Source organism: Lacticaseibacillus mingshuiensis (assembly GCF_016861785.1).
Lineage (GTDB): Bacteria > Bacillota > Bacilli > Lactobacillales > Lactobacillaceae > Lacticaseibacillus > Lacticaseibacillus mingshuiensis.
Window position 1 is genome coordinate 1 of sequence record NZ_BOLS01000020.1, and the last position, 43,610, is coordinate 43,610.

A 43,610-nucleotide genomic window follows, 5' to 3' on the forward strand; every position below is an offset into this window, starting at 1 on the left:
TCATCCGGATACTCGGATGCTGCACTCGAGGCCACACTTTCGGCACTCGACGCAGTCGAGTTGGACTCACTCGCTTCAGAGGCGGAAGAACTTGCTTCGGAAGCATAACTGTCAGCTGCGGAGCTTGCGGCGCTGGAGGCTGCTGAGGAAGCCAGACTATCTGCGGCGCTTGAAGCATCAGAGGCCGCTGAGCTTGCGACATCCGCTGCGGAGCTCGCCTCACTGGCGGCTGAGCTTGCGACAGAAGCCGCGGAACTTGCAGTCTCTTCATCACCTTCACTTGCTGCACTCGAGGCTACCGAAGCAGCACTGGAGGCAATTGATTCGGCTGTTGAGGCATCAGACGCTGCGGAGCTTGCTGTAGAAGCCGCACTCGAGACAGTTGGATCATCCGGATACTCGGATGCTGCACTCGAGGCCACACTTTCGGCACTCGACGCAGTCGAGTTGGACTCACTCGCTTCAGAGGCGGAAGAACTTGCTTCGGAAGCATAACTGTCAGCTGCGGAACTGGCGGCGCTGGAGGCTGCCGAGGAAGCCAGACTATCTGCGGCGCTTGAAGCATCAGAGGCCGCTGAGCTTGCGACATCCGCTGCGGAGATTGCGACAGAGGCAGCCGAACTTGCGGTCTCCCAATCTCCTTCGGTGGCTGCGCTTGAAGCTTCCGAGGCGGCGCTCATAGCAACAGATGCGGCACTTGAAGCTACTGAAGTAGCGGAATTTGCAACAGAGGCGGCGCTTGAGACTGCCTCATTGTCTGGATATGCAGCGACCGCGCTAGAGGCAACGGTATCTGCACTCGATGCAGTCAAATTAGCGTCGCTTGCTGAAGAAGCCGCAGAACTCGCAACTGCCGCGAAGCTGTCCGCTGCAGATTGATCTGCATCTTTTTTAGCTGCGGAAGAGGCTGATGAGGCTGCTGAGTTTGCTTCATCAGCCGCAGAACTCGCGACGCTCGCCGCTGAAACTGCGATTGATGCCGCTACACTAGCAGCGTCGCTATCGCCTACGGTTGCTGCGCTTAAGGCTGCTGATGCAGCACTTGATGCCAGTGATTCGGCACTGGAAGCGACGGACGCCGCAGAACTCGCAACTGAAACCGCAGTGGATACGACTGGGCTATCCGGATCAGCAACGGCGGCGCTCGATGCGACCGTGTTTGCGCTAGAGGCGGTTAAATTGGCATCACTGGCGACGGAGGCCGCGGAGCTCGCTACCGAAGCATAGCTGTCTGCTGCCGCCTGATCTGCATCCTTTTTCGCCGCTGATGTCGCTACTGAGGCGGCTGAGGTAGCTGTCGAAGCAGCTGATGTGGCGGTGCTTGCTGCGGAAATCGCGACAACTGCTGCGGAACTGGCCGCACTTGCATCCCCTTCTGTTGCGGCTGTCGATGCGACGGATGCTGCACTTGATGCAACAGAAGCCGCACTCGAGGCGATTGCGTTGGCAGAGTCGGCGACCGACGAGGCGGAGCTAACAATTGGATTATTTGAGTCTGTCGATGCCGCGTTTGAAGCGGTGTTAGCGGCACTCGACGCCTTAGAGGCCGCACTGGCAGCTGTATCGGCAGCCTGAGAAGCAGCCGAAGCGGAGCTGGCTGCGGCAGAGCTCGTCAAATAATCCGCCGCTGCATCCGAAGCCTGTACCGCTGCGCTTTGCGCAACTGAGGCCGCGGATTGCGCGACAGATTGTACAGAAACGGCCACGACAGCCGCGCTGGAGGCTGTCGAAGCATAAGAGGCAGCCGAAGTATAATTTCCAGCCGCGACTGCAGAAGAAGCCTGAGATGCAGCCGTTGATGCAACGGCCGCTGCACTAGAAGAAGTCGAGTCAGCGTTCGCTGCTGTCGCCGCAGCAGAATTGACAACGCCGACTGCCGAGCTTGCAGCGCTGCCCATATTGGCATAACTGCTGGCTGCACTTGCTGTGGAAGTCGCAATGCTGCTGAACTGATCAGCGGCACTTGCGGCAGCCGAGGCAACTGAAGCAGCTGAACTGGCGGTAATTGCAGAAGTGACCACTACAGTTAAATAGGCAGGGCCGATTGTCGTAGTCTGCGTACCAACCGTTACTGTAAGGAAGTAATAGCCCTGATTTGTGCCAGGTGCGTTAGAGATTGTCAGAGTTGAGGATGTCGCTCCCGCAACCTTGGTAGCATTGGCAGCTGGGGCGGTCGCAGAAGAAGTCGTATACCACTGGTACGAAGGCGTTGTAGTTCCCAATCCAGAAAGAAGATTATCCAGCCCTTCTGGCGTGAACGTTGCAGTTGAACCTTGGACAACCGTCTGATCATCTAGCCCATTGCCGACCGTAATAACCTGTGAGGCAGTAACTTTGCTGCCGTCCGCATTCGTGATCGTTGCGGTGATTGTCGCAGTACCACTCGTTAAGCCGGTTACCATACCCGTGCTGTCCACGCTGGCCACTGATGACTTATCCGACGCCCAAGTAATTGCGCCGGTGGCATTGGCGGGATTTGGCGTCGCGGTCAATGTGATCGTATTACCCGTGTAGACATATGTCGGGCCTGAGAGCGATAGTCCGGTGGCGGCGACTGCCGTGTCATAGAAACTGGCAGTGGCGATGCCTGAACGGCCAGATGGAATGCCGGCCAAAGCCGCAAGACCAGTATAATAATTGGCCTGCACCATAACAGCTCCAGCCGTGTTGCTAGTGAAAGAGATCGTCGTGTAATTTCCTTTGCTAGTCCCCAACAGGCCGGCAACAGCCGATGAAGTAATAGTTAGGTTGGAAATATACCCCTTCGCCGCAGCCGAGTTTGCGTCTATCCACCCGCCAGTCTGAGCGGAATAAACAACCCACCCAGGAGTAACGTTTGTGACGCTCCCGCCGGCCGTCATCAGCTCTGCCGTCATCGTAACTTTGGTACCAACAACCGTGGTCGCATTCATTGGATTGATTACATTACCGGTATTGAAATAGATTCCCAGTAAGCTAGATGAAGGGTCTGACGGACGGTCATCCTGTTCAGTGGTGTTTATAGAAAAGCCAAAGGCATTGGAGGCCGCCGTTGAGCCTGCCTTAGCTGCCGAACTCGCAGAAGACGCATTGCTCATCACAACTGCGGCTGCAGAGCTCGCCGCAGACGCATATGACGAAGCAGCAATGTAATCTTGCGCAGCGGCCGCTGAAGTCGCTGAAGAGCCCGCAGCAGATTCTACTGCGGCAGCTGACTTAGCCTGCGTCACAAAGTAACTTGTCTGTGTCGCATAGTTATTTGCTTGCGTCACATAACTAGCACCAGCACTTGTATTGTTCCACCCAAAGAGACCTGCATTACCTGCCGCACTGTTCGCCATCGAGGCAGCAGAACTTGCCATCGAATTTGAAGCACTGGTGGTGGCAACTGCACTCGATGCCTGACTTGCAAATGCACTGCTTTGGGCGTTAGCAATCTGTGCAAAGGCTGTGCTTGCAGCAATCGATGCGGCAACCGCGGCACTTGAAGCTAGAGAGATGTTGGTGGCCGCCGTCTGGGCATCTACCGCTGCGGATTGATAATCGGTGGTCGATGCTGCCAAACTAGCTGCCGTGCTCGCGGCTATTGCCGCTGCGCTGGCGGTGCTGGCGGCAGCGCTAACGGCAGAACTTGCCGCAACCGCACCACTCGTAAAGGCACTACTCATCTGAACAAACGCATTGCTGACCGCTGCAGCATTCGCAGCAGCTGATGAAGCATACGAGGCAGCTTGTGATGCATTTACAGCGGCAACAGACGCATAGCTTGAGCTCAGATAGGCATTATTTGTCGCGTCTGTTGCTTTCGCTGCTTCAAGAATTGCGGTCTGAGCGTATGACACGACTGCAGCACCAGCACTAGAGGCAACAACTGCAGCTGAGCTTGCGGTCGAATTCTGAGCAATGGCTGTTGATGCATAGCTAGAGGCTGCTGAGTAGTTTCCGGCGGCCTGCGCACTCGAGGCATTAATGCTGGCCGCTGACGCTGCAGCAGCTGCGGAACTAGCGGTGGACGCAGCGCTTGTAGCAACGACTTGCGCCGAATTTGCCAGACTCGCGTTGTAAGAAGCAGTCGTGCCGGTCAGATCAGCATTGGCATTCATAGCACTGATCGCACTGGATGCCGCAGATGAAGCGGTTGAAGCAATAGCCGCTGCACTTGAGGCGCCACTGAATGCGGCGCTGGCTTGTGTCGTGTATGAGCCCTGCGGATTTGTTACAACAATAGTGATTGTATTCGATGCTGAAGTATAACTACCGAAGCCCAGAACACCGCTATTTGTATACGTCATCTGTAAATAATACGTCCCCGAGACAGTCGGTGCGAGGGTGTAACTCGAAGCGTTAGTATTCAGGTTAACCCATGTTTTGCCATCAGTTGAAAGATACCAAGCGAACTGCGGCTTTATGTCACTGGGATATGTCGCACTCAATGAGACACTGCTTCCAAGCGAAATAGCATTTGCGCTAGCGGTTAGGACTACCGCCCCTGAACTCGTCCCAGTTTGGGTATTCGACAGAGAAGGACTGTACGCAATCGCCATGCTCACAGAGCTACTCGTCAAAGCGGCATAAGAAGCAGCAACCTGTGCGGCAGAACTCGCCACAATTGCCAATGACTTGGCTTGCTGGAGCGGTGTTGTATAGACAGCCGAGGAGGTACTAGTCGCATCAGCCGTACTCTTTAACGCCGTGTTTGCGGCACTGGACGCCAGTGAAGCAGCAGTGGAAACCTGCGTTGCGTATGATAAGGCAGTCGAAGCAAATGGTTTTGCCTGAGAAGTTGGGTTCGCCGCAACAGAACCGGTTGCAGCCGAATTTGCAGAATTCCACGCGCTCGTTGCCAAAGAGGCACTGCTCTTGGCTGAAGACTGCGCGTTGGAGATTGCAACAGAACTGCCGGCACTGGCAGCAGAAGAAGCCGTCGATGCCGCCGAAGAAGCCAAAAGCGCACTGCTCCCCGCCCCACCGGCGATGGTCGTGGCAGTTGCGGCGGCGCTATTTGCGGTCGTGAAATCACCAGCAGTGGCAGCACTGTTGGCGGATAAATATGCAGATGAAGCGACAGCGGCACTGCTCTCAGCAGCACTCGCGGCGGAATTGGCTGCCACAGCGGCAGTCGACGCAGTCACGTACAGGCCCGTGACAGCACTACCGCTGTCATACTGAGTCGCTGTGTACGCATTTGCTGCTGCTGTGGCGGCGGCCGTCGCGCTATTACGCGCGGCGATTGCCTGGGCCGCTGCAGAGGATGCAGCGCTCCCTGCCAATTTTACATTCGCCGTGGCAACATAAGATGCCGTTGTATTCGCCGCATTTGATGCCACAACTGCGGCGCTTGAGGCGGCCGTTGCGGCGGCCTGGGCGCTAGCGGACGCTGCCGCGGCAGACGCCGTATTATTTTGCGTCGTGTAAAGGTCGGCCAAGCTCGAGTACTGCTTTGCCAGGGTCACTTGGGTCGCGGCTTGGCTGGCCGCGTTTGATGCCACCGCCGCCACACTGGTCGCAGCCGACGAATTGGCCACAGTCGCGTAACTGGCGGCCAGAGTCGCAGAGCTTGCTGCGGTGCTGGCGCTAGACGTTGCTGCGGTCACCGCGGCCGGCTGGGTCGTTGGATCACTCGCTGCCTGGGCAGAAGCCACGACGGCGACAGAATCATCGGCGAAAACATTTTGCGCTTGCGCGGACGTGGCGCCGAGGCCGAGCCCAAGCGCGATCACGAACGCAGATGCAAAGATCCAGTTCTTACCTGATTTATACATCCGGAAGCGCGTGTTCTTGGCACCTTGCTTCCGTTTTGCATTGATCAATTTCATCATAAAAATATCACCTCATTAGTTTTACTCAATGAAAAGTCCCCGGCGGTCCGGGAAGCATCACCCCCTTTCCTGTCCGAAAACAATTCCTATTGAACCGCAACAGCCGCCCGGAGCGCCTCTTGCCACCCACGCGCCGCGGCTTCACGAGTAAAGTGGGCCGCTTGGTTCAGGGCAGCGTCGTGCATCTTTTGCCACTCAGCGGAATCCGTCAGTAATCCGACTAGTTTGTCTGTCATCTGCTTCCGATTGCCGTCCGGGACCAGCCACCCATTTTCACCCTGCTTGACGACTTCGGGGCCGCCGTATGTCACGCCATACTCGACGATTGGTAGGCCGTACCCCAACGCATCGACCAGGTGCATCCCCAGCCCCTCGTGTTCGGAGGTGCTGAGGATGACCTGTGCCTGCGCGTAAGACCTTGCCAGTTCTTCCCCCGTCGCATATGGGCTGAAGATCACGCTGTCGCCAAGGCCTTCTTTTTCGACGATGGCCTTCAACGTTTGCATGTATTCCTCAGAACTTGCGTAACCGCGCAGCTCCAGCGTCGCAGTTGGCACCCGTTTCTTGACCGTGGCGAAAATTCGTAGCGCTTGGTCTGGCCGCTTTTCCGGTGCCAGCCGCCCGATCATGACGATGCGGCCAGGAATGTGGGCAGTCGTCCCAGCCACCTCAGCGTCTGCCTCCACAAACGTATCCGGTGCGATCACCGCATGCACTGCCGGATGCTTTTTCGCGAGGTCCGCTTGCTGAGCCGCAGTCGCCACGAACACCCCGGTGAAGTTCTCCGGGTGATCGCGCAACACTTCCGCATAGGCCGGAAGCAGCTCACCATGCGCCTCGTGGACATCATGCAGGTAGGCCCATTTCTCACTTGCCCCCTGCGCCTGCCCGACTGCGGCATCCAGCGTGCGGCGGTCGGAGATCAGCCGAGACCCTGGCGCCGCCGCAAGCACTTCATTGAGGAAAAACAGGAAGAGCTGGTCTTCATAATTGAAGCGATAATTCTTTCCTTTATAATTGAGCAACTTCCACATGGTTGGCCGAAGTTGCCCATCGATATTCATGTGGACTGTTTCAAGCACCGGCTGGCCTTCGAGGTTCAGGTACACAGTGCGCGCCAGATCGCCAGTCGGGTGAAAATAGTCGACCGAAGACTTGAATCCGCGCCAGTCATAGTTATCGCGCGCGACGAGTGAGCCGAAGCGATCCTGGTAGGTGATCGTATTGACCAGCCCCACCGTTGCCGGCATCACGGCGATGTTCGCGATCTCGCGGCCAGCATGGCTCAATGTAGACGAATTTGGTCCTTCTGCATCGATTTTATAGTGATCCAGCGGCAGCTCTTTCAGCTCGCGAAGCGGCGCCTCGACCCGCGGCACATCCTGCGTGTTTTGGAAAAAATCATACATATTTAGGCTCTGCTGAGCAGTCAGCCCCACCGCCTCGCGATCGCGGGCCAAAAAGCGGTTGTAGTTGCGAGTCACATAGACGCCCTGCGCCTCGCCGGAAAGCGCCGCAAACAATTTCACGCGACGGGCCTGAGCGTGCTCGGTGCCGGAATTAAAAGTAAAAATGTTTTCACTGACAAAATAGTTCATCGTACGCCCTCCTCATCTGGTTGGGTCAGGTAGCGGTTGGCGGCCAGTTTCACCGGCCACTGCGCGTCGGCATCCTGCAATAATTTCTGCCAAGCGGTCCACACATTTTGCTCGGAATAACGTGCCGCGGAATCATAAGCGCCCGTCGAATATTGCTGGGCAAGCGCGGGATCACGCAGGACCTTGAGCATCGCGGCCGCCATTGCCTCGTAATCGTTGAACGGCACGACATTCCCGTTAACGCCATCCTCAACAATTTCGTTCGGCCCGTAATTGACATCGTAGGAAAAGGCAATCAACCCGTGCGCGATGGCTTCCATGACGGCCAAGTTGAATCCTTCCATCCGGGAGGTAACGCCAAACATCATGGCGCTATTTTCGACCTGGTCGATGTCATTCGTATAACCCTTCAGCGTGACAACATCTTCGAGGTGCGCCGCCTTGACCACCTCTTCGATGGCCCGGCGAGCCGCATAGTTATCGGACGGATCTGGATAACCGTATAGATCCAGCGTGACTTGTGGAAATCCCTTGTGGACGATCGCGACTGCGCGGACCAGATCATCCAGATGTTTTTCATGGGCAATGCGGGCAAACGCGACGATCTTCCCGAACTGGCGCTGTGCGACTGGAGTGCGCTCGGCGTTCAGGAGACGATTCGGCACCACGCCGACCGGAATGGTGAATGGCTTGGCTCGCGGTTTGAATCGGCGCACAATGTCCCGGGTCTGCTTATGCGTGGCGGAAACGACGGCATCATAGCGGTCCAGTGCGTTCAACGCGAATTCGTAATTGTTATTCAGCACGTGGTCAAACGGATCCTGCGCATTGCCTGTCTGTGCGTTATGCATGTGCATCACGGTGTAGGCCGGCTGATCAAGATACAGCAAGCCCCATTCGGCCAGGTGCGAACGGTCGAGGACAAACACATTCGGTTTTTCCAGTGACCAAAAATCGCGGTTCAGGTCATCAAGAAAGTGCTTAGTCAGCTCTTCGATCGTGTCAAATTCCCAGATTGTGCGATCACGGTCCGTCAGGCGCCAACCGGATTTCTGGCGGTTGCCCCGGACGTCATCTCGATTAAAGCTCTCAAGCACAGGCTTACCCGCCGGCGTCAACCAGATCTCGGTACCGATCTTATTGTCCGGTGTGTACCACTGCTGGAGGCTGACAAACCCACGGCTGTCATAATGTTCAACGAGATAAAGATTGTTGTAGCCATCGAACAATTCAGTCGAGCGCACCGTCTGCATGTCCGGCAACAAATTCACACGTGCGACCAGCTGACCAGTCGCCGCGACGATCAGCGTGCGGCTGTTTTCGGGCTCGGGTTGTGTGTGGGTGTTCAGCACACCCAGATCTAGGTCATCGAGCCGTATCGGATGATCCTCTACCTGCTCTGCATCCTGAAAATAATCAAACATGCTAATGAGCTGGCGATCCGGGATGCCGGCCGCGCGGGTGTTGAGATGCAGGTTAGGGTCCCAGTCGCGAATCACGATGCGTGACGCTTCCCCATTTGCATTGAACAGCTCAAATCGCTTCAATTGCGCATGCTCGATGCCTGATTTCTGTGCCTGCATTGACGCATTGACGAAAAAGTTCATCGTGAACCACCCTTTCACCGGCTTATCCCGGAAACCCTGTGTTGCCGACTCGACAGAAGGTTCACGCCCGCTGTCGACTTTGTCTCAAGATTGTACACATTATATATTATGTACAAAATAAAAGAAATATTGTGGGGTGGAACGAAATAGATTGTGTGGTTAACAAAAGGCATTAATGAGAGTGGCTAGGTAAACTAGCAGCCGCGTGCTTACTTTTTGTTAACGCCATATCACACCTTCTCTCAGCGCCGGTCCAGCGGCCTTTCCATAACACCACGCGTCCCAATATCAAGTCGTTGCGTCGCGTTAATTTCATACACTTCTGTCCAGTCGCGCCAGATTCCACAAGCGGATTTTACAAAAGATGAAATCAGAAATCGCCATCGTCCAGCCCCTGACCGCACGGCGATCGACCAATGATGTCAGTTATTGCCAGGAGGTGGGTCGCCATACTCAGGCCGGGCGATACTGAACGTGGAACTGCTCAGACAAAGACAATGGCCGGCGCGAAATAAATACCATATGTGAGAGAGTTACTAGTCGCTTTTTGCGTTTTCACGAGCTGTTGATCCCAGCTATCCTTGGCAAATGAGGTTGAACCAGATCAAGATCTAAGCGAATAGCATGTAATCCCCCGCTCCCACTTTTGCATTCTTGACGCCCTTAAAAATGTGCAAATCAGCCATTGTATCAGTGCTATCGCTCACAAATCACGAGGATTCCTTGAAGAAGCCTTATTTCAATGATAACTAGGTCTCTCCCACTGATCACATGAGGTATCGTTTGCGGGTGGAAGCGCCAAGGAAATCCTTCATTTCGTAAATTTATTTTCCAATATTTTGACCGTCGGCAGTTCGCTGCGATTATACTCAAATGATTTTTTCCTGACCATGAGTCCTTTGCCACCACAGTACAACCAAAAAAGCCACGCGCCGACATCCCGCCCGCTTCGATCCTCAAGATCGAAGCGGGCGCACATCAGCACGTGGCTTTTTCATTCAGGTATTCGGTTTGTCAGATCAGCTTGCCGCTATCCATCAGCGCCTTCACATCCGGTTGAACATGCTCATATTTTGCGAGCGTGTTGGCCCAGTCAATGAAGTAGAGCTTGTACCAGGTCAGGAAGGTGTACACAGTCCAGATCTGGCGGCGCGCATCGACCTTTTCATCAAAATTGTCCTGCAAAAGCTGGACCAACTGCTTCTGATCGAACAAGTCGGCGACCCAGTCTTCCTCAAACAGCGCGCGGACTTGGTCGCAGTAGTCGGCCTCGCGCAGCCACGTCTTCACCGGCACCGGGAAGCCGAGCTTCGGACGGTTGGCCCAGTCGGCTGGCAGATGCTTGCCCGCGGCTTTGCGGAAGGCATACTTGGTGTCCTTCGTGTTCAGCAGCATCTTGCTTGGAATACTGTTAGCCAGCTCGGCGACATCGCGGTCGAGGAACGGCACGCGCAGCTCCAGCGAGTGCGCCATCGAGATCTTGTCGGCCTTCTGCAAAATATCGTTGAGCATGAAGTGATGCAGATCAATGTATTGCATCTGCTTGACCGGCTCCGCATCCTGGACCTTGGCAAAATCGGCCTGGTACATCTGATGCACGGTGTGGTCATTTTGGTACTTAGCCTGCAGAATGCCATTGGCCTGATCTGAGGTGAAAATCGTTGGCTGGTCCGGATCATAGATCACAGACTCGCCGACATAATACTCAGATGGGGCAGCCGTCCAGGTGTACAGATGGACCTTCCCAGGAAACGCCGGCAGTTTTTTGATTCCGCGCCCCAGCGAATGGCGAATTCCCCGCGGCAGTTTGCGCAAGCCGCTCGCGAAGACCTTCACCACCATTTTTTTCGTATGCATGCCGTAGTTGACGTAGCCGGCGAACAGCTCGTCGGCGCCTTCCCCGGACAGCACCACCGTGACCTTGCGCCGGGCGAGTTGGCACAGATACCACAACGGAATGACCGACGGATTGCCATCCGGTTCGTCCATGTGATATTGCATCTCGGCGAAGTCGCGGAAGGCGTCATCGCCGGTGACCGTGATCTCGTTGAAGTTCAGCCCGTTGTCATCGGCCAGCTCCTTGGCCACACTCGCCTCGTTGAACGGCCCATTGTCGAAATTGACACTGAAGACTTCTTTTGGCTTGAGCACCGAGGTCACGTAAGAGGAATCCACCCCTTCAGACAGAAAACTGCCCACTGGCACATCGGCAATGTTGTGCAGATGGACCGAATCGACGACCGTTTTATCGATCGCCTCAACCGTCGCGTCTTCATCGCGCCTTTGATCAATGTCGTACTTGGCATCCCAATATTCGTGGACCTGCATCTCGTTGTCGTGGAACTCAAACCAGTGACCAGCCGGAAACTTGTACACACCCTTGAAGAAGGTCTCGTTCATATCGTTGTACTGGTTCATCAGATACGGCTTGACCGCTTCCGTATTGAGTTCCTTCTTGAAATTCGGATGCTTCAAAAACGCCTTGATCTCGGAGCCAACGATGAAGGTCTGGCCCTCATGATAATAGTAAAGTGGCTTGATGCCGAAAAAGTCGCGGGCGCCAAACAACGTCTTCTTGTTTTCGTCCCACAACAGGTAGGCGAACATCCCGCGCACGCGGCTGAGCGTGCCGGCCATGCCCCATTCCTCATACCCATGCAGCAAAACTTCTGTGTCGGCCTTCGTGCGGAACACGTGCCCCTTTGCGAGCAACTCTTCACGCAGACTTTGATAGTTGTAGATCTCACCATTGAACGTGATCACCACAGAATTGTCTTCATTATAAAGCGGTTGTGCCCCGCCTTTTAGATCGATGATACTCAGGCGGCAAAAGCCCATCGCGAGCTCTGAATTGATATATTCCCCGCCGCCCTGCACATTTGGGCCGCGATGACGGATCATTTCCATCATCGCATTGATCGTCCCTTTTTTGTCCAGCACGGTCGGGTCGTTAAATGTGATAATGCCACACATGTTTTTTGCCTCCTTAAGCATCCAGTCCAAGCTATGGTAAAGCCTAATGAAACAGGCATTGCGTGTCAAGAAGGCACACGCTTACACCCACGAATTTTCCGAAAAATAAAAAAAGCACCGCCAGCGCGATGCCACGATCTGGATCCTAACGGACTTGAACCGTCGACCTCCTGCATGCCATGCAGGCGCTCTCCCAACTGAGCTAAGGACCCGAAAGGTTGATTGTTGATGAAAATGGATCCGATGAGATTCGAACTCACGACCTCTGCCATGCGAAGGCAGCGCTCTCCCAACTGAGCTACGGACCCAAAACACAAGTAACATTGTATCGAGAAACCGCGGCGCTGTAAAGGACTATTTGCATAATCGGCAAAAAGGCGGGCGGAACGAGGCGCTGCCCGTTCCCCTGCCGTGATACCGTCACGAGAGGTCATCCCAAATTGCCCCCGCCCTCCGCCCGCACCGCAGTTTCAAGGCCACCAAAAAAGCCGCCATTTGTCTCTGGCGGCTTCTGACGTCGGGTGATATCCGGTGGGTGGTCGGATATCTGGTCGTACTGGAGGAGTAAAATGAAAGAGTTGGATATGGGGGTGAAATGAGTTGGGGGGGCTCATTTCGATTCTAATGATACCCATAAGATATGAAGATTTTGTGAACATATAGCATTTTATTTATGAATTACATAAGCTATTTTGTCGGAAGATGAACCGCGGCCGCGCGCAAGGTGAAGATCAAGACCGCTGTGAGCAGTGCCACAAAGAGCATGAAGAACAGAACGTGATAGCTCAGGGCCTCGATCAAAAGTGCGCCGATCAGCGGCCCCACTGCGCGTCCGGCCGACGCAAACATCTGCACGAAGCCCTGGTAACGACCTTTTTGGTTACGTGGGGAATACAGATCCACATAAGTCGACACTGCGGGTAGCGCCAAGATCTCGCCGATCGTCAGGATACTGATCGCCAAAATAAATTGCCAATAATGAGTGGCGACGATCAGCACCAGGAACGAACTGGCAAACAGCGTGAAGCCCGCGGTCAGGCGCAAGCGAATGTGGCGTAGCAGCCAATCGTCAAAGGCCGTCAAGATCGGCTGGCCCAAAACGATCAGGCTCGCATTAACGGTCCACAGGAAACTGTAGTCGCGTACGGTCAACCCGATCTGCGGTGTCAGCATGAACGCCGAGATGTTGCTTTGCCACTGCTCATAGGCGATCCAGGTGATGAACAGGACCGTCAGTAATAACGCCACATTCAGCCGATACGGTGCAACTTCCGGGGCCCCAGCCGCGGCTGCTGCCTTGACCCGGGCCGGTTTTTCTACATTGAAGTGCAGAAGGGCGACCACGAAGAACAGGCTGAACAGCAGGCAGGCCAAGGCGAAGATGTATGAGATGCCATGGGGCAAGACGAAGCCGACGATCAGGGTCCCGATCACCAGGCCTAAGTTCGAGGTGAAGTAGAGCACGTTGAAGACAAAGCTCGGACGCCGGCTGGTCGCAAGGGTCGCGTAAGAGTTGACCGACGTGATGACGATGCCATTGCCAAAGCCCATCGCCACCAGAAACAGCGGATACGCGGGCCAACCATGCCACACGATCAGGCAACCGGATGTGAGCGCCGCAAGCCCGATGCCCATCAAGATCGTCGGGTACGGCTTCCACCGGTCGAATAAGCGGCCACCGACATAATTGCCGATCATCATCGCCAATGAATTGCAAAACAGCACCGCCGCCGAAACGGTCAGGCTTTCGTGCAGGTATTCATGCATGTAGATCGTCGTTAATGGCCAGATGAAACTGATGCCGGTATTGGTGATCAGCGACCCCAGAAACAGCCAGTTGAGATGAAGTGTTTGCCTGCGCACCACGCGGACCTCCTCGAAAAAAATGTGACGTGTTCATTGTACCGAAGGGCCTCGTAGTTGTCCGGTGAGATGGGCAATTTCTCATCGACTTCGGCGCGTTTTTCATCGCCTGCTCACGAAAGCGGTTGCCAATACGCATAATTATAGAAGGAATCTTCTAAAATCCTGGCACGAGGCGTTTCTAAACCCTCGGCCTTGCGGTACACTAAAACTAATAGTGAAGAATGTGAGAGGAAATGCCATGACGATTCAATCAAGTTTGACCTACCAAAAACAGTTCTTTAATGACTTTAGTGATGCGTGGGATAAACGGTCCACTTATCGCTTATACAAGGGCATCGATACAACCGCCGAAAATTTGCGGCTCGAGCTGGCCGAGACCCCGGGCTACATTTTGGCGTATGACAAAACCGGCGAAAACGAACTGCATGATTTTCTGCAGGCGGACCTGATCAAGTTTTTGCGCGGCCACATTCCATTTTTCGAAGTGGCCGATAATGGGCAAGTCTTTTTCGGGGACTGGTTCCACCGGCGCGAGTTTGGCCGGCTGAATGTGTTCACCCGGTCCATCGACCAGGTCACAGAAAGTCAGCGCACGATCTTGCCGCAGCTCGAAGCATTTTCCGAGGATCCGGATCATTATCTGGATCTGCAGCTGGAAGCGATGCGCAAGCACGTGTATGCCGAGGTGAACACCTTGTCCAACCAGCTGGAAAGTCTTGAGGCGGAGGCCCCGGCCCAACCGACCCGGCAAAATCCGACCAGCTCATTCCGCGGCTTGATCAAGAATTTCATCGATCCGGATGACGATGACAAGCCGGCCCCGACCCCGCGGCGGGCCAGCGCGCCTGATCAAAGCAAGCTGCGCAGTCGCTTTGATGCGGCCAAGGCGGAAGCTGACAGTGAATTTGATGCCAAAAAGCGTCAGATTCAGGTCGCCGCTGCGATCACCCGTTATGAATACCAAGCCGTGATGAATACCTATAGCTCCGTGGCCCAGTTCGAAAACATCCTGACCAGCCTGCGCGACGACTTCATGCGCGCACTTGAACTGAAGGAGGAACAGGCCAATGCTTAATTATCAAGACAACTTATTACAAGAGATCATTCCAGTTCATCTGACAGCCAAGGAGGCGCGCACGAAGATCGCCGCCCGCTATCGCAAGCAGCTGGACGCGATGCGAAACGACCCACTCTGGGGCGCGAACGAACCAGCGCTGCTCAACGCGACTTTGAGCTACACAAGCCTGCTGGCGGACAAGTTGGCACAGGCCCTCACCGACCTGGATGGCCTCGACACCGATTTTGCCAAGCGCCTGTGGCTCGATCCGATCGCCCCGCAGCCGGAACATGGCGCGGTGAACTTCTACCTGGCCGGCGATGGGAAAAATACGTTGCTGATGACGCTGCAGGATGCGCTGACCGACGACGCGCGGTTGGTGGCCGTCAACTTGCCGACCCTGATTCAGATCACCGCGACGGATCCGGAGCGCCAGCCATTTGAACCCGACGAACTGACCGCCTTGAGTCTGATCACCAAGGCGCTCTACACCGCGGATTACAGTTTCAAGACGGTCGACGAGACCGTGCTCCAGCCGGTCGATGGCCTGGCCTTTGCCACCCGCGAAGACGACACCAAGACGGTCGCCAAGCAGCAAGCCGTCACCCAAGCCGGCGACATCGAGCTCACGCTGGATCTCGGCGCCGCCGCCCTCGCCTCCTACCATGTGGTGGATGACCAGGGCCATGATTGGATGGACCTCGGCACGGACAGCCAGGACGGCACGATTTTGACCTGGGCCTCGACGACGATTCCAGACGAGCTGGTCGGCCATACCCTGACCCTTGAAGCCGCGACCCGCTCGGATGAAAATGTGCCGGCGCTGGATGAGCTGTTCGTCATCGCCAGCAACAACGCCATCCTCATGCGGCAAGGCAAGGCGGCCGGGAGCTACGAATTGGCGCTGCCAAATCACCAGACCCTGGCCGTTCACGTTGATGCGGCTCATGGCAAAATTCGCCTGAGCTACCCGCAACGTGACGTGCAGATCTTGGAGCTCACGCATCAATATCCGTTCTTCGGCGAATGGCTGCGCGTCGTTTTACCGCAGCGCCGTGCCTTTAATTAAAGCCTCACGAACTTTTCGTGCAAAAATCTTGGGATGCCCTTATAATAGGCGCATCCCATTTTAGGAGGCATCCGTTTTATGGCTAATGAATTTCCACAAGTTCTCACCATCGCCGGCGTCGATAGCGACGGCAGCGCAGGCGCGCAAGCCGACCTGCACAGCTTTTTCATGCGCGGCACGTATGGCACCTTGATCCTGACCGCCGCCGTGGCTGGCAACTCCTATGGCATTTTCGACAGCGTGGTGATGCCGGTCGATTTCATCAATAAGCAATTCGATGTGCTCGCCGATGACCTCCACATTCGCGCCGCCAAGACCGGCATGCTGGCCGATGCCGCCACCATGAAGGCCGTGGCCGCGAACCTCACGAAGTACGATTTCGGTGCCTTGGTGCTCGATCCCGTGATCTCCACCAAGCACGGCAACACCCTGATGGAAGAAGAAGCCCTTTCAACGTTGAAAAATGTGCTCCTGCCGCTCACCACTGTCATCACCCCGAATTTCTATGAGACCCAGCATCTGGTCGGCCGCGAGCTCCACTCCGACGCCGACATTGCAGAGGCCGCAGCGGAGATCCAGGCCATGGGCGCAAAAAGCGTCGTGCTCAAGGGTCGCCATGACAGCGATGACCAGACGGAAGTGCGCGATTATATTTTGCTGGAAAACGGCAAACACTTCTGGCTGACCGGGCCGTATTTTGCCACCGAACGCAAAAACGGTACCGGCGACACGCTCAGCGCCGTCATCACCGCGGAACTTGGCAAGGGCACCGCAGTGGAAGACGCGATTCGCATCGCCAAGCATTTTGTCGACACCGCGATTCAAAACGAGATCGCCGTTGGGCATAAGTTCGGCCCAATCAATCACTGGGCCGTGCCGATCGTTTTGCCAAAGCAAACTGAAGAATAAGTCGCAAATACGTGTGTGGCGCCGGAAACGGCGCCACTTTTTTGTGCGGCGGGTACTCCGGAAACGGCGCCACTTTTTGTGCGGTTGGGGCCGGCGACGGCGAGTGGCGGGGCGCGGGTACGGATGGTTTGGCGAAAATCGGGCTGGAACGCCCTGGGCACGACTTGAAGCCACCCGCGGAAAGGCGCCGCGTCTGTCTTCAAGCTCGGCCTTATCCGTAAGCGGCCAGCCGCTAACGATAATTTCAGGGCTGAGCCCAATTTTCGTCTGCACCACCCGACCGGCGCCAAGCCACTAGCCGGTCGCCTTCAGACAGTTTTGCTCCCACCTCGCACCGCACATCTCATATTGAATTGGGCTACATTTGACTGGTACGCATCTGACCCCAGCCATGACGCACAAAAATAGCGATTCTCGCCGTTTATCATTGATGCGAGAATCGCTTTTCTTCTATTATAAAGGAATTTGTTCAGCCGCCTCGGCCGTCCTACTTCATGCGCAGCACGGTGATCAGCTCCAGCACGCTCATCACGATCAGCACCACGCCGCTGACTTGCAGCATCAACAGCACGCTGCGGAATGGATTGAACACCAGGACGATGCCAACGAGCAAGACCAGGATGCCATACAGAATTTGCGGTAGCGGTGAGACGTTGATGTAGCGCTGATTGCGTTTGGCGGAGGTCACGCGGTCCAAGCCGTATGCGATCAGCGCGATGCCGATCAACAGCGGCATCATGCTCAAAATTGGGCGAAGCAGGACCCACACCAGCAGGGCTGCGATCAGGAGCGACACCCCACGCACAAATCCGGCGTCGCCCATGCCGCTACGCCGATCGCGCAGGCCAGTTGCCAGGGCCGGCACCGCCATCACGATCAAGACCGCGATGATCAGCCACTTCACCGTCGAATACACGGTGCCCGGCGCCAGGACAAACCACACGCCGCACAGCGCCATTAAAAGGGTGCGCAACCACGCCCATTGTTTTAGATGATCGATCAATACTTGCATGCCACTCGCTCCGTTTCCATGATTTATGCTTACTTTACCACGGGCGAAGGCGGCGTACATTGGACCTAAGAGGGATTTTTTCTCAGTCAAAAGCGGCGGATGGCTGTCACCAGCGGGAATGGTCCCACGTGCGGCCATCCACCTCGCCCTCGGCCAACTCGAGGCGCTGCGCCTGGGCGCGAATAAAATCGCTGAGCGCGACAAATTTGGCGCGCGTCTCATAATCCTCCGCATTGGCGGCCAGCGCCTCTGCTTGGCTGAGCAACCATTCTGTTTCGCTCAATCTTCTTCCCCTTCTTTCAGCTCGTTGATCGTCTCCTGCAAGTGCATCAAGGTCTCCTGCCGAGTCGCCAGCGTTTGCCCCACCAGCTCGGCCTGGTCGCCCAGGTCAGCCAGGTCAGCCAGCTGATCGAGCCACCAATCGGCCTGCTCACTCAATTTGGCCGGATGGGCCAGCGTGAGATATTGCTGGTAGGCCACCAACAGTTTTTGGTGCGTAGCCTCATCCTGATACGAAAACTGATCGATCACCAACGGCGCCAGCATGCGCAGCCCTGTTTTGCGCGCCAGCGCGGCAAACGGGGAAAACAGCTCGCTGAGGCTGACCCCTTCCGCCCCGCCCACTTGATAGCCGCGGGCCGGCTGCCCCAGGTTGACCACGAGGCCCAGGCTCTTGCCGGTGAGCAGGCCGCCGCGCGCATCATACACGACTGAGCGGACCCATACTTCGTCGAGCCACTGATAAAGACTGGCCGGCGCCGCATACCAATACAGCGGGAACTGAAAGATGATGCGGTCGGCGGCGCGCACGAGCGCCTGTTCCTTTGAGGCGTCGAACGGCATGCTGGTGTCGAGATGATGCCAAGTCGCATCGGCGAGCGTGGCCGCGCTGGCCTTGAGAAACTGCTGGGTCTGAGACTGGTCAAGCGTCGGGTGACTGACCACGATCAACGTTTTCATTTTGCTCACTCCTTCAGTAGCTGCATCCGGCGCAGCAATTTTTTCTGCACGGTCGGCAAGGCGAGGCTGGCCAGCTCGGATTCCGGCACCCACCGCGCCGGCAGCGTCGCCAGGGAAAATTTGTCTATTTCGGCCTGCACGATCGTCATGGTCCATTTCTGATGCGTAAACGTATGGGTGACAGGTCGCAGCCCCGGGTCGCTCAGCGTGAGCGCCGTCCCCGCTTCCGCCCCGAATTGCTCGGCCGCCTCTTGCAAGCGGGCCGGCGCCAGCGTTTCTTCAAGCTCATCTTCCGCGATCAGTGGAAACATCCAGAGGTCGCCCAGCATGCCTGTTTGCGGCCGCTGCATCAACAACCAGCCAGCCGGACTGTGAATCGCCAAGGCGAGGTACGCGATCGGCACCGGCCGCGGCTTTTTCGTCTTGACCGGAAAATCGAGAACGCGCCCGCTTTGAAAACTGGCGTCAAACGCGGCCACCGGGGAATGTTCGGCGTCGGGGTCGCTGGCCCGCATGTAGGTCGAACCGAGGTCCATGATGGCCTGGTTGAAGTCGCCCGGCCGCGCGGGATCGATCACCCGCCGAATCACGCGGTCGAACACCGCCCGCGTCTGCGGCTTTGCGATGTCATCCTCGATGCAAAACAGGCGGGCGAAAACGCGGAACGCATTGCCGTCGATGGCAGGCGCCACCTCATTGAAGGCGATACTGGCGATGGCCCCCGCCGTGTAGGGGCCAATGCCTTGCAAGGTCTGGAGTTCAACGGCTGTCGTTGGAAAAACGCCGGCATAATCGCGAACGACTTGTTGCGCCGCTTCCTGCAAGTGGCGGGCACGTGAATAATAACCGAGCCCCTCCCACGCCTTCATCACCTGCGCTTGCGGCGCATCGGCCAGGGCTTGCACCGTCGGAAATTGGGTGAGAAACGCTTCATAGTAAGGAATAACGGTCTGCACTTGCGTCTGTTGGAGCATGGTCTCGCTAACGAGAACGTGATAGGGCTCATGGTCGCGGCGCCAAGGCAGGTCGCGCTTATTTTGGTCATACCAGGTCAGGAGGGTCTCGCGAAATGCGGCGATCTTTTTATCGGACCAGGGAAATGGTGCAGTTTCAGGCATGATGAGGCTCCGTTTCTTTTGCTTGTTGCCTCCATTATACATGAGGTGGGCTGAGGGAAATCGAAAACAGACCAGGCCGAACTACCTGCCCGTCCTTAAACGCTCGGCTGCGCACCCTTTTCCAGTTGGGCTCCGGCCCGCATGGCGGAAACATCTAGGCGTCTCAGGCACTCGGTGGCAAGAAGCGCCACCAAGCGCCTGAGCCGACCTACCTGTTCCACCATCCCGCGGGCCTGCGCACCCTGAATCAAAAAAACAGCCCCGATCATTGATCGACGCTGCAACAGACTAGTATCAGGTTAATTTTCATTCTCGAGCTTCTCGGCTGCTTTGTCGATTGTGGCAAACCCTGACTCGGTCTTCTTGACTGGGTGCTCTGCGCGCTCCTTTTCAGCTTCCTGGATCAGCGCTTTACGCTCTTCTTTACTGAGCTTTCCTGCCATCATTCTCGCCTCTTTTTCGATGAAATAGAGTTGAGAGGTATGGCGCCTCTCGACGTGATAGTTATAACACACTTCCGCCAAATTAGCACATGAGAGGTTCTTCTGCTAACAAAAAAGTGGTGCGTGTTGCCTACGCCCAGCCCGCGTTCGGGCAAATGTAAAAGTTTTGCAACGCCGCTTAATCCGCGGCGTGAATAATTTTCAGATGCGATTCGCCGGTGCCGTCCGCGATCACCTGGAGCTGATCCGGGACAGTTGCCTGCAGCTCGCTGACGTGGCTGATGATACCGATCATGCGCGCGTTGCCCTCGATGCTTTCAAGCGCGTTCATCGCGGTATCCAGACTAGCGCTATCCAGCGAGCCAAAGCCTTCGTCGATAAACAGTGCATAAATGGAGACCCCGCCTGATTCTTGTTGAATCACCTCGCCCAGCGCCAGCGCCAAGCTGAGTGCGGCGATGAAACTTTCCCCACCGGACAGCGTGTGGACCGAGCGCGTTTGACCGAGTTGATCATCGTACACATCGATCTCAAGGCCAGAGCGATTCGCGGTGCTGCCGCCCGCCTCATGGAGCTTGAATTGATACCGGCCGGCGGAAAGGGTCTGGAGGCGCTGCGTCGCCGCCGTCAAAACCTTCGCCAAATAGGCCCGCAAGACATACCGCTCCAGGCTCAGCTTCTGCGTATTTTTCCCGTGCGCCACGGCGTAAAGATTGCTGAGGGCATTGGCCTCATCGATCAACGCCCCACTTTGGTCGTGCGCGGCCGCGATCTGATCATACAGGCGCTGGTTGGCGTCGCGCTTGGCCGTGGCCGCCGCGACGGCTTGTTGAGCGGCTGTGAAAATGGTATCCGCGCTGGTCCGTTTCTCGGTGAGCAGCGCCACATCCGGCTCCGACCGGCCGGCGATGGTGGTCGTCGCCTGCTGCTTCAAAGCAGTCTGGCGAGCGATGGCCTCGGTTGCGGCGGCCAACGACTCAGTCAGCGGGCCGATCTGATCCAGCTGCGCGCGCAAGGTGGCGAACTGCGCGCGACCGTCTTCTTTGAAAAAACCATCCAGGTCTTCCTCAAATGCGGCGTTACCCGTTTCAAGGCGCAAGCGGGCCGCATCCAATTGTTCCTGTTGGGTCGCCTGGCGTGCGCGCAATTGATTATCCTTCGCGGCAGCCGCTTGAACAGCTGTTGTCGCAGTGGCGAGCTGGGCATCATAGTCGCGAATTGCCTGCGTCAACTGCTGACTTTGCGAGTCGATCTCATCCTTGGCTGGGGCGTCCGCGGGTAAGGCGGCCTGCAGGGTCTGCGCCTTGGCAGTCGTTTCCGCCAATTCAAGTGCGGCGGTGTTGGCCGCCTCGACCGCCGTTTGATGGGCGGTCTCCAGCTGAGTCAACTGCCTCTGCAATTGAGTCTGGCTATCAGTGAGCGTGGCCGTCTGCGCCGTTTCGTCTGCAACTGTTGCCTTCAGATCGCGTTGCCGTTGCGCCAGCGCCGCCATCGTGGCTTCGGCATCCCCGCCCACCAAGTCACCGGCCGCCTTTTGGATCTCGGCCTCATTCGATGTAAGCTGCTTCGCCGTTGTTTCGAGCTGACTTGTCAGTTGGACCAGCGCCGTTTCCTTTGCGGCACGTGCCTGTTGCGCCGCTTGCCAGGTGGTTTGAAGCGCATCGACAGCCTCCTGCGAAACCCCGTTCAGCGCAACCGTCGCCGCCGGATGTGGGTGATCCAAGCTCCCGCAAACTGGGCAAGGGGCATCAGGCGACAGCTGGGCGGCCAGGGTCGCGATCTGATCGGCTAAGAGGGCGTCATGTGCGTGTTGATATTCCTGCTGCGCCTTATTTTCGCGACCTTGAAGCGCCGTCAATTCATCCGCGGTCTGGCGTTTTGCAGCCTCGTTGCGGGACCGTTCCAAAAGAAGCGCCTCACGCCGGGTCGCCAAGGGCCGCGTCGCCGCGAGCAGTTGGTCAGCCGCCTGCAATGCCGCCGCATGACTGCCGGCTGCTAACCCGGCGAGCGCGGCTTCGCCTGCCGTCAGTTTGGTGCGAAGCTGGGCCTGCTGGTCGGTGAGTTGCCCAAGCGTCGTCTGCGCCGCCGTGGCCGCTTCCTGGCTGGTGGCCTGCGCCGCAATCGCCTGCGCGAGCCCCTGCAGTTGCGTCCGCAACGTTGCCAGCCGCTTGAGTTGATCGCGTTTGGCATCGACCGCCGCACCTTGCTGCGTCAGCGCCTTTTGGGCCTCAGTCGCCTGAGCCAGCACCGCCTGATTTTTGGAAAATGCATCGGTAGTCGCCGCCAGTTCGGTCTTCGCTTCCTCGATCTGTTTGGCCAACCCAGCCAATTGATCAGCCACGGCGGTGCGGCGATCGACCCATTGGAGCTGACCCAATTTTTCCTGCTGGGCCGTGCGCTGATCTTGCTCAGCCGCCAACGTCGCCAGGGCCGCAGTCGCTGTTTTCAACTGCTCATAGGCGACGTCAAGGTGACGCGCCGCCGCCAGATCGGCCGTGGCTTGGTCAAACGCCTTGCGCGAACTGGTCAGCGTCGTCTGCGCCGTTTCGGCCGTTGCCACCAACTTCGCCAGCACCGGGCGCATCGCATCGAGTTGATCCGCGATGCGCGCGTCGGCGGCCGGCCGCACCGCATCTGCCGGATACTCAAACTGCCCGGCCAGCGTCTGCAGGCGCGCCTTCAGCTCAGCCGACCGCACTGCCGCCTTATCCGCCAAATCCTTGAGGGCCAATTCCCAGCTAGCATAGCGGTCCGTGCCAAATAAATGCCGAAGCAGCACCGCCTTGTCATCACTGCTGGCATCCAAGAATTGGCGGAACTCGCCCTGCGGCAGAAGGACCATTTGGCGAAACTGTTGGGCATCCAAGTTGAGAATCGCGCCGACTCGCGCATCCACCTCGCCGCGCTTGGTCAGCTCAGCCTCCTCTTCCCCATTTTTAGCGATTCGCATCGAGACCTGCGCAGGACGGGCCGTTGAGCCTTTGCCATTCTTGTAGGCATTGACCTGCGCGGGGCGCCGGGTGATCACGTATTCGCGGCCGCCATGGGTGAACGTCAGCGTCACCTCACTGATGTCGCTTTCCTCGGCAAAGGTCGAGCGCAAAGCGGCCCCATCCCGGTCATCGCTGGACGTACTCCCATAAAGCGCAAAGACCATCGCATCGAAGATCGTGGTCTTTCCGCTTCCTGTTTTCCCACTGATCAAAAACAGCGGCCGGTTCTCGAAGGCGGTGAAATCCACCTGGGCCTCGCGATACGGGCCAAAAAAGGCCATCGCCAATTTCTTCAGTTGCATCACTCTGCCCCCTTTGTGTGTGCCAACGCCTGTTTTGCCCATTCTGCCTGCTCAGGCGTCAACTTTTCGCCGGTCACTTGTTCAAAAAACTTATCCAGCATCGCCATCGGACTGATTTTCACACTCGTTGTTTCGCTGACCACTTCACCTTCGATGCCATTTGCCCGCGCCAGCGTCAACACACGCGGAAAGACTTCACGAAGTTGCGCCATCACATTGGGAATCACCGCTGTGTCAGTCAGGGTGATTGCGGTATAGGCATCGCGGTCGTATTCACCCGGGGTCGCATGCAAAAAGTTGGCAAACGGGCCGGTCAGCGTCTGTAGCTCATGCAGTGGGGCCAGTGGAACGAAGCGGCGCGCCATCGTGTCGGTGTCGAGGATGAACACTCCTTTTTCCTGATGCGCCTCGGACACGGAAAATTTCAACAGCGATCCCGCGTATTGAATCTTCTCCGCCCGCACCGCGTCCTTATTGTGCAAATGGCCCAGCGCCACATAATCAAACGGGGCAAGCGCCGCAACTGGCACAGCATCGAGGCCGCCAACATTGACCAGCGTTTCTGAATCCGAGTGCTCGCTGCCCGCAACAAAGAAATGTGCGATCAGCACATGCCGTTTGGTCGGGTCAAAGAGCGTCTGCATTTTCGCCACGACTGGCTCGATTGCTTTTTGAATATTCGTCAGCGTTTCGTCCTTAAAATAAAGGCGCGCATCGACCGGTTGGAAAAATGGCAACAGGAAAAATTGTGTGTCACCCAATGTCACCGGGGAAAATGCCTCCTCCAGCCGGGTGTTCAAATAAAGCCCGGTCGACTGAAACCACTCCCGCCCCGTGCGCAGCCGCACCCCGGAATCGTGGTTGCCTGAGATCACCAGAAGCGGCAAGCCCATTTCGCGATTCAGCTCAAACAGCATCTGGTCGACCAGCGTCACCGCCTCTTCGCTGGGCAGGGCGCGGTCGTACACATCCCCGGCCAACATGATCGCATCAACGTGTTCCTGCTCGGCGAGGGCCTTGAGTTCGTCGAAAACGGCGCGCTGATCTTCCAATAGATCGAACCCGTTGAGCTTTTTCCCGATATGCCAATCGGCGGTATGCATGATCTTCATCTACGGTCTACCTTTCCTGTGCGTTATCGCTTTGATTGTATCATTCACGGCCCAGCGCTGCCGTGGCGATTTTTTGCGACACCTATATATTACGCAAACGGGGGAAAATCGACAGGCGCTGGGAAAAAAGTTTGTGGATGATCTCGGCCCTCCCCTAGACGCTCGGCTCCGCACCCTGAAGTTGGGCTCCGGCCCGCATGGTGGAAACATCTAGGCATCTCATGCACTCGGTGGCGAGGAACACCACCAAGCGCATGAGCCGACCTGGCTGTCCCACCATCCCGCGGGCCTCCGCACCCTGAATCAAAAAAAACCGCCGCGTGCCGCGACGGCTGAAACTTCTTATTAATAGATGCCGGCAACTTGGGCCTGCGCGACTTCATGTGCCATGAACTCATCATAGGTAATGTCGGCGCGGTCGACAATACCTTTCGGGCCAACTTCAACGATATGGTTGGCGATCGTCTGAATGAACTGATGATCGTGACTCGTGAACAACAGGGAGCCCTTGAAGTCGATCAGCGCATCGTTCAGGCTGGTGATACTTTCCAGGTCCAGATGGTTCGTCGGGTCATCCAAAAGCAGGACGTTGGCCTTGCTCAGCATCATTTTGGCCAAGTAAGAACGGACCTTTTCGCCCCCGGACAAAACGGTGACCTGCTTCAACACTTCGTCACCGGAGAAAAGCATCCGGCCCAGGAAGCCACGCAGGAAGGTGTTGTCACTTTCCTCTTTGCTGGCAAATTGGCGCAACCACTCGAGAATATTCAGCGATGGATCGGAGAATTCCGGCGTTAAGTCCTTTGGCATCGCCGCTTGCGTCGTCGTGACGCCCCAAGTGATCGTCCCCTCGTCAGGCGCCATCGTGCCGGCCAGAATCTGCATCAGCACGCTGGTCGTGACGTCCGAGCGCGAAATGAACGCGGTCTTGTCGCCGGGGCGCAGGATGAAGTTGACGTTGTCGAGCACCTTCACGCCATCGATCGTCTTGGACACGCCGGACACGCGCAGGAGGTCGTTGCCGATCTCGCGCTCCGGGTCGAATTTGATGAATGGATACTTGCGACTCGACGGCTTGATGTCGTCCAACGTGATCTTATCGAGCTGCTTTTTCCGCGAAGTCGCCTGCTTAGACTTCGACGCATTCGCGGAAAAGCGGGCGATGAATTCTTGCAGCTGCTTGATCTGCTCTTCTTTTTTGGCGTTGGCCTGACTGCGGAGCTGTTGGGCCAGCTTAGAACTTTCCAGCCAAAAATCATAGTTGCCGACGAACAGCTGAATTTTTCCGAAATCCACATCACACATCATGGTGCAGACTTGGTTCAAAAAGTGGCGGTCATGGCTGACCACGAGCACCGTATTTTCATAATCGGCCAAAAAGTCTTCCAGCCAGGCGATGGTCTGCGGGTCAAGCCCGTTTGTCGGCTCGTCCAGCAGCAACACATCCGGCTTGCCAAACAGGGCCTGGGCCAGAAGCACCTTGACCTTGTCCCCTTCCGGCAGCTCCGCCATCAGAGTCTGATGGGCGCTTTCCGGAATGCCGAGCGACTGCAAGAGCTGGCTGGCGTCGCTTTCGGCGGTGTAGCCATCCATTTCGGCAAATTCGCCTTCAAGCATGCCGGCCTTCATGCCATCTTCTTCATTGAAGTCCGCCTTCGCGTATAGGGCGTCCTTTTCAGTCATCACTTCGTAAAGGCGTGCCCAACCTTGCAGCACCGTGTTCATGACAGTCTGATCGTCGAACGCAAAATGGTCCTGCTTCAGACTGCTCATCCGTTCGTTTGGATCGAGCGAAACGGTCCCAGTCGTCGGGGCAAGTTTGCCCTCGAGAATACGCAAAAACGTGGACTTGCCCGCGCCGTTTGCGCCGATGATGCCGTAACAGTTGCCGGGGGTGAATTTCAAATTGACATCGTCATACAACTTGCGGTCTGAGAAGACCATGGACACATTCGATACAGTTAACAAGGCGATTCTCCTTCTATTGTTAGTCATCCCATCTTAGCAAATAAACATGGCGAAAGAAAGGGTGCGACGAACGCCGGTTGGGCCTGAGCAGGTCGTGCGGGATGGCTTGAAAAATCGATAATCAAACAGCTGCAGTACTTCAACTCACTCAAAAGTTGTGCACAACTTTTTTACCTCGGCTGCCCCTTTCCCCACTGGATTATGGTACACTCTACTTGATGATAAAGATTATAAACTGGAGGGACCAATATGCCGATCGATCTGCGTCAAGTTCAAGACGTCTATAAAGACGCTGGCGATAATATTATTTTTGCCACGATGAATCTGAACCGTCAGGACCATGCCAGCGACCTTGAGACCATTCAAGACCTCGCCGAGCGCTTGCCTGCCTTCATCAACTCCATGAATATTCGCTATCCGGACAGCGGCCTCGCCGTTGCGTTTGGCCTGTCGCGCAACGCCTGGGATTACTTATTCCCTGATGCAAAGGTGCCGGCCGAGCTCGAAGAATTCCAGGCGATCGAAGGCCCGAAATTCACCGCACCAAATACCCCCGCCGACCTATTTTTCCATATTCGCGCCCGCAATTCGGCCGTGCCATTCGAGATCATGTCCGAAGTCATGGACCGCATCCGCGCCAATGTCACGACGGTCGATGAGACCCACGGCTTCCGCAACTTCGAAGGCCGCGCGATCATTGGCTTCGTCGACGGAACCGAAAATCCAAGCGCGCTCGACACACCGGAGTACGCGGTGATCGGCGATGAAGATCCTGATTACATCAACGGTTCCTACGCGTTCGCGCAGAAATATCTGCACAACATGGAAGCGTGGAACAAGCTGAAGATCGAGCAACAGGAACGCGCGATTGGCCGGAAAAAATACTCCGACGTCGAACTTGAAGACGAGGAAAAGGCACCGAACGCACACAACGTCGCCTCCCAAGACAACGAGGGCGGCGTCGAGCACAAGATTGTCCGGATGAATGTGCCATTTGCGGATCCGGCGAAAAATGTGAACGGGACCTATTTCATCGGTTATGCACGCCACTGGACCGTTACCAAGCGCATGCTGAATAATATGTTCAGCAAATCCGACCGCCTGCTTGATTTTTCCACCCCGATCACAGGTGAGGTCTTCTTCATTCCTTCAAAAGCAACTCTGGAAGCCATCGTGGATGATGACCTGCCAGCAAAAGACTGATTGCAAAAAGCTTGGGCCAAGACATCTGTTTTGGCTCTTTTTTTGTCGTTTTCGACGGCTGGTTATATGGACAGAAACGCTGTTACACCGGCATTCTTCAGTGGCTTGTTGCGCCAGTTGTGGCCCACTTTGCTCGACTACTGCCAAAAACCGCGTCACACCGGCATTTACATCATCCTCAATTCCGTGCCAGAAACGCATTAGAAGACTGGTTTTGAACCGTTATCCACCTTTTGGGGTCAAACTGACCGTTAAATGCGCGTGGGCCGATTCAGTAAAAAAGTCTTGATCTGGCTGCAATGCGGGGCGTGCGGAAAAAGTTATGTGACAGCATCACACTTCGGACGGCGCCCGCAGAACGGATTCTGAATCAGTGTGACGGCATCACACCAAAATTGGAGTCCAACCCGGGGCGTTCAAACTGGTGTGATGGTGTCACACAACTTTGCTCCTATAACCCAGGAAATTAACCTCGAGTGCTTTGAGTCTGTCCATCATTTTCCGGGTGTATCTTTCGCGGTCCCTGAGATCGCCCGAAATATCTGTTGGAAAAAAATGTGATGGCATCACACTGTTGTAGAGGTTACCCAATGGAATCCAGGGACCGCGATCTCTGAGATCGGAAATATCGAAGATCTGCCCCAGAAGAAGCAAATTTGCAGTTTCAGAGATTACAAGTTTGTGACCGCATCAGATTGTTCGGACCACGGGACCGCAAAGTTGCGCCTTTTGATCCAGAAACGCAACATCTGCGGTCCCGTGGTCCGCACGCCCAAAATGTCTGTTGGAAAATAATGTGATGGCATCACACTGTTGTGGAAGTTACCCAATGGAATCCCAGGGGACCGCGATCTCTGAGACCGAAAATACCGAAGATCTGCCCCAGAAGAAGACAATTTGCAATCTCAGGGATTGTAAGTTTGTGACCGTGTCAGATTGTCCGGACCACGGGACCGCAAAGTTGCGCCTTTTGATCCAGAAACGCAACATCCGCGGTCCCGTGGTCCGCACACCCCAAATTTCTGCTGGAAAATAATGTGATGGCATCACACTGTTGTGAAAGTTACCCAATGGAATCCCAGGGACCGCGATCTCTGAGACCGAAAATATCGAAGATCTGCCCCAGAAGAAGAAAATGTGCAATCTCAGAGATTGCGGGATTGTGACCGTGTCGGATAAGTCCGGACCACGGGACCGCGAACTATCCCCTATAAAGTGCAGGAAGACCACATCCGCGGTTCCGTGGTCCGCCGCCCCAAATGTCTGCTGGAAAGTATTGTGATGGCGTCACACCGATGTGGAGGCCGCCCTCGGCTTCAAACTTGTATAATGGCGTCCCATGTCTTTAGTTCTGGATTCGGGGGAAATCAAGATCCGCGTTCTCTGAGTACGCGAAGTGTGATGCTTCCACCTGGTGAGCCGACATACCAGTGTGATGCCGTCACACAACTTTTCTCTGAGTTTCCGAGATTCGAATCCTCATACCCGAGATACGAGGGCCGTGGCGCCCCACCTGGGCTTTCCTTGAAGGTGGTGTGATGGTGTCACATTTCTTTGCGCTGAGATACCCGGGATTCGATATGGGCACATCCCCTGAGCATGCCGATTGACAGTCTTCAAGCGGAAACAGCAATAATAGCATACCGAGAGTACGCAGAGTGGGTGGGCCTTCAAACTTGTGTGATGCCATCACATTACTTCCATCTGAGAGTTCTGGGAATCGAGCTCCCCAAACCCCGAGTATGCGGAACACAGCACGCCCGCCTAGGTAACCTTCAACTTGGTGTGATGGTGTCACATTACTTCGCTCGGGGGCCCTGGGGGCGTACCCCGAGTATGCCGATTGACAGATTGTGAACCAAAAAGGCGAGATCTGCATACCTAGAGTACGCGCCCTGGTTAGCTTTCAGACTCGTGTGATGCCGTCACACGCCTTTCCTCCATAACCCGGGAAATTAAGTCGAGTCCGTCGAGCATGTCCTATTTTCTCCGGGCGGTCCCTAAAATCGGAAATATCGAAGATCTGCCCCACACGAAGCTAATTGGCAGTCTCAGAGATTGCAGGATTGCGACAGCATCAGATCTTACGGACCACGGGACCGCGAATTATCCTCTTTTAATCCAGAAAGCCAACATCCGCGGTCCCGCGGTCCGCACGCCCAAAATGTCTGCTGAAAAATAATGTGATGGCATCACACTGTTGTGGAGGTTACCCCCGGGGACTCCTAGGTGATTCGATCTCTGAGATTGGAAATATCAAGCATCTTCGTCAGAAGAAGCAAACTGGCGATCTCGGAGATTGGGAGAGCAACAGAGCAGCGGACCACGGGACCGCAAAGTTGGGCTATTTAGTCCAGAAACGCAACATCCGCGGTCTCGTGGTCCGCACACCCCAAATTTTTGCTGGAAAATAATGTGACGCCATCACACTGTTATGAGAGTTGCCCAGAGAAATCCCCGAATCCGCGATCTCTGAGATTGGAAATATCGAAGATCTACCCCAGAATAATCAATTGGCAGTCTCCGGGGCCGCCAAATTCTAACCGTATTTATTTTTCCAGACTCATGGTCCGCAAATTTACCCCCCTTAGTCCAGAAAGCCAGCCGCCGCGGGGAACTGCACAGCAACTTATGTGACGGCATCACACTAGTTGAAGATCTTTCCCCGGGGGGCGCGATACATTCCCGTACCCCGGGTATGCGGATATCCAATTTTCGTCCAGAAAACCTTAGATCGGCGTACTCAGGGTATGCAGAACACAACTCGTGCGCTTCCGAATCCTAGCATCAAAAAGCCCTGCCCGGCCCAAAAATCATCCCCAAAAAATCAGTCCAAAGAACTACTTTACCTGATAGAGTAGCCGGGGTATGATAACTGCATCAGGTAAAGTAAAGGAGGCGGCGCCATGCTTTCCAGCGACAGCATTCGCGGGTATAATGATGCGATGATCCTGACCGTTTTGGCGCGCGGCGATTCGTATGGCTATCAGATCGCCAAGCAGATCGCGGCCAACAGCCAAGACACCTATTCGATGCGTGAGACCACCCTGTATTCTGTCCTGACACGACTGGTCAAGGACGGCTTGATCGAAGCTTATCCCGGCGAGATCAGTTACGGCCGCCCGCGCACCTATTACCACGTGACTGCCAGCGGCCATCAGTACTTGGCGGATAAAAAGACTGAGTGGCAGGAGTTAAAGACCGTCGTTGACCGCTTTTTAATGGAGGAGTAGCCATGGATTCACTCAAATCATACTTAGATTATGTTTTCAGCAGCATCCCGCAGACCGACGCCGCCGCGCGCGCCAAGCAGGACCTGCTGGACATGATGACGGATCATTATCACGAAGAACTCGCAAAGGGAAAAAGCGAAACGGACGCGGTTGCGGCGGCCATCGCTTCTCTGGGCAGTGTCGACGAGTTGCGCGCCACGCTCGACACGCTTGGCAACGACCAGCCGCAAGCCGATTCCAATTCCACAAGTGACTTCGACGAAGAAACGGGCGATTTCACCAACACTACCAGCACCGATTCAAACACCGATGCCGACACCACCAACGGCGCGTTCAATCCCGAAGACGCCGAGGCTTATTGGGCAAAAAGTGAGCGGTTTGCCCGGATGTTGTCGATCGGCATCGCCTTGACGATCGGCGCCATGGGCCTGGCGATCATGGCTGATTATGCCCGCAGCAATTGGTTTTTCAACATGCTTGGCATCGATCCAGACGGCCTGGTGGCGATGGCCCTGCTCGGCGGCTGGGCGGTAGGCGTGGCGCTGATCGTGCGCGCCGGCCTCAACCGCCGCGGCGATAACGAATGGCTGTACGAACATTGGCCGATCGCAGACGCCACGTTCAAGGCCGCTCTTGCGCGCCGTGACAGTTACCACAACGCCTACACGACCGGTTTGACCGGCGGCATCGTGATGTGCATTTTGTCCATCGCGGCACCGGCCATGGATGGCTCTGACGCCGGGGCCGGCCTGTTCTTCCTATTTGTCGCGATCGGCGTGTACTTCATCGTCTATGTCGGCCTGATCAACAGCTCCTTCAAGCGCGTGCTCGAAGCCGCCAAGCGCCCCTATATCTGATATTTATACAAAACAATGGGTGGCCCGTCATCAATATCGATGCGGACCACCCATTTGTATAAATCGCTTATATCACTTCTGGAAATAATCGGGCGACGATCCCCGCAGCGGATTCCCGTTTGGTGATCAGCCCTGCGACCTGGCCAGCCATCAAGGTGCCATTTTCGACATCCCCATTGATTGCGCGGGTCAAACTGCCAGCCGTCAATGCCTGCAACTCGGCCGGCGTTGCCCCGGCGGCTTCCTTCGCCAGATACGCCGTCGTCAACGCATTTTTCAAGCTCCGCACTGCATCGCCTGTGGTGCGGCCGGTCACGACGGTATCTGTATCTGTTGCGGCGATGACGGCGTCTTTGTAAGCATCGCTGATTGGCGTCTCATCGGCCACCAAAAATGCGGTGCCAACTTGCACCCCACTTGCGCCTAGGGCAAACGCGGCCCCGACCCCTTCTGCATCCGCGATACCGCCTGCCGCAAAAGCAGGCAAGTCCACCGCGGCGGCGACTTGGCGGACCAGACTGAAGGTGGTTTCGGTACCGATGTGACCGCCGGATTCCATCCCCTCGGCAACCAGCGCGTCGACGCCAAGCGCAGCCATTTTTTTCGCCACCTTGACCGACGGAATCACGGCCACGATCTTGGTGCCGACTTCATGCAGCGCCTCGGCGAACAGCTTGGGCGTGCCTGCGCTCGTGGTCACGACTGGCACAGGATGAGCGATCAGGTACGGCACCAGCTCGGCGATGTTGCCCTGTTGCAACATCAAGTTCACCGCAAACGGCTGATCCGTGGCCGAGCGCACCTCGGCAATCGCCGCCGCGAGCGTTTCCGGCGTTTGGCCAACGGTGGTCAACACGCCCAATCCCCCTGCGCGACTGACCGCGGCGACAAGGGCCGGTGTGGATATTTGCGCCAATGCCCCTTGAATCAAGGGCAGGCGGGTGCCAATAATTGATGTCATAAGAATATTCCCTCCGCTCTTTATTCTAGCGGAACATCAATTTCGTGCAAGCGCATTCGGATGAGGAGGCAATGAGCAAATTATGAAAATGATCACACTAGCCGGCCAGCAAGTTCCGCAACTCGGCCTCGGCACATGGGGCCTCGGCGAAAATAAAGCCACCGCGGACACTGCCCTCGCCGCGTTGCAGGCAGGCATTTCTGCCGGGGCGACGGTCATCGATACCGCGGAGATGTATGGCGACGGGGCCGCCGAAACGCTGGTGGGTCGGCTCTGGCAGACTGTGCCGCGCGATCGCGTTTTTTTGATCTCGAAATTTTACCCTTGGCACGCGGACCCCACCGAAATGCGAGTCGCCCTGCTCAATAGTTTGCGCCGGCTGAAAACAGACTATCTGGACCTCTACTTGTTGCACTGGCCAGGCGACACCCCGCTGGCCGCCACGGTGCAGGGGCTCAACGCGCTGAAAAAAGAAGGCCTGATCCGCGCCTATGGGGTGTCCAATTTTGACGTCGCCGATGTTCAAAAATGGCTGGCCGTGCCGGATGCGCCCCTGACCGCCAACGAGGTGCTGTACAACGTCGCCGAACGCGGCATCGAGTTTGACCTTCTGCCCCGCCACCGCCAACGCGGCATCACCACCATCGGCTACTTCCCATTTAATTCCGGAAGCGGCGACAGCATTCCCGTCCCCGACTCGCTCAAAGCGCTCGCCGCGGAAAAAGGCGTTACGGTTCATCAGCTTTTGTTGGCCTGGACGATGCGCACCGATGTCTTGAGCATCCCCAAGGCCAGCACAGTCGCGCACATGACCGCCAATTTGGCCGCGGCCGATCTGACGCTTTCGCCCACCGACCTGGCCCGCATCGACCAGCTTTTCCCCGGGCCGACCCGCAAAATGCCGTTGCATGAGATCTGATTTTTTCACCACGCCCCGGCCCGAGTGTTCAACCCAGACATTTGGCAAGGCGCGTGATACACTTGCTCTGAAAGGAGTGATCACATGTCAGAAGTCTCTTTGTATCATACGTATGTTCAAAACCATAACGGGCTCACCGGCACCAGCTTCGTTGAAGGCGACAAAGGCCTGGCGCTTGGTGTGTCGAGTTCTCTGATCAAGGCGCCCGGCACCAATCCGGAACAATTCATCGGTTTTGCCTTGGCGACCTGTTTCAACGCCACGATTCGCCTGGTCGAAGCCCGTGAAAAAACGGCAGAGGATTCCGCGCTTCGGGTGCGGGTGGATATCGTCAAGGACGACCCCGGCTACAAGTTTTTGGTCACGGCCCTGATCGCGATGCCGGAACACGAGCGCCAGGACGCCGAGCGCATCATTGCCGTTGCGCTGGACGAATGCCCGGTTGCCAAGCTCCTCAAGGATAACGAGAATGTGGTCTTCCGCTTGGTCGATGACCTGAACGCGGAACCCGTGCTCGGCGAATAAGCAACATGACAGCGCACTGATATTGCACACAATTTATGATCGAAAAACCGTGCCACCTCGCCATTTTCAGCTGAAAAATGGGAGGTGACACGGTTTTTTTCTTCTATTAATATGGCATCTCGTGGGACTACAAGCAGCCCTATTGGTACAGCGACTTCAAGGCGGCGAGATCCGCAGCGGACAGTTGCGTCAGGCCCTCATCCGTCGGGTACATCACCGACCGCGCATCCGTGCTGTGATCGAGGCCGAGCGCATGACCAAGCTCGTGAATGGCGACCGACGCGCTGAGCTGGCCGGTATGCGACACGTTAAGCTTGGCCATCGCGTGATTGATCATCACCGAGCCAATGCGCGTGATGCGCGGCCCGCCGACCCCAAGCTCGACCGAATTTGCCGCGACCTGCCCCGCCTTTTGGTAGGTGGAAAAAGTGATCGAGCTATCCTGCCACTGGCCGTCGCCGGCGATCAGTTTCACGATGCCCGTGGCGTTGTACACCGCCACCGCCTTTTTAAACATGGCCTTGGTCCGCGCGTCCACGGCGTCATCAAATTGATAATAGTAGGTCGCCTTCAACTTGCCTTGATGCATGATGGAAAAAGTCGGGGTCAGCGCGCTGTCAGCCTGGTCCTGAGCAAAATCGGCGTTGCTGTTTTCTGTTTTGGCCGCAGTCGCGGCCGTGCTGGTGGTGTCGGTGATCAGGGCGGGCACGCCCTTCAAGACATCCTGGCTCAGTGCGGAGATGCGGGAGGCGGCAGCGTCCTGCCAGGTCTGGGGAATCACGATCCAACCGTTGTACAGGGCGAACGCGCCGCCAAGCAGAATGGTCCAGCCGAGTGCTTTTCTTGCCTTCACCGCGTTCACCTCCTTGCCGATCTGCGGGTTGTTTTCTGCTATTATGGCAGGCGCTGGCTCGGCTGTCGAGGGGGGTGCCGGTTTCTTAACATTCCGGCAAAGTCTACGTTTCTTTCTCGTGTGAAACTCCCGGGTGTCCTCCGCCCAGAAAAAAATCGGCGCCCTCCCCCAACCGGAAAGGCGCCGACTGTTTGATTATTCGTTGCCCTTGAGCGCTTCGACCATGTCGATGTGCTTGAGGCGGTTGTGGGTGACCCACATGACGATGAAGGTGAAGACCAGCATCAAGGCGATGGAGGCGATGTAGCTGATCGGATGCATGGTTGGCGGGAAGATGATCATTGGGGTCGCGGCTTGGCGCAAAATGTAGAGGAGCAGGCCCCAGCCGACTGCGATGCCGGCGATGATGCCCATCAGTGTCATCACGATATTTTCGCGGACGATGTACATGGTGACTTCGCCGTCGAAAAAGCCGAGAACTTTGATGGTCGACAGTTCGCGCATACGCTCCGAGACGTTGATGTTGGTCAAATTGTACAAGACCACGAAGGACAAGACGCCGGACAGAAGCACGAAGATCGCGACTACCGGATTGAGGGTCGAGGACATGGTGGTGATGGTGTCCTCCGAGTCGGCGGTGAAACTGGTACCCAGGGTCTCGCCGTGTTCCAGCAGGTTTTTAGCCAAGGTGGTGCGCTGGTCGGCGGTTGGCGACTCGAGCTTGACCATCAGGGTGTTTGCACTGGCCGTTTTGGCGAAAGCCGTTTGGTAGGCGGCCTTGCTCATGTAAGCCATGACGCCGGCGTAATTGGCGGTGACCGCGGCCACTTTGACGGAAACAGGGTCCCGGCTACCCATTGTCACACGCACCTTGGCGCCCTTGCCCACGCCGAGGTCATCGGCGATCTTTTGGCTGATCACCAGGCCTGTTTTCGGCAGGGTCAACGCGCGCTTGTCCGCCTGCAGCGTGACATACTTGCGGAAAGTCGTCGCGTTTTGCGGGGTGAACAGATTGACGTCGTTGACTTGCTGGCCGCCTCGCTGGATCTTGATGATGTCGGCGGCCACCGGGGTACTACTTTGATACGTGCTCGCATCGGCCAGGACCGCTTTCGCCTTGGTCGCCTCGCCCGCCTTTTTCAAGCGGACCGTGGCGTCATAGTGGAAGACCTCGCCGAATTGCTGGGTGGCGGTGTTCAAGATCGAATCGCGCAGGCCAAACCCGGTCAGCAGTAGCCCCGTGCCGCCCGCGATGCCGATGATCGTCATGATCATGCGACTCTTGTAGCGAAAAAGATTGCGGTAGCTGACTTTTTGGTTGAAGGACAACCGCCGCCAAAGTGGGGTGATCCGTTCAAGCAAAATGCGCTTGGCCGTTTTCGGCGCTTGGGGCCGCATCAACTCGGCGGGTTTTTCCTGCAGCTCGCGCACCGTCACGAATGCGGCGGCGCCCACGGTTGCCAGCAGGGAAAAGCCCAGCGCCATCAGGAAGTCCACCCAGCTGAACGGAATGCTGGCGATCATCGGGATGTACATGCGATAGAGCCACAAAATAATGCGCGGCAGGCTGAAATTGCCCAGCACCCCACCGATCACCGCGCCGATCAGCCCGGCCATCAACGCGTAGACGACATAATTCCGCGCAATCGCGCCTTTGCCGTAGCCCAGCGCCTTGAACGTGCCGATCTGCATCCGCGCCTCTTCGACCATGCGCGTGACCGTGGTGAAGGTGATCAAGGCCGCGATCAGGAAGAAGAAGACGGGAAAAACATTGGCGATCGCCGCGATACGATCCGAGGAATCCCCGTAATCGGAAAAACCGGGGAGATCATCGCGCGTCTGCCAGGTGTAGGTCGTCTTGGTTTGGGCGACCAGATCCTTGCGCGCCTGATCCAGTTTCGTCTGGCTGGCCGCGAGCTGTTTTTCCTGCGCCGTGATCTCATCGGTGGTGGTGAGCTGGCCGCCACTTTGCGCGGCCACCTGAGCTTTGACGGCGGTGAGCTGCTTGCTTGCCTGATCGAGGGTGGCTTGCTGCTTGGTCAGCTCGGCCAGCGGCGTTTTTTGCAATTCGGCGATGCGCGCCGGCCGCCGGGTGTTGAACGCTTTTTTCAATGCGGTCACTTTCTTAGCGACCGCATCCTTGTAGGCATCCGAATAAGTATTCTCGTGCTGAAGGCCGGCGAAGCGCACCGTCAACAGCGTTGCCACGTCCAGCGCCATCTGTTTTTCGGGAATGTAGGCGAAAAAGCGGACCGTGCCATCCCCCACATTGGCGGAGCCGCGCGCGGAATTGTCAATGTACGTCGGCAAGTCGCCAAATCCGACGATCTTGTACGTGCGCTGCTTGAGACCGGCGCTTTTGGCAAAGGTGAACGACTGGCCGAGCTTGTAGTCGTATTCGTCCTTGGCGCGTTGGTCGAGCACGATCTCGTCGGCGTTTATCGGCAGCCGGCCACTTTCAAGCGTCAGCTGATTTTGCGTGAGCCCCTTGCGATAGCCATACAGCGCGATCGCCATGTCGCTTTTGCCACCGACCACATACTTGAACCGCATCAGTTCGGCCTTGGCCCCGGCGACTGTTTCGGCGGCGTCCTTGTCCTTGGCGGTGAAGCCGGTCGTGCTCAGCAGCTGCACATCGGCGAGGTGGCTGACCTTGACCGTGTGATCGAGTGAGTCGTTCAGGCCCGGCCCCGCCGCGCGAATGCCGACGAAGCTGAGGCACCCCAGCAAAATGATCAAGATCAGTGCGATGAAGCGTCCCTTGTTGGCGCCGATCTCGCGCCACATATTTTTTGTCATTGGCCGCATGCGATCACCACTCGATCTCTTCGACCGGCGTCGGCGTCGGATTATCCTCGACCGAGCGCACCTTGGCGTCATTGATGCGAATCACGCGGTCCGCCATTTTCGCCAGCGCCGCATTATGCGTGATCACGAGCACCGTTTTGCCCGCTTGACGGCTGGCATCTTGCAGCAGCTGCAGGACCTGCTTGCCGGTCTCGTAATCCAGCGCCCCGGTCGGCTCATCGCAGAGCAGGAGCTTCGGATTTTTCGCCAAGGCCCGGGCGATGGCAACGCGCTGCTGCTCACCGCCGGACAATTGCGAGGGAAAATTGTTGAGGCGCGCACCCAGCCCCACCTTCCGCAGGGTCTCCTCGGCGTCCAAGGCGTCCTTCACGATGGAGTTCGCCATTTCGACATTTTCCTTGGTCGTCAGATTCGGAATCAGATTGTAAAACTGAAACACGAAGCCGACATCATTGCGGCGAAACGCGGTCAGCTGGCGCTCGGAAAAAGTGGCAATGTCGACACCATCAATGATCACCTGCCCACTGCTCGGGCTATCCATGCCACCCAAAATGTTGAGCACGGTGGATTTGCCGGCGCCACTGGGGCCCAAGATCACCGTCAGTCGTCCCTGTTCGCAATCAAAAGAAATGTCGTTGTTGGCGATGATCTCTATTTCGCCCATTTGATACCGTTTAAATTCGTTACGGACCTCGATATAAGCCACGTTTTTTGCCTCCATGAACTAGACACACTATCTAACTGATATAATGATTATGACGCAACTGGCCCTCAGTTCTCAACCAGCAGATCTGGCCAGCATGTTATGAAATAGACAGTTCACCCAATTTTTGTCGGAAAGAAGGTCAGGCGCCATGGTCGGCACGAAAAATAATCGGCGCACCGCCTACACCAAGGCCAAATTGCAGGAGGCGTTGCTTTCCTCGCTCGCGGATAAACCGCTCGATAAGATCACGGTCTCAGCGCTGTGCGCCCAGGCCGATGTCAATCGCGGCACCTTTTACGCGCATTACAGCGACCCCGCCGCGCTGTTTAAGGCGATGGAAACGGAACTTGCCGCTCGCATCGCCCCGATGCTTGGCCCCACGCAAGGCGACTTGCGGGAATGGCTGCCGCCGATTCTCGAACTACTTCGCCAGCAGCGCGCCGCCACGGTCTTGATCATTCGCAATCTCGAGGAAAGCCCGGTCCTTCAGCTGATCCTCGACCCGATTCGCGAGCAGACCATGGCAACGTATCGCGCCCGTTTTAATGAGAGTGATCCGCAGAAGCTGGCTTACTACTTTCAATTTTTCCTCAATGGCTCCGTGCGCGTCATCACGTCTTGGCTGAAAAATGGCGGGGTGGAATCCCCGGCCGCCATCGCCGACATTCTCGCCAATATCACCCAACAAGTGCTGGCGCAAGACTGAACGCTCGCATAATTGACAGCGTTTTCGTTATAATAAAGGCAACAAGATGGGAGGAATTCTGATGGCTCATATCGGTATCATTGTCGGCAGTTTGCGCCACGCCAGCTTCACGAAGAAAGTGGCGCAGACGTTTGCCAAGCTCGCCCCGGCGGATCTCGACCCGATGCTCATTCCGATCGGCGACCTGCCGCTGTACAACGAGGACGCGGAAGTGCCGACCCCACCGGCCAGCTGGACCGCGTTTCGCGAGGCCGTTGCGGAAGTGGATGGCGTCTGGTTTTTCACGCCCGAATACAATCGCGGTCTGCCTGCAGCGCTGAAGAACGCGCTGGATGTCGCGTCTCGGCCTTATGGGAAAAATGTGTGGGCGGGCAAGCCTGCCTTGGTGGTCAGCGTCTCCCCTGGCGCGATCGGCGGCTTTGGGGCAAACATGCAACTGCGGCAGAGCCTGACCTTCCTCGACATGCCGGTGTTGCAACAGCCAGAAGCCTACATCGGTGGCATCTCCAAACTGTTGACTGAAGACGGCATCGTCCAGGGCACCCAGGACTATTTTGCCCTGATCATCGATAAGTATGCGGATTTCTATCGCCAGTTGAAGAAATAAGTTGCCGCGAAATTGATGGGCGCCTGCCACTGGATATTGGTGGCGGGCGCCTTTTTTTGGGTTAGTGTCGGGTGGAAGTCTGAGGCGTGTGCGCCCCACCCCTGATCGCGTACCTCCACACCCCTGCATAGTTGGGTTCCGGTGCGCAGGGGTGGGACATTTAGCTGACCTAGGCACTCGGTGGCAAGGAGCGCCACCAAGCACCTAGGCCAAGCTAACTGCCCACCCCTAAACGCGCACCTCCACACCCTTTTTGCCTAAAAAATGGTATGGTTGTCTCAGGAGATGAGCTTATGCCATTACAAACAATTGACCTCACTGCGCTGGCGCTGCATCCGCACCAGATCGGCAGCAAGACGTTCAGCCGCAAGCTTGCGATCACGTTGCCGCTTGCCGAATTCACGATGGCCGCCGGGGAAAGTATCACCGAGGAAACGTCGGCCCTCACGCGGTTATTTCTCGTGCTGGACGGCACGCTGCTCATTGATGTCGGGCAGGAGACCACCGCGGTTGCGGCCGGCCACTTGGCGCCTGTCCCCGCCGGCGTACCGCACCGCCTGCATGCCGACACCGATTGCCGGTATCTACAACTCGAAAGTCCCGCTCAGAAAGGAAATGCCTAATGCCATTTATCGATAAGATCGACCCAGCCACCACGTTGTCACTCACCTCGCTGATTCCGCTGGATGCCGGCCAGGTCAACAGCCGCACCTTGGTTCAACGCGACGACATGAGCATGACCCTGTTTTCCGTCGCCACCGATGAAGAAATTGGCGGGCATACCGCGGAAGGCGATGCGCTCGTCAACATTCTCAGCGGTGAAGCCGAAGTGACCATTCGCAAAAAGGCCCACCGTGTGCCGGCCGGCCAATCGATTCTGATTCCTGCAGGTGCCCGCCATTCGCTGTACGCGCTGGAGGGATTCCAAATGTTGCTGATCGTGGTTAAACCGCAAGCGGAAAACTAATCCTCACACGCAGACCGCCCAGTCGCTTCGCAAATGCGACTGGGCGGTTTTTGTGGCGCAACCGCCGATTGTTATATCAAGCTTGGCCTACCGCAACCGACAACTTTTGCGCTGGATGTGCATGAGGCCCTGTTTGCGTTTTCGCCGCGTGCTACAGTTAGCGTAAACACATTGCGGAAGCATTGCGAACGCTTTCCGGAAAGTGTTCTGGAAAACATTCTGGAATCATTTTGAAAAACCCACAGGAGGCCATCATGTCCCAACTATTTTCACTCACCGACTTCGGCGCCAAGCCCGACACCGTCGCCATTCAAACCGAGATCTTTCAGCACGCCTTGGACGCCGCGCGTGAGGCCGGTGGCGGCGAAGTCATCGTGCCGGCCGGGCATTTTGTCATCGGCAGCATTCGCATCTACAGTCACACGACGCTGCGGCTGAGCGCCGGCACCCATCTGGAGGCGAGCCCGCGCATCGCAGATTTCACCTCGTTTGGCAACCGCACCCATCTCGCCTACGCCCAGGAACCTTTTTACATCAAGGACTGGCACCTGCCCGCCGACTATTTTCATGCGCTGATCTGCGCGTATGACGCCGAGGATATCGCCGTGATTGGTGCGCCCGGCGCCACGATCGACGGCTGCGACCTGCGCGACGATGACGGCGAAGAAGGATTCCGCGGCCCGATGACGTTGGTGTTTTCCGCGGTGAAAAATCTGACGTTGCGCGGCTACACAGTCGTTCGCAGTGCCAACTGGGCGCATGTCATCGATTCCTGTGAAAATGTCCAGATCCGCAACATCGAGGTCCGCGGCGGCCATGACGGCTTCAACCTGCATCACTCGCATCACATCGAGCTGAGCAATTGCACCCTGCGCACCGGCGACGACTGCCTCGCCGGCTACGATGTCCATGACCTCACCGTCGCCAACACCTTCATGAATTCGGCCTGCAACAACATGCGCCTCGGCGGGGTCGACCTGGTGTTCATCAACGACACCTTCCTCGCCCCGGCGGCCTACCCGCACCGCTCATCCGGCCGCCACGACACGCTCAACGCCTTCATGTATTATTCGCTGGACAAGGACAGCGGCGAAGACGGGAAAAATGTGTCCTTCTCGCATTGCACCTTGGTGGGGCTCGACCAGCTCATGTATGTCCACTTCGGCCAGCAATGGGCCCTTCAAACGCATTACCCACTGCGCGACATTCGCTTTGAGGACACGACCATCACCGCCATGCACCAGACCGCCATCGCAATGGGCGAAGGCGAGCCGCTGACGGTGACCTTCAAAAACGTGACGATCACCGATGCCCCGACCCCGTTTTTGACCACAGACGCCAGTGCAACCGTGGTCTTGGAGAATGTCGACTGCGGGAAAGGCGTGACCTTTGAAACCGCAAACGGGCCGCGATCGCTTTCCGGGGTCGTCGAGCGCGTGACCCTGTAACACGCGACACTGATTTTTCCCGGCTGGACACTCGCGGCAAATGCGCGTGTCCGGCTTTTTTGTATGACGGCTCGGCACGCCCTTTTTTCAAGTGCAAAAAAGAGCCCCACACATCGAAATGTGCGGGGCCCCACTCACTGTAAAGAATTACAGCTTGTTAACGTTGGCAGCTTGAGGGCCGCGATCGCTTTGCTCTACGTCGAAGGTTACAGCCTGACCTTCGTCAAGCGTCTTGTAACCGTCGCCCTGGATTGCGGAGAAATGTACGAATACATCTTTGCCGTCTTCACCAGTGATGAAGCCATAACCTTTATCAGCGTTGAACCACTTAACAGTACCCTGTTGCATATTGAATGAATCTCCTTCATTGAAAACTAAAGTGACAAATCAACCGGTAATCGCTGAAAGGAAATCCATCATGCTTATACACAACTTGTTTCAGTTCATCAATTACTATGGCTAGTTTAACACAGCCCCGGCGAGAAACCTAATTATTTTGCTTGGCCAAGGCGGTAAAGTGCTACGATAGAAGAAATTTCAAAGGAAGTGCCGCCATGTCCCAAACCTTCACCATTCGGTCCATGCACTCCGCCGATAACCAGGCGATCAAACAAATTCTTCAGCAATGCCTTCAGGACGCAGGTCTAGCCATCCCCGGCACCGCTTTTTTCGACCCACAGCTCGACACGTTGGCTGAGTATTACCAACGGTCACCTAAAAGCGCTTACTGGGTCGCGGAAAATAACGCCGGTAAAATTGTCGGCGGGTGCGGGTATGGCTCCGTCAGTGCGGACCCTGCCGTCGCCGAATTGCAAAAACTCTACCTGACGCCGGCCGCGCGTGGGCTTGGCTTGGCGAAGGCGTTGCTGCATCTGACGGAAGGTGCGGCCAAAGCAGATGGGTACCGCCAACTGTATGTGGTGACCGACACCAAATTGCCAGTGGCCAATGTCCTCCTGGATTATTCATAGAATTTCAAAAAAGCAGCGCAATCCCACGATTCACACGGGACTGCGCTGCTTTGGTGTTTCA

The 43,610-nt window shown here is 56.5% G+C and carries 32 protein-coding genes, 2 tRNA genes and 1 pseudogene; 14 read left to right on the plus strand and 21 right to left on the minus strand.

All coding sequences use genetic code 11. The features are described 5' to 3' along the window. From JUE67_RS10935 to JUE67_RS10965, 8 genes and pseudogenes are all read right to left on the minus strand, one after another. Positions 1–5,798: KxYKxGKxW signal peptide domain-containing protein (locus JUE67_RS10935; RefSeq protein WP_203637158.1), on the minus strand; the 5,798-nt coding region annotated here is incomplete at its 3' end. A gap of 86 nt (positions 5,799–5,884) precedes the next feature. Beyond that, positions 5,885–7,396, minus strand: coding sequence for a glycosyltransferase (locus JUE67_RS10940; RefSeq protein ID WP_203628446.1), 1,512 nt, complete (start codon positions 7,394–7,396; stop codon positions 5,885–5,887). After that, the gene (locus JUE67_RS10945) at positions 7,393–9,003 is read right to left on the minus strand and encodes a glycosyltransferase (protein WP_203628445.1); all 1,611 of its coding nucleotides are present in this window, start codon (positions 9,001–9,003) and stop codon (positions 7,393–7,395) included. Before JUE67_RS10945 ends, JUE67_RS10940 begins: the two co-directional genes overlap by 4 nt. Positions 9,004–9,162: 159 nt before the next feature. Next, a pseudogene (locus JUE67_RS12910) lies at positions 9,163–9,219 on the minus strand (CbbQ/NirQ/NorQ domain-containing protein); the annotation flags it as partial. 798 nt (positions 9,220–10,017) lie between these two features. Beyond that, positions 10,018–11,976: an asparagine synthase (glutamine-hydrolyzing) gene (gene asnB / locus JUE67_RS10950; RefSeq protein WP_203628444.1), complete on the minus strand. Its 1,959-nt coding sequence runs from the start codon at positions 11,974–11,976 to the stop codon at positions 10,018–10,020. A gap of 139 nt (positions 11,977–12,115) precedes the next feature. After that, a tRNA-Ala gene (locus JUE67_RS10955) sits at positions 12,116–12,188 on the minus strand. 23 nt (positions 12,189–12,211) lie between these two features. After that, positions 12,212–12,284: transfer RNA gene (locus JUE67_RS10960), tRNA-Ala, on the minus strand. 379 nt (positions 12,285–12,663) lie between these two features. Beyond that, positions 12,664–13,842, minus strand: coding sequence for an MDR family MFS transporter (locus tag JUE67_RS10965; protein ID WP_203628443.1), 1,179 nt, complete (start codon positions 13,840–13,842; stop codon positions 12,664–12,666). 238 nt (positions 13,843–14,080) lie between these two features. Here JUE67_RS10965 and JUE67_RS10970 point away from each other — a divergent pair, with 238 nt between their 5' ends. From JUE67_RS10970 to thiD, 3 genes are all read left to right on the plus strand, one after another. After that, entirely contained in the window at positions 14,081–14,917 is an 837-nt protein-coding gene (locus tag JUE67_RS10970; protein ID WP_203628442.1) for an SbcC family exonuclease, read from the plus strand. Continuing rightward, positions 14,910–15,968 carry a hypothetical protein gene (locus tag JUE67_RS10975; RefSeq protein ID WP_203628441.1) on the plus strand — a complete coding sequence of 353 codons (1,059 nt, stop codon included), beginning with the start codon at positions 14,910–14,912 and terminating at the stop codon, positions 15,966–15,968. The genes JUE67_RS10970 and JUE67_RS10975 overlap by 8 nt, the downstream gene beginning before the upstream one ends. Positions 15,969–16,046: 78 nt before the next feature. Beyond that, entirely contained in the window at positions 16,047–16,877 is an 831-nt protein-coding gene (thiD, locus tag JUE67_RS10980) for a bifunctional hydroxymethylpyrimidine kinase/phosphomethylpyrimidine kinase (RefSeq protein WP_203628440.1), read from the plus strand. Between the two features lie 487 nt (positions 16,878–17,364). On the opposite strand, the gene JUE67_RS10985 is transcribed toward thiD, so the two are convergent. The 8 genes from JUE67_RS10985 to JUE67_RS11020 all read right to left on the minus strand — a co-directional run bounded on the left by JUE67_RS10985 (position 17,365) and on the right by JUE67_RS11020 (position 26,785). Further along, positions 17,365–17,889, minus strand: coding sequence for a DUF308 domain-containing protein (locus JUE67_RS10985; protein ID WP_203628439.1), 525 nt, complete (start codon positions 17,887–17,889; stop codon positions 17,365–17,367). 106 nt (positions 17,890–17,995) lie between these two features. After that, a complete protein-coding gene (locus JUE67_RS10990) occupies positions 17,996–18,172 on the minus strand; it encodes a hypothetical protein (protein ID WP_203628438.1) in 177 nt (58 codons plus the stop codon). Then, positions 18,169–18,849 (minus strand): NAD(P)H-dependent oxidoreductase, encoded by a 681-nt coding sequence (locus JUE67_RS10995; protein WP_203628437.1) that lies wholly within the window; start codon positions 18,847–18,849, stop codon positions 18,169–18,171. The genes JUE67_RS10990 and JUE67_RS10995 overlap by 4 nt, the downstream gene beginning before the upstream one ends. Positions 18,850–18,854: 5 nt before the next feature. Then, positions 18,855–19,967 (minus strand): A/G-specific adenine glycosylase, encoded by a 1,113-nt coding sequence (gene mutY, locus JUE67_RS11000; RefSeq protein WP_203628436.1) that lies wholly within the window; start codon positions 19,965–19,967, stop codon positions 18,855–18,857. A 299-nt stretch (positions 19,968–20,266) separates the two neighbouring features. Continuing rightward, positions 20,267–20,410: a hypothetical protein gene (locus tag JUE67_RS11005; RefSeq protein ID WP_164510160.1), complete on the minus strand. Its 144-nt coding sequence runs from the start codon at positions 20,408–20,410 to the stop codon at positions 20,267–20,269. 178 nt (positions 20,411–20,588) lie between these two features. Then, positions 20,589–23,705: an AAA family ATPase gene (locus JUE67_RS11010; protein WP_203628435.1), complete on the minus strand. Its 3,117-nt coding sequence runs from the start codon at positions 23,703–23,705 to the stop codon at positions 20,589–20,591. Further along, positions 23,705–24,817, minus strand: coding sequence for an exonuclease SbcCD subunit D (locus JUE67_RS11015; RefSeq protein WP_203637159.1), 1,113 nt, complete (start codon positions 24,815–24,817; stop codon positions 23,705–23,707). Before JUE67_RS11015 ends, JUE67_RS11010 begins: the two co-directional genes overlap by 1 nt. A 345-nt stretch (positions 24,818–25,162) precedes the next feature. After that, a complete protein-coding gene (locus JUE67_RS11020; RefSeq protein ID WP_203628433.1) occupies positions 25,163–26,785 on the minus strand; it encodes an ABC-F family ATP-binding cassette domain-containing protein in 1,623 nt (540 codons plus the stop codon). A 249-nt stretch (positions 26,786–27,034) separates the two neighbouring features. Between JUE67_RS11020 and JUE67_RS11025 the strand changes: the two genes are divergently transcribed. The 3 genes from JUE67_RS11025 to JUE67_RS11035 all read left to right on the plus strand — a co-directional run bounded on the left by JUE67_RS11025 (position 27,035) and on the right by JUE67_RS11035 (position 32,078). Then, a complete protein-coding gene (locus JUE67_RS11025; RefSeq protein WP_203628432.1) occupies positions 27,035–27,988 on the plus strand; it encodes a Dyp-type peroxidase in 954 nt (317 codons plus the stop codon). Positions 27,989–30,894: 2,906 nt separating this feature from the next. After that, positions 30,895–31,221: a PadR family transcriptional regulator gene (locus JUE67_RS11030; protein WP_203628431.1), complete on the plus strand. Its 327-nt coding sequence runs from the start codon at positions 30,895–30,897 to the stop codon at positions 31,219–31,221. A 2-nt stretch (positions 31,222–31,223) separates the two neighbouring features. Further along, the gene (locus JUE67_RS11035) at positions 31,224–32,078 is read left to right on the plus strand and encodes a permease prefix domain 1-containing protein (protein ID WP_203628430.1); all 855 of its coding nucleotides are present in this window, start codon (positions 31,224–31,226) and stop codon (positions 32,076–32,078) included. A gap of 67 nt (positions 32,079–32,145) precedes the next feature. Here the strand turns inward: JUE67_RS11035 and JUE67_RS11040 are convergent, their stop codons facing one another. After that, a complete protein-coding gene (locus JUE67_RS11040; RefSeq protein ID WP_203628429.1) occupies positions 32,146–33,039 on the minus strand; it encodes an NAD(P)H-dependent flavin oxidoreductase in 894 nt (297 codons plus the stop codon). An 82-nt stretch (positions 33,040–33,121) separates the two neighbouring features. Here JUE67_RS11040 and JUE67_RS11045 point away from each other — a divergent pair, with 82 nt between their 5' ends. Together JUE67_RS11045 and JUE67_RS11050 are read left to right on the plus strand one after the other, a co-directional pair. Next, positions 33,122–33,958 carry an aldo/keto reductase gene (locus tag JUE67_RS11045; protein WP_203628428.1) on the plus strand — a complete coding sequence of 279 codons (837 nt, stop codon included), beginning with the start codon at positions 33,122–33,124 and terminating at the stop codon, positions 33,956–33,958. A gap of 84 nt (positions 33,959–34,042) precedes the next feature. Next, entirely contained in the window at positions 34,043–34,483 is a 441-nt protein-coding gene (locus JUE67_RS11050; RefSeq protein WP_203628427.1) for an OsmC family protein, read from the plus strand. A gap of 139 nt (positions 34,484–34,622) precedes the next feature. On the opposite strand, the gene JUE67_RS11055 is transcribed toward JUE67_RS11050, so the two are convergent. The 3 genes from JUE67_RS11055 to JUE67_RS11065 form a co-directional block, all read right to left on the minus strand. Then, a complete protein-coding gene (locus JUE67_RS11055) occupies positions 34,623–35,336 on the minus strand; it encodes a matrixin family metalloprotease (RefSeq protein WP_203628426.1) in 714 nt (237 codons plus the stop codon). A 195-nt stretch (positions 35,337–35,531) separates the two neighbouring features. Then, positions 35,532–38,144, minus strand: coding sequence for an ABC transporter permease (locus JUE67_RS11060; protein WP_203628608.1), 2,613 nt, complete (start codon positions 38,142–38,144; stop codon positions 35,532–35,534). Between the two features lie 4 nt (positions 38,145–38,148). After that, positions 38,149–38,850, minus strand: a complete 702-nt coding sequence (locus JUE67_RS11065) for an ABC transporter ATP-binding protein (RefSeq protein WP_203628609.1) — start codon at positions 38,848–38,850, stop codon at positions 38,149–38,151. A gap of 148 nt (positions 38,851–38,998) precedes the next feature. Here JUE67_RS11065 and JUE67_RS11070 point away from each other — a divergent pair, with 148 nt between their 5' ends. The 5 genes from JUE67_RS11070 to JUE67_RS11090 all read left to right on the plus strand — a co-directional run bounded on the left by JUE67_RS11070 (position 38,999) and on the right by JUE67_RS11090 (position 42,578). Continuing rightward, positions 38,999–39,556, plus strand: a complete 558-nt coding sequence (locus JUE67_RS11070; RefSeq protein ID WP_203628610.1) for a TetR/AcrR family transcriptional regulator — start codon at positions 38,999–39,001, stop codon at positions 39,554–39,556. A 61-nt stretch (positions 39,557–39,617) separates the two neighbouring features. Next, positions 39,618–40,163, plus strand: coding sequence for an NADPH-dependent FMN reductase (locus JUE67_RS11075; protein WP_373300952.1), 546 nt, complete (start codon positions 39,618–39,620; stop codon positions 40,161–40,163). 293 nt (positions 40,164–40,456) lie between these two features. Further along, positions 40,457–40,786, plus strand: a complete 330-nt coding sequence (locus tag JUE67_RS11080) for a cupin domain-containing protein (protein ID WP_203628611.1) — start codon at positions 40,457–40,459, stop codon at positions 40,784–40,786. After that, the gene (locus tag JUE67_RS11085) at positions 40,786–41,130 is read left to right on the plus strand and encodes a cupin domain-containing protein (protein WP_203628612.1); all 345 of its coding nucleotides are present in this window, start codon (positions 40,786–40,788) and stop codon (positions 41,128–41,130) included. Before JUE67_RS11080 ends, JUE67_RS11085 begins: the two co-directional genes overlap by 1 nt. Before the next feature lie 254 nt (positions 41,131–41,384). Next, positions 41,385–42,578 carry a glycoside hydrolase family 28 protein gene (locus tag JUE67_RS11090; protein WP_203628613.1) on the plus strand — a complete coding sequence of 398 codons (1,194 nt, stop codon included), beginning with the start codon at positions 41,385–41,387 and terminating at the stop codon, positions 42,576–42,578. Between the two features lie 147 nt (positions 42,579–42,725). Here JUE67_RS11090 and JUE67_RS11095 read toward each other — a convergent pair whose 3' ends face one another. Beyond that, the gene (locus JUE67_RS11095) at positions 42,726–42,926 is read right to left on the minus strand and encodes a cold-shock protein (protein WP_125697115.1); all 201 of its coding nucleotides are present in this window, start codon (positions 42,924–42,926) and stop codon (positions 42,726–42,728) included. A gap of 206 nt (positions 42,927–43,132) precedes the next feature. Between JUE67_RS11095 and JUE67_RS11100 the strand changes: the two genes are divergently transcribed. Continuing rightward, entirely contained in the window at positions 43,133–43,549 is a 417-nt protein-coding gene (locus JUE67_RS11100) for a GNAT family N-acetyltransferase (RefSeq protein WP_203628614.1), read from the plus strand. Positions 43,550–43,610 lie beyond the last annotated feature (61 nt).

What these genes read in the sequence shown, in the direction of transcription:
- JUE67_RS10940 (WP_203628446.1), bottom strand. Translation starts at nt 7,396, where the DNA reads ATGAACTATTTTGTCAGTGAAAACATTTTTACTTTTAATTCCGGCACC.
- JUE67_RS10945 (WP_203628445.1), bottom strand. Translation starts at nt 9,003, where the DNA reads ATGAACTTTTTCGTCAATGCGTCAATGCAGGCACAGAAATCAGGCATC.
- asnB (WP_203628444.1), bottom strand. Translation starts at nt 11,976, where the DNA reads ATGTGTGGCATTATCACATTTAACGACCCGACCGTGCTGGACAAAAAA.
- JUE67_RS10970 (WP_203628442.1), top strand. Translation starts at nt 14,081, where the DNA reads ATGACGATTCAATCAAGTTTGACCTACCAAAAACAGTTCTTTAATGAC.
- JUE67_RS10975 (WP_203628441.1), top strand. Translation starts at nt 14,910, where the DNA reads ATGCTTAATTATCAAGACAACTTATTACAAGAGATCATTCCAGTTCAT.
- thiD (WP_203628440.1), top strand. Translation starts at nt 16,047, where the DNA reads ATGGCTAATGAATTTCCACAAGTTCTCACCATCGCCGGCGTCGATAGC.
- JUE67_RS10985 (WP_203628439.1), bottom strand. Translation starts at nt 17,889, where the DNA reads ATGCAAGTATTGATCGATCATCTAAAACAATGGGCGTGGTTGCGCACC.
- JUE67_RS10995 (WP_203628437.1), bottom strand. Translation starts at nt 18,849, where the DNA reads ATGAAAACGTTGATCGTGGTCAGTCACCCGACGCTTGACCAGTCTCAG.
- mutY (WP_203628436.1), bottom strand. Translation starts at nt 19,967, where the DNA reads ATGCCTGAAACTGCACCATTTCCCTGGTCCGATAAAAAGATCGCCGCA.
- JUE67_RS11005 (WP_164510160.1), bottom strand. Translation starts at nt 20,410, where the DNA reads ATGGCAGGAAAGCTCAGTAAAGAAGAGCGTAAAGCGCTGATCCAGGAA.
- JUE67_RS11010 (WP_203628435.1), bottom strand. Translation starts at nt 23,705, where the DNA reads ATGCAACTGAAGAAATTGGCGATGGCCTTTTTTGGCCCGTATCGCGAG.
- JUE67_RS11015 (WP_203637159.1), bottom strand. Translation starts at nt 24,817, where the DNA reads ATGAAGATCATGCATACCGCCGATTGGCATATCGGGAAAAAGCTCAAC.
- JUE67_RS11025 (WP_203628432.1), top strand. Translation starts at nt 27,035, where the DNA reads ATGCCGATCGATCTGCGTCAAGTTCAAGACGTCTATAAAGACGCTGGC.
- JUE67_RS11030 (WP_203628431.1), top strand. Translation starts at nt 30,895, where the DNA reads ATGCTTTCCAGCGACAGCATTCGCGGGTATAATGATGCGATGATCCTG.
- JUE67_RS11035 (WP_203628430.1), top strand. Translation starts at nt 31,224, where the DNA reads ATGGATTCACTCAAATCATACTTAGATTATGTTTTCAGCAGCATCCCG.
- JUE67_RS11040 (WP_203628429.1), bottom strand. Translation starts at nt 33,039, where the DNA reads ATGACATCAATTATTGGCACCCGCCTGCCCTTGATTCAAGGGGCATTG.
- JUE67_RS11045 (WP_203628428.1), top strand. Translation starts at nt 33,122, where the DNA reads ATGAAAATGATCACACTAGCCGGCCAGCAAGTTCCGCAACTCGGCCTC.
- JUE67_RS11050 (WP_203628427.1), top strand. Translation starts at nt 34,043, where the DNA reads ATGTCAGAAGTCTCTTTGTATCATACGTATGTTCAAAACCATAACGGG.
- JUE67_RS11060 (WP_203628608.1), bottom strand. Translation starts at nt 38,144, where the DNA reads ATGCGGCCAATGACAAAAAATATGTGGCGCGAGATCGGCGCCAACAAG.
- JUE67_RS11070 (WP_203628610.1), top strand. Translation starts at nt 38,999, where the DNA reads ATGGTCGGCACGAAAAATAATCGGCGCACCGCCTACACCAAGGCCAAA.
- JUE67_RS11075 (WP_373300952.1), top strand. Translation starts at nt 39,618, where the DNA reads ATGGCTCATATCGGTATCATTGTCGGCAGTTTGCGCCACGCCAGCTTC.
- JUE67_RS11080 (WP_203628611.1), top strand. Translation starts at nt 40,457, where the DNA reads ATGCCATTACAAACAATTGACCTCACTGCGCTGGCGCTGCATCCGCAC.
- JUE67_RS11085 (WP_203628612.1), top strand. Translation starts at nt 40,786, where the DNA reads ATGCCATTTATCGATAAGATCGACCCAGCCACCACGTTGTCACTCACC.
- JUE67_RS11090 (WP_203628613.1), top strand. Translation starts at nt 41,385, where the DNA reads ATGTCCCAACTATTTTCACTCACCGACTTCGGCGCCAAGCCCGACACC.
- JUE67_RS11095 (WP_125697115.1), bottom strand. Translation starts at nt 42,926, where the DNA reads ATGCAACAGGGTACTGTTAAGTGGTTCAACGCTGATAAAGGTTATGGC.
- JUE67_RS11100 (WP_203628614.1), top strand. Translation starts at nt 43,133, where the DNA reads ATGTCCCAAACCTTCACCATTCGGTCCATGCACTCCGCCGATAACCAG.